This window comes from Streptomyces sp. NPDC091271 (genome assembly GCF_044757505.1).
Taxonomy (GTDB): domain Bacteria; phylum Actinomycetota; class Actinomycetes; order Streptomycetales; family Streptomycetaceae; genus Streptomyces.
In genome coordinates, this window is the sequence record NZ_JBIVVD010000003.1 from 224728 (window position 1) to 281773 (window position 57046).

Here is a 57046-nt window from a genome sequence, read left to right on the forward strand (position 1 = left end):
GCTTCAGCGGCAACGGCTGGGTGACGCTGCGCACCGCGACGGACGGCGACGGCTGGAAGGACACCGAGGACCTGGCCGGCACCACCACCGTCGACCCGTGCAAGTGGCCGACGTCGAGTTTCGGTGTGGTGGCGACGTTCAGCTGGAAGGGGGCGTCCTCGGGTGAGAAGACCTGGCGTCCCAACAACTCGTGGGCCCTGCTCTGCGACTGAGCGGCCGTACGCGTCCGTCCCGCCCCGGAGGTGCGGGACGGACGCGCACCCCGGCACCCGTCCCGGACGCTCCGTGACCGGGCCTTGACTTGGAGTGCGCTCCAGCGCCTAGCGTCCCGGCCATGACCACACCTCAGCGCAGGATCGGATCGGGCTTCGGCGCCCGGAGCACCACGGACGACGTCCTGAGCGGGATCGACCTGTCCGGCAGCACCGCGATCGTCACCGGTGGCTACTCGGGACTCGGCCTCGAGACGACCCGCGCCCTGGCGGGTGCCGGAGCCCGAGTCGTGGTCCCCGCCCGGCGGCGGGCGGCCGCCGAGGCTGCGCTCGCGAGCATCGACGGCGTCGAGACCGAGGACCTCGACCTCTCCGACCTCGAAAGCGTCCGCGGGTTCGCCGAGCGGTTCCTGGCATCGGGGCGCGAGGTCGACATCGTGATCAACAACGCCGGCGTCATGGCCTGCCCGGAGACGCGGGTAGGCCCCGGATGGGAGGCGCAGTTCGCCACCAACCACCTCGGCCACTACGCGTTGATCAACCACCTCTGGCCGGCGATCGCCCCTGGTGGCGCGCGCGTGGTCGCGGTGTCCTCCGGCGCCCACGGAGCCGGAATGCACTGGGACGACGTGCAGTTCGAGCGGGGTTACGACAGATGGCGGGCGTACGGACAGGCGAAGGCGGCGAACGTGCTCTTCGCCGTGCAGCTCGACGCGCTCGGCCGTGACGCCGGAGTCAGGGCGTACGCGCTGCATCCGGGCAGCATCCTCACCCCGCTGCAGCGCCACCTCGCGAAGGCGGACATGGTCGACGCGGGATGGATCGACGAGAACGACAACCCGACCGACCCCACCTTCAAGACGCCCGAGCAGGGCGCGGCGACGCAGGTGTGGGCGGCGACCTCGCCCCGGCTGGCGGACATGGGCGGCGTGTACTGCGAGGACTGCGACATCGCCGAACCGGCTCGTGACGGCTCGGAAGGCGGCGTGCACGCGCACGCGACCGACCCCGAGCAGGCCGCCCGCCTGTGGGCGCTGTCGGCCGGCCTCACGGGCGCCGACGCTTTCGCGGCGGCGACCTGAGCACTGTCCCGTGACCGGGCGGCGAGGCCGCGGCGGATCCCTGACCGGCTGTGTCAGTGGCCGGTGACAGGGTCACCGCAGCCATGTCGCCGACGAAGTCGGCGGCTCAGGCCGTCGTGAGGGCGAAGATCGCGGCACTCGAGAACGAGGTCGCCCACAGACAGCAGGTAATCCCCTCCCCGCAACACACTGTCGAGTGCCGACACCGATACCTCGACGACTGTCCGGACTGCGCGACCTTCGTCCGCGGCGCTTGAGCCGCACTCGCTCTGAGACCGGCGGCCCGGTCGGTGCCCACGCCACCGTCGTGAACGTCATGACCCGCAACACCTAGGGTCTTTCGTTCGGATCAGGCTGGATCAGGGAGCGGGGTCTGGTGGTGGGGGGCACCTCCCACGCCGTTCAGGCTGTGGGGGAGCATCGCAAGGCGGAGGAGGGAGCAATGGCGGAGCCATGGCGACCGACGACAACGCCGCGAGGTGCGGTGCCAGGGCACGCGAGCCCAGCATGATCCAGACGAGAGGCCCTAGGCTCGGCCCCATGCTGAAACTCGGAATCCCCGTCATCGGTGTCACGGACATCCCCCGCGCAGTGACCTTCTGGACCGAGGCGCTGAATCTGGTCGTCGCTGAGGAGTGGGCGAGCGACACCTGGCGGACGCTCCTGCACTCCGACGGCTCGGGCCGGGCCCTCGGCCTGATGCAGAGTGCTTCCCCTGCCGAGCCTCGCCCCCGTCTCCACCTGGACCTCTTCACGGACACGGCCGAGGAACAACAGGCGGAGGTGCGGCGCCTGGTCGGCCTGGGCGCGCAGACGGTCGACTGGGACCTGTACCCGCCGGAGCCCGACTTCGTCGTGCTCGCCGACCCGGACGGCAACATCTTCTGCGTGGTGGACCTGAGCCACGCACCCAGCGGCGGGGGCCAGGAGCGGACGCCCTGACGAGCGGCCCCTGTCTGCCGGGTGGTCAGAAGCCCACAGCGCCATCGTCCAGCCGTTCGGCGACCACGGGTACCTGAAGGCTTCCAGGTACCCGTGACCGGCATCCGCAGCCACGACGGGGCTGGCGCGGCGATGGCGAAAGCGTGGCCCTCCGCCGAAGACACCGGCGCGGGGAGGGCCAGTCAAGCGCCAGTTCGCGGGGTGGCGCCGTCGCAGCTCTCGATGATGCCGGAGATGAAGTGGCGGGTGCTCTCGGGACTGAGCGCCTCGGCCTGCAGGTGAGCGTAGATGCGCGCGTAGTGCTCCTGGTCGGAACGTTTCTCCAGATAGAGGTCGCTGGTTGTTCCTTCGAGGTACACGACCCCCGCTTCGGGGTTGTCCGCGAAGCTCAGGATCGAGAACTGCCCTGCGATGCCAGGAAGGGCGCCGGCGCTGTACGGGAAGACCTGCACGGTGATGTGCGGCTCGGCGCTCAGTGCGTTCAGGTGTTCCAGTTGTTCGCGCATGAGGCCGGGGCTGCCGACCACTCGACGCAATGTCGATTCGTCGAGGATGACTTCGAGGCGCAGCGGGTCGGCGGGGTCGTAGATCCGGTGCTGGCGGCGCAGTCGTACCTTCAGGCGGTTGGACGACTGCTCGGAGGTGACCAGAGGGATCGTTTCCTCGATGACTGCTTGGGCGTAGGCGGGGGTCTGCAGCAGGTCGGGGACGACCATGGGTGCGAAGCAGCGGATGGAGGCGGCGTCGGTCTCCAGTCCGATGTAGATGCTGTAGGGGATGTCGCCGTAGGCGTTCCACCAGCCCTGTTGCGCGGACTCTTCCGCCATCCGCATCAGGGAGTCGAGTACCTGCTGGTCGGTGACGCCGTAGAGGGTGCACAGGTCGCGGACGTCGCGCGGGCTGATGGCGCAGTGACCGTTCTCCAGGCGGCTGATCTTCGGCTGGGAGATCAGGAGGCGCCGTGCGACCTGCCCGCCGGTCAGCCCGCTGTCGATGCGGAGTCGACGGAGCTCGGCTCCCAGGCGGCGCTTCCTGACGGTGGGGCTCATCCTCGTAACCACGGGCAGTGCATCTCCGGGTGCAGTGGGCGCACTGTTGCTCAACAGACGGCCAAGATCAACATATTGAGCGCATTCTGCATCGCCGGGGTGAGGTGTTGTGCAACCGCGTGAAGGAGTCCACCCGCATGGCGTAACTAACACTGCGTGACAGTCCTGCACGGAAGAGGAGGTCGCCGGGCATCGGTCAGCGACTGCGGAGCATCCCGCCGCGCTCCCTCAAATGACGGGCTGGCAGGGGTCGAAGGTCAGCTCGGTCGGCTTTCGGCCGGCATCGCGCAGGCCGGTGAGCCGCCGGGCATCCGGTCACGATGGGTAGCGATGAGGCGGTAGATTCCGTGGGCGACCCACCGGACCGGTGGCAAGGTGAGCAGCCCGCCGGGCCAGGCCCAGAAGCCACCCGCGCACAGGAGGAGTTTGGCGACGGCCTGCGCGCCGCCGTACACCGTTCCTGTCGGCGAGGCGTACAGGAGTTCGTGCTGAGCTCGTCGCCGGGTGGTGCCGAGAGCATCGAGGTCTGTGAACTGCCATGGCGTGACAGCGCACTTGGGTCGCAGCCGCCGCATGAGGTAGTTCACCGAGGTGGTGCAGAAGGCGCAGTCACCGTCGTAGACCAGCACGGAGAGTGCGGATTGCTGAGGCATGGGCTCATCCTGTCTGAGTCAACTTCCCCGTGCGGGGAGCTGTCCGGCAACTGCGCGCCACGTGGGAGCCGGTGGCCGGGTTCCAGTCGCACATCGGGCGCGGTGAGATCGAGATGCTGCGGCAGGGGCCGATCCGCGCCTGGATACGCCCTATGAGGGCGGTGGCACCGGTTCAAGTTTGGTCGGGGGCGGGTCTGTGCGGCGGGTGTGCCCCTCTGCCTGAGAGGACCGGCCCGGTCGGCTTGTTCGGCCACTTGCTCAGGAACCCGGACGTCCCGCACCTCCTGCTCACGGCAGGAGATGCGGGGACGAGGCAGCGCGATCGGTCTGCGGCGCCTGGCCTGTGTGCGGGCATCGGGCGGGTTGCCCGTACGTGCCCTGCGGCAGTGGGCGTCGTAGTCGTACGAGACCGCAGTGCCGGGCGCTCAGCGCGGATCGGGGACCAGCTTGTCCTTGTCGGCGGCTTTGCCGGCGGCTTTGTCGGCGGAGGTGGCACGCCCCTTCCCCGGAGCGGACTGCTGACCCGCGGTGGCCAGGCCACCTCTGAGTTGTGGAGGTACGGGCGAGGAGCCCGGCCCCTCGGAAGTGCTGTGCCGCCGCAGGCCGACTCGCGCAGCCATGCGCCGGACGGAGCGGGCCAGGAACATGTAGAAGCGGTCGGGGAGGAACGCCGCGTCGGCCACGATCATGGCCCCGGAGAACAGGGGGAGCCCCATGAGCACCGCGATGCCGATGTGCATACCCAGCAGCATGGCGAGCACGGGGTACTTCAGCCTGCCGAAGAGCACGAAGGGGAAGGCGACCTGCAGAAGCACGGTGACGTAGCTGGCGACCGCGATCACGGTCGGGTACTGATCCACGAGGTGCGAGAGCGCCGGCCAGGGCTGGAAGAGTTCGAGGTTCAGCACGTAGTGGATGGCGGTACCCCCGCCCCACGAGGCGCCCTGGACCTTGTACAGGCCGGCTGCCCCGTAGAGGAGGCAGACCTGGGCTGCGATGACGAAGAGCCCGCAGTTGTGCACCGCGGTCGTCAACGTGGTCCGCGCATCGTTCAGTTGCCGCAGCCAGAAACTCTTGCTCGGTGCTGGTGGCGCTGTGCCCGCTCGTGCGACGGCTCGCCGGGTCCTGCGCGCATCTAGGGACCAGCGCCGGCCGCACGCGGTGAGGACGAGGTAGAGGGCCATCAGCAGGATCAGGTTGTCTCCCCCGTCCGTCATGAAGATCGCCCTCGCGTGGAAGGAGACCACCACGACCGCGAACAGGACGGACATGATGCGGGTTCGCCAGCCCAGCGTGAACAGGACCGACGTCACCACGGCAGCGGCATAGCAGAGCTCGAAGTAGGTACGGCTGCCGGACAGAGTCAGGATGCTGTTCCAGCCCGACTGCTCGAAGAGCTGCTGGGCCAGCTCCGGTGTCCACGGCGAGCCGGGGCCCCAGATCTCGTTCCGGTGCGGGAACTCACGCAAGAGGAAGGACAGATACAGCAGTCCGTACCCGATGCGCAGAACCGCGGTCGCGTACAGAGACATCGGCCGGTCGGTCACCAGAGCCCAGAACGCGCCGGCCCGCTCACTCAGCCACCGGACGACGACTCTGTCCGCTGTCGCCTGTTGTGCCGGCCGGTCCGGGGTCGCGGCCGGGGACGGGAATGGGGGGAGTTGCTCAGTTCCCATGAGGGGTCACCTTCCACCAGGGCAGAAGCCGGTTCTCGACCGGGGCGGGCGGACGCTTGGAAGCCGCCGTGCCGGGAGCCGCGATCGGCAGCGTCAGAACACGAAGCTGGATGAACTCGAACGGACCGCTGTTGTGGTCCGCGAAGCGGTCAGCGGCGATGTTGCGCAGGTACTGCTGCAGCATCACGGCCCGTTCCGAGCTCGCTCCGTCGTCGCCGCCGTGCAGTTCGACGTAGGTCGTCCACGCGCGGCGCAGCAGGTTCTGCGCCGTGTGGCTCGGGAACGCGTTGTGCTCGACTGCCGAAGAATCCACAGCGGCCAGGTCGAACCAGCCGCTCACCCGGACCGATCCATCCGGTGCGGTGTGCGACGTCCTCGCCAGGATCTGCCTGTTGACGGAGTCGGGATCCGGGGCGAACAGCCGCCAGTTCTGCTCGAACAGGGGGTACACCCACGCGTTCACCTGCGGGCTGTACCGCTTCGAAACAGGATTCGCGGGTGCCACATGGAGAAAGACCATGGCGACGTGAGTCAAAGCTGTCACCAGGCACAGAAGCACCACGGTGAACAAACCCTTGTGCAGGGCGCGGGCAGCTCTCGCCCGGTTCGGCGAAACAGCCTCATCGTCACCGCCGGCGCCGGGCGGACCGGACTCGGACTGTTGCACTTCTTCCGTGTCCACTGCTTGCATGCCGCCTGACACCGCCCACCCAGTTCTTCTCATGCCAACTCTCGCAATTAAGGCTGTTGTCGCGAATACCACTGACGGCATGCGGCAGATAGGAGAATCCGCCGCATGCCGTCGAGCTGTCATCCAGTCATCCGATACCTGCGGTCAGTCCGAGACCTGGCCCCCGTGAGCCTCGGAACCGCCGTGCCGGATCCGGGACCTAGCCCGCGTGACCCTCAGGGCCACCCTGTGCATCGGGCTTGTCCCCGTAGCCGTGGTGCTCGCCGTGCTTGTCGTCGCCACCGTGCCCAGGCTTGCCTTCGGGACCGTGGCCCGGCTTGCCTTCGGGACCGTGCCCAGGCTTGCCCTCGTGGCCCTTGTCCGGTCCACCGTCGTGACCGTTACCCGGGCCGCCGTGGCCCGGACCGCCGTTACCCGGACCGCCCTGGCCCGGACCTTCGTGGCCGGGGCCGCCGGGACCGCCACCGTGGCCGCCGGTGACGTTCCCCGAGGTGTCACCGCCGGTCGTGTTGCCCGCGACGTTCCCGGAGGTGTTGCCGGAGATGTTTCCGGACGTACCGCCGGACACCTGGCCGGCGACCAGTCCGCCGGTCGAGACGCCGCCAAGCAGGCCGCCGACCGCGCCCGTCGTCGCACCGCCGGTCGTCACGCCGCCCAGCACGCCACCCAGGACACCGGTGGTGGTGCCGGTCGTCGTTCCGGTTGTGGTCCCGGTCGTGGTCCCGGTGGTGGTGCCGGTCGTCGTTCCGCCCGTGGTCGTGGTCGAGCACGTTCCGGGGAAGATCCGGTTGTTGTCGAGCGTCACCGCACCGTTGCGAGCCAGCGCACGGCCCTGGATGTTCGTCCCCGTGGTCACGCTGATCGAGGTCAGAGCCATGATCGTGCCGACGAACGTGGAGGTGGTACCCAGCGTGGCCGAACTGCCGATCTGCCAGTACACATTGCAGGCAGACGCGCCGTTCGTCAGAAGCACCCGGCTGGACGACGCCGTGGTCAGAGCCTCAGGAATCTGGAACACCCAGACCGCGTTCGGGTTCCCTCCGGCATCCAGGACCAGGTCACCGGTGAGCCCCACACCCGACGAAGCGGTGTACACACCCGGAAGCAGCGTGTCGCCGTTCCCGATACCCGCCGCAAGAGCGAAGTCCGTGGCCTGGCCCGCAGCGTTGTTGTAAGCCACGACCAGATCGCTCTTGGCCTGCAGCGCCGCAGCATCCGCGGAATGCACCGCACCGAGCACCTGCCCGGGCGGGAATCCGGAAATAGCCGTCCCCGGGCTCACCCCGAGATCCTGACTGATGACCGAGGGCCCCGTGTTCGTGATCTCCGAACCCGCCAGAACGGAGTACGAGGCAGCCGTGCCCAACGGCACGGGAGTTGCGATGGCCAGCGCCTGTGTAGGCGTTACAGCGACCATGACACCGGCAACGGTCGCGGCAAGCCCCGAGGCAAACCAGCCGGACAAAGCACGGCGGGAAGCCAGCTTTGGGATCTTCAACTTCATCGAGAGGCCATTTCCTGTCGGAGAGTCCTGGTCCACGGCACACCCGGCCCAGCCAAACGTCCGGGCAGCCGTCACGTTGCCGCCGAATATTACGCATGAAATTTACGCGCGACGGACAAAAGCCCCTGGATTACCGCGGTAACGACCCGCCAATAAAATGAAAATAGATGATTAGGCGACGTAGATCATAGGCTCATTCACTCCAGCGCGCCCCTTTCCTTAACTCGCATGACGCAATGTCACAGCTGCTGAGGCAAGAAAACCCGCCCTCGATCGCATCGTGCCGCCGTCCAGGTGAGATCAATGGACTGCTGCCGCACGGGCGCGGCACGCCCACGACCTCATCTCTCGCACAGACTCAACACATTCGTCCCCCGGCGGCACTGCTGGGGCGATCCTGATCGCCCATACATACGACGCGAAGAACGCGAAGCCCGTACTCGGTGCGCGCTTCAGGGAAGGACGGCAGAGCCCGCCCGCGTGAATTCGGGGCAGAGCCACTGGCCGGAGACCGGCAGCTGCGCCTGCATCAACATCGAGACCGGGCACGCCGCGGCGGAGGGTAACGGCGAGGTCCTTATTGGGCGGCTCGGCCACACGCGGACGCCCCGGCCCCCGTGGACAGGGCGCACTCCGCCCAGACCGTCTTGCCAGGGCCCACGCGGTGATGAACGCCCCAACGGGTGGCGAGCGCGTCGACGAGGATCAGTCCACGGCCGTGGTCCTCGTCGGAGGCCGGCACGACGAGGGCGGGGTGGGCCGAGTGGGTGTCGGACACCTCGATACGGATGACGCCCTGGCCGTCGTCGTGACGGAGGAGCACAGCGAAATCCCTCCCGGGTACACGGCCGTGCAGTACGGCGTTCGCGGTGAGCTCGGCGACGACGATCGTGACCGTGTCGTGGTCGTCCGCACCGCGAGGGTGCCCCCACTCGACCAACTGCAGTCCGGCAAGCAGGCGAGCGAGGCGGGCTCCGCGTCGGGTCGCGGAGAAGCGCTGCACGAACAGCCGCGTGGTGGCGGCGGAGAGGGCACGAGGGGCTGGCATGGGGCCCAGCCTGCTGCGGAGGTGAGGCCGCGCGGCAGGCACGGAGCCGATACAGATCGGCTTGTACTGGTTCACGCGCTGGACTGGGAGAGTCACTGTACGTAACCCTTGCTTGTGGCCCACGAGCGGGCGCAGCGCAGGGGAGAGGTGACCGGGCATGGCTTCGGACAACGGCGGCGGGGGACACTGTGGCGAGCCGGAGTCGTCGGACAGTCTGAAAACGTTCGGGGCCGTACTCAAGGCGCTACGCGAGGAAGCGCACCTGACGCAGGAGCAGTTCGCGCCTCGGGTGCAGTATTCGGCGGCGTACATCGCCAAGATCGAGCAGGGCAAGCGATTCCCGCCGAGGGACTTGCTGGAGCGTTCGGAGGAGGTACTGGGAGCGGCGGCGGCGCGGGTGCTGGCGGCGGCGGCCAAGAGCCTGACGCGGAAGGTGGGGCTGGCGTCGTGGTTCCTGCAGTGGGCGGCCATCGAGGAGAACTCGATTTCGCTCTACTCGTACGAGCCCAGCGTGATTTCAGGCCTCCTGCAACCGGAGCCGTACATCTGCGCGCTCTTCGAGCGCCGCCTTCCGCCCCTCGCTGAGGAACAGTTCGAGGATCAGGTCACCGCCCGACTGGAACGGCAGCTTCTCCTTACAGAGCGGCCGAACACCACGTTCAGCTTCATCATCGAACAGGCGCTGCTGGAACGGCGTATGGGGGGCAACGAGGTCACGCTGGCCCTCCTCGACCACCTGCTCACGGTGGGCCGACTGCGGAACGTCGAGATCCAGGCCATGCCACTGATTCAGGAGGACCATTCAGGCTTCGAAGGGCCTCTCTCCTTGGCCGAGACGGCAGAGAACCAGTGGGTGGGATACATCGAGGCCCACGACAGCAGCATGCTGATCACCGACCCGAAACCCGTAAGCGCGATGCTTCAGCGCTATGGCAAGATGCGCTCGCAGGCCCTGAGCCATCAAGCCACTGCGAGTCTGCTGGAGCAGATGCGAGGAGCGCTATGAGCACCACCGAACTTGCTTGGTTCAAGAGCAGCTACAGCGGTGGCGGCGGCGGCAACTGTGTGGAGATCGCTGTTTGTCCCGAGGCTGTACTGGTCCGGGACTCGAAGGACACGCAGGGGCACGTACTGACTATCTCTCCTCGTGCGTGGTCAGCGTTCGCAGGGCTGGCTGCCGCCTCATGCGTCTAAGTGTCGGCTGCCCGGCGGTTTTTACTGTGTGTTTCTCCGCGGGTGATGGCCCCCAAGGGTGCCTGCAACCAGCCCTATCTGCGGTGGTACCCGGCCCACCGTGCCCCGCCGGCTGACCCCAGGACTTCGTTCACCACGTCCGCGAAGTGGCCTTCTCCATCGGTCCTACCGGACATCTCTGCAGCCGCACCTGCTGTGAGACGTCTGTGCAATTCCGGATCGGCTGCTGCGAGTCGTCGTGAGAGCCACTTGCCACCGCCGAGCCAGTGCCCGTCCGTGAGCAAGGCCAACTCCGAGGCTCGCTGCAACAGGTCCGCCACCAGGTACGTCCGCTCCAAGGGGTCTGTGCAGCCACGGAGGTCGTCCAGAGTGTCGGTGAGTGCGTACCGTCTGTCTTCCATTTCGGTCGCTGATGCGGGGGGTGGCCCCGCTGCCAACCGTTCCCGGGACTCGGCCTGCAGGGCAGCTCCAAGCCCGTCCACATCGGTCAGCAACAGGCCTTCCGCGCACATGGCCAGCAGCGGCGATCTGCGAACGGCCGTCTCCCGCTCAGCGAAGAGACGCCAATCGGCCTCGGTCTGGACGAACAGCTCCACCGGCCAGCCATCGTGTATCAGGCTCTCCCGGAAGGGGGCAGGCGGGCCGGTCAGCAGCACCACGATGTCCAGGTCGGACATACGTGTGCGGTGGTGTGTCAGCACGCTGCCGGCCAGGAAGGCGGCTCGGGCCGCAGGGAAACGGTCCCGCACCAGTTTCTCGGCGATCCTCACATGATCCATCGTGACAGTGTGACGCTGCGAGAGGCCTCAGGCACTGGAATTTCAGGCCGGTTGCCCAGCGGTGGCCCTCTGGCCCTGCCGCTGGAGCAGTGTCCGGCGGACCGTCGGTGGGCGACATCTGCCTGATACCGTCCGGCGTGAACTTCACCTCCGGCGGGACAGACGGGCCACATCTGGACGCCGCTGCTCAGGTACAGGCTGAACGTGGCAACAACGTATGTGGATCCCTTACAGCAACAGCCGGCGCTCAACACGCTGCCGAGGCGTTCCGCTCCATTGGCTGGGCGGTCCGCCGTTCGAGCTGGACCGAATTTCAGGTTGAGAGTGTCTTCGCTGAGCTTGAAGTGATGCCGATGAACCCCGTGGTGTTCAGCGGGTTCGTGGACCCCGGCCGCATCGCTGTCCTCCTGGCAGCCCTGGAGGAGATAGGTATGCCATTCACCGTCGAGTTCGAAGACGACGATGGGCAGGAGCACATCTACCACTCCGCAGCTCAGCCTAATGGCTGACTGATAGTTGCATGCATCGATGAACTGCACGGCCCATCCTTGCCCCGGGTGAGACCGACTTGCCATGTCGCCTGTTCGGGCGGGCAGGTTTCAGAATCCAGTGCCTCTTGCACCTAAGGTCAGGGGAGTATGGCCTTGGCTGGTGACGGTCACAGTTTTGGCACCACAGTGAAGGGGAGCTGAGCAGCCCATTCAGCCAGCGATCCCGCGGCGTCCTTGCGTAGCGCGCCCTCCACGGAGACCTCCTGTAGCCGCGGCCGCTCCGCGTTCGGCAGCGCGAGCTCACGGTAGAACTGCAGATCCTCGAACCCGTTCACAGCGACATCTCGACTGGTCGCCGCGTAGACGAGGCGTGGGATACGAGCCCAGTAGCACGCCACGAGGCACATCGGGCAGGGCTCACTGCTGGAGTACATGACCGCGTTCTCCATGAGGTGGTTCTCCAGTGCTCTGCCGGCTGCCCGCAGCGCCATCATCTCCGCATGCGCTGTCGGGTCGTGCAGTTCCACCACTGAGCTTGTGCCCGTCCCCTTGATCTCTCCGTCGATGACGATCAGGGCCCCGAAGGGAGTCTTCCCCTCGTCCTCCAACGCGTGGCGGGAGACCGCGATCGCCTTCTCCAAAAAGGCGTGATCTTCTGGCGACTCGTTGGAGTACGGCAACGGGATCTCCCTCATCTCACATGTGCACGGATGGATCGCTGTCGCTGAACGGACCCGACAGATCAACGTCGTAACCCGTCAGCGGCGTTGTCATGCCTGGGGCTCCGATGACTCGCAGTGCTGACTCTGCCTGCTCCTCGTCGGACCACTGGCCGTTCGCCCGCACGGCGACCATATCCGGCAGGGGAGGCTCGGGGCAGTCGCCGGGGATGATGAGCCGGTGTACCGCTGGGGACGGCGTCGACAGCAGGGAGCAGGCGGCAGCCATCCTGAACTGCCATTCGTCGAACGACGCTGCCAGAGTCCGGAAGTCGGCCTGTCGGCTCAGAGCGATCGGCAGGTTGTGCAGCACGACCCTGTCGATCCTGAGGCTGCTGCCGCGCCGGACCTGCGCGGTCAGCAGCGCTTCGTCCACGGCATTGCGCAGCGCCAACTTGTTCGGCCGCAGCCAGCCGATACCGCACTGGACTATCACAGCCGCCTGGACGGACGGCCGCAACAGCTGAGCAGTGCGTCGTCTCCACACATCACTGTCCATGACCCACCCGTGTGTGAGCGCCGACCAACTGCATGACTCTGAGACCGTGCACCACCGAGTCGCCAGGCTCTCCCCGATGGCCGGCATCGGGAAGAACTCTGGCTGCCAGCTCATCGGCAGCCGCCAGAGCCGGGCCTGGAAGCCTGGCGAGAAAGGCCCTCAGCTCCTGGTCAGACCCTCCTGGAGCGAGAGGCGCCAGCCGACAGGCGATGGACAGCACCATGGCAGCAGGCCGTTCCTGGGGCTCTGTACGTGGAGCAGGTGTCCGCAGGCCCTGCTGGGTCGTGCGCTGGAGGGCCAGGCGCCATGGCGAGCGTGCTCCCTCCGCACGGCTGATGAGTGACAGGAGCTCCTCATGGGCATCGCGAGCCGTGAAGAACCAACGATGGGTCCCGAAGGAGCGGAGATAGGCCCCGAGTAACTGCGGATCTGGGGTGAACTCCGGGCGGATCAGCTCGGGTGGGTGGGGGACCCGCTGGTCCCGCAGGGTGGCGATGGCACCGACTGAGACAAGCGTCCAGAAACGGTCGAAGTCGTTCGCGGCAACGAAGACAGAGCGAGCGGCGTCGGCCTCAGGGCCGGTGGTCCGCGAGTCGGGGTTGAACAAGGCGATACGCAGTGCACCGATGACCGAGTCACCGTCCCAGTAGTTCCCCATGAACTTCGTGCCCGTGAGGATCTGGAAAACGCTGTACAGCGCGTTGGCCTGATGCGCCCCCTGGAACTCCGCGAAATCCCTGGCCCACACGAGCACGCCAACAGGATCAGTGATGACCGAGCCGGCCTCGTCCACGCTGGCGAACTGTTTGGGATCAGGATCGACAGCCAGGAGGATGCGCAGGCGGCTCTCTACCGACATGGCGACCAGTTCACGCGCCGCACGACTGGACGCGATTCCGCGTACCGACATGAGCCGGGCAGTGCTGCCCAGCCAGGCCAGGTACCTGCTCAGCTCGCCGAGCACCACGGGAGGGTCCGGCAGCTCGCGGGCCTGCCGCCGCAGGGAATCGATCAGGGATTCCCCACAGCCCACGACAACCACTGGGTCAGCACCCCGTACGAGGGCCGCGCGGGCGAGCCGGTGCAGAACCTCGAGCCGCAGGGCCACGGACGAAGCGTTCTGCCGCGGTGGTACTTCGGCTTCGACGACCTGGGCGACAAGGTGACGGATGCCGGTCGGGTCGTTCGTGCTGATGGCTTGATCAATCGCCCCTAGGTACGCGGCGATCACCGGATCGTCCAGGGCAACCCGTGGCTGTGGTCCGGTCAGGGCTGCTGCGAGGGTCTGGCGCAGAAGCCGGTTGCGGCCGCCGATGCTGGCGAGGCCGAAGAGTCGGATGAACGAGAAGATGCCGAAGATGTCGGCCAGGATGAAGAGCAGAGCGCCGTAGGTGAGGCTGATGCCGCTTTGCCCGAGCAGCCCGCAGGCGGTGAACAGCGCAGCCAGCCAACCGATGAACACCCATTCGCGGAAGGCGATATGGCTGTCGATCGCACGCAGGGACGGCCAGGAGCTGGCAGCGGAAAAGGTGAGCGCAAAGATCACGGCTTCGCCGGTGAGGAGGGTGGCGAAGAACGCGACCGTGAACTGGGTCGCGTCGACGGCGTCGTCCTGCCCGACTGGATGACGCACAGCGATCGGGACGAGTGCCAGGGCGCATAAGACCAATACGGCCTCACGGCGTACGCGTACCACTGGTGATGCCCCCCGAGCTCGGCTGAAGGCAACTCTGTCAGGGGGCGGCCGCTGATGCCAAGGCCTGGAACCGGCCTCCCGGCCGAGGGCCCCGGCAGCCTGCACGGATCACTGCCTGCGGCGGCGACTCGGACGACCTGCTGGAACGGGCGCAGACGCACTACGAGGCGGACGCGGCATGAGGCCTGCCCTGCCAGTCGCCGGCTAGGCGGTCGGTGATTCATCGATCGACCGCCGACCGCCTGAGCCTTCAGTGCTGCACAACGTGGCTGAAGAACCCTATGGAGGGATCTTCAGGAGTGCCGACCAGTAGCGCCCTGTCCAATAGCCCGTTGCTGTGTTCACAACTCGTCTCGGGCAACAGTACGCAGGCATGGCAGGCCGCCATGTTGATGCCGCCGACACCGCTCCCTTCCGACTCGACGCAGAGGGGATCCGCAGAACACCAACGTGCCCTGTCCAGAGCCGAGTCCAAGGACATCCGGAGGCGCTCGGGCTCGCCTTGTGCGACCAGGCCCCCCAGGCTCCCCGCAGAGTCGCTCGTCGCGGTGCAGATGAGGATCCCGGCCATGGTGTCGCTCGCGTAGAGCCGCTCCCGCAAGGACGCCGCCGGATATCCCCCGTCCAGGCTCCACTCGTTGATCAGAGCGTGCGTCAGGGTGTGGAGGAGAACCATGCGGGGGGAGGCCGGCGAGTCGGGCACGGAGCCCGGATCCTGGGCGCGTTCGCGCATCATGCGGGTGTGGTTGGCCCGTATGCGATCGGCACGCGCCGCCACGGCGACGCTCCGGGCCCAGGTGTCCAGCCTTTCCTCGTCGAGCCGGAGGAAGACGCCCTCGCCCTGGACCTCCATCGCAGGCAGCCAGTCGAGGTCCTTCAAGGACAGGGCCGCCTCGTGGACATCAGTGCGGGTCTCGGGGGTGTCGACCCGCGAGAACGCCTTCAGAGCGCGCACTTCCCGCAATCGCTTCACCAGCATCGGACCCGTGACCCCGTACGGAATCAGCACGGTCGGGGAGGAACGGGGGGGCTCGCAGACGAACTGGTCGTCGCGAACGGTCCCCTTCTCGGGTCGCCCCGCGATCAGCCTTTCGTACTCCTGCTTCCGGAGCCTGACGAAGGCGTTGTCCACGGTGACTTCCTCGTCGGAACCCGCGTCCTCCTGGTTCTCCGCTTCCAGCAGGGCGAGGACCTTTTCGACGGAGAACTCGTACTTCTCCCTCACCGTGATGGCTTTGAGGTAGATCTCGATGCCGTCCAAGTTTCCGGCGAGGTAAAGCTCACGGAGCGGGTCGATGTCGGCCTGAAGTCGGGTGAAGTGTTCGTCGCTCCACGGTGGGATGGACAATGCCGTCCGCACGATCGGTTGCCAGGCGACGGACGAACCACGCTGCAGGGTGCGCGGCCTCTCCGAGCAGCGATCGGTCGGCGCGTCCTTCAACCAGGGGCGCTTGCCACTGCAGAACACCTTCAGGTCCGAGAGGGCCGTCCCGCTGAACGCGCCTTCCATGGACACCTCGGGCACGCCGCAGGTGCAGGAGACCAGGATCGATCGAAGCGAGGCGGTCTTTCCGTTCGTGCGTAGCCGCATCTCTCCGCCGCAGAGACCCGTCTCGCCTTCCTGCCGATTCTTGCGGTGCGCCCACTTCCAGTACGGGAAGTCGTCGATGTGGCCCTTGGCGCAGGCCATGACGAAGCGCGAGGGAACGAGGTCCTCCTCGCAGTCACCGCATTCGTTCTTCCCCGGAGGGGAGTTGAACTGCCGTACGTGCTGGAGGGTGTGGCACACCGGGCAGGAATGCCACAGAGGGAATCGGCGGACGTGCACGCCGTCCTTGCTCGTGTCGTCCGATGCCGGTGGGAGGCGGAACGACTTCACACCGAGGGCCCGGGCCAACCGATGCTCGTGGATGGTCGGTGCGTCGCTGATGTTCCAGGAATCGGTTCCGGCCACTATGAACGATTCGTTGTCCACAGCGACCATCGATCCGACACCGTAGGTCGTGATCATCTGAGCGCGACGCACGGAACCTCGACGGGGATAGCTGCGCTCCGGCGCTCCGGTCCGGCGGCGTCGAGCGGGGGGCGGGGTCATCGTGTTGCCTCCATGAACAGGCCGGACTCGGCATCGACATCGCGCAGACTCCACAGCGTTTGCCAGGCGTTTTCGTCGGGGTCGTCGTCGAACCCGCACAGCAGCGAGGGTGTCCGTCGGCCCCGCTTCGGCTCGTAGAGCAGGCCGCCCTGGGATTCCGCCAGATCCGACCACCACTGGACGAACTCGTCGTAGGCGTCTGCCGTCGCCTGGTACTCCGCCTTGTCGACCTTCTCGACCCGTTCGAGCAGCGCGTCCCGCACGATCCGGTCCAGCTCGTCGCGGAACTCGTCGATCCGTCCCGCACCGTCGTTCGGGCGGGCTTCGGGGATCATGATCCGGGCGAGCGCGACGACGACGGCGTGCAGTCCCCGCTCGCGGGAGCGGGAGGAGAACGGCGTCACGCTGGTCGACTCCACCTCGCGGTACAGCGCAGAGTGGAAGTGCTGGAAGCTCTCGTAGTGCGAGCGGTCCCTGGAGCGGTTCGAGTTCAGCATCACGGCCACCAGGCCGGGGTGACGGCGCCCAACCCGGCTGGTCGCCTGGATGTACTCGGCCGTGGTCTGCGGCTGCCCCATGACGGCCATCAACCCGAGCCGGTCGACGTCGACGCCGACCGAGATCATGTTCGTGGCCAGAAGAACGTCCACAACATCGGGGTGCCCCAGCCGCTGCTCCACCTGCTTCAGGCGCTTCGGCACCTCGCTGGAATTGGCGCGGCTCGTCAACTCCGTCTGTTCCAGGATCTTTCGCCGCACGCTCTTGTCGCGATCGGCCAGGTAGCCGAGATGCGCGTCGACATCGTCGTGGACCTGGAGCTCTGCCGCGGCCAGCAACCTGAGGCTGTTGAAGTATCCGACGAGTGTCCAGTAGGCGTCGCGGACCTGGTCGTCGTCCTTGCCCTGCGCGGCCCGATGGAGCAGGTTGGCGTACGTACGGATGAGTAGCGTGGACTGGCTCGTGCTCGGCGTGAGCAGGCCGACGTACTGCCGGCTCGCCTTGCGCTCCTTGGGCGTTTCTACGGCGAACCAGGAGTCCCTGGCGTCGATGCCCGCCGGTGGGAACTGGGCGACGACCTCGCGGGCGAACAGACTGCTGCCCTGCTCCGAGGCCCGACGGATCGTCGCTGTCGACGCGATGATCTTCGGCTTGCTCGCGAGCAGGTCCACCGCCGTCTCGTACAGTCCGGTGAGCGTCCCGAGCGGCCCGGAGATGAGGTGCAGTTCGTCCTGGACGATCAGCTCCGGAGGAAGCGTGCCGTCCTCGCGGTCGCGGTTGAACAGCGCAGCGGTCTGTTCCCGCCACGGCATCGCGGCGAACTTGTCGACGGTCGCGATCACCAGGGTCGGGCGCGCGTCATAGACGGCTTCGTCGATCAGGTGGACCGGCAACCCGTCGCGGAAGTCGCACCACGTGTCGGGGCAGCGGACGTGCATCCGCTTCGCCTCCTCGTCGACCTCGTACTGGAACGCGTCGAGGCGCGTGCCGCACCAGGGACACGCGTGCAGTTGAACCGGGTTTTTCTCCTGGAGCTCCTTCTCCTTCCGGAGCTCCGCGAGGCTCTCCTCGGCGACCGACAGCTTGTTCGGTGTGGCGGACTGACCCACCCACATGCCGATCGAGATGGGTTCCGTTCCCAGCGTCCGTTCGTCACCGAGACGAATGCGCTCCATGGCGCAGATCAGGGACGCGGCACGCTCGAACTGCTGCAGCGTGAGAAGCCGCAAGGTGTAGCGCATCAGCACGGTGACACCCCCGCCCCGCTCCTTGTGCCGCATCCGGCGCAGGAAGGTTGTGAAGGCAATCAGACCGAGATACGCCTCCGTCTTGCCACCACCGGTGGGGAACCAGAGGAGGTCGGCGATGTCGCGGTCGTCGTGCTCCGGGTCCACGATCCCTTCGAGGCAGAGAAGCATGAAGGAGATCTGGAACGGACGCCACCGGCTCGCGGACGTATCCGGATCGCCTTCCCGACCGTTCTTCACCCACTCGCTGCGGCCCCGCTGCTGGGACATCGCCCGGTTGGCGAGACGGAACGCCCGCATCGCTTCGCTGTCCGTGCCGAGGACCATGATGCCTCGACGCATGCGAGCCAGTGCCGCTCCACACTGCTCGATCCGGCTCTGGGCCGGAGCCTCGTGCGGCGTCCCCCGGAAGGCCGCAGCCTCCGCCTCCTTGCGGTCGATCCACTCCGCGTACCCGGCCATCAGGTCGTTGAGCGCGGCCAGGACCTCGTTCTCGGGCCGGGTCGCCAGGCCTTCCATGGTGAGGGCCGAGTCGTCGATGTCCGGGTTGGAGTCGGTGAGCAGCACATCGTGCGCCGGAACGAACTCGGTGCGCACGGTGGTGATCGCCGCGCGTTCGATGTTCGGGGCACCGATCGGGGGAGGGGTCCAGTCCCAGTCCGCCGAGCAGCCGTGGCCGACGGCGAACGTGGGCGCGTGCCGGTGGAGCAGTCGGCTCGTGGCGACCTCCGAGTCGATCACCGTAAGCTCGGACGGGCGGTCGACGAGGCCCGGTGCACCGGACTCGGTGGTCACGGTCAGACGGGGCTGGTAGAGGCAGAACGCGTCCTGGAAGGCGTACTTGCCCACGCGATGCGTATTGATCAGCGTGATCGTCACGGTGACCGTGCCGCTCGCCGGAGCCTTCGGCCGGACGACGATGTCCAACGCCGGGCCCTCGTTCCGATCGTCCGGCGTCCTGTCCTGGCGGATGTCGTCCAGCCGATAGCGACGAGGCACTGTCACATCGACCGTCACGGGGCGCACGGACAGCTCGCGCCGACGCCAACGCTCCTTCTGCTCGGACACCGTCCGGGCCGCAGCCCGCTCGGCGGCCACCGGACGCCCCTCGGTGTCGACCGGATCGTAGGCGGCGACCTCTGTGTGAACGAGAAGGCGGGGAGCGACTGCCGGGTCCACGGCGAACGTCAGGCCCATGGACGAGGGACGCCGGTCGCCGACATGGGCCGTACCGAGGTCGGGCAACGGATCCTCGGCGTCCCGACCCCTCCGCATGAGCGGTGCGTCGTCCAGTCCCTCGTTCTCGTCCGCGTCCTCCTGGAGTGCCCGCTCGGACTCGGGATCGGATGCTCTCGGGAACAACACCCCTATGGGATAGGTGGTGATCGGCGGGTCCTGGGTCAGGACCTCGTCGGCGGCGCCCGGGCCAAGCAGGTCCTTGCGGAGCTGCTCGACGAGACCTTCCCGAAGTGCGTAGTGGGCGGCGTGCGTGCTGGTCCCGTCCGTCATCCGACGATGCCTTCCTGCGTGGTCCTTGCGACGCGCCTGTAGCGCCCGAGCCCTGACATGCGGGGCACCGTCCAGATGCCGTGGTCGCCCAGCCCGGCGCGTGCGCCGGACGCGGTACTGCCCGCGACGCTCTCCAGGCAGTCGACCCGGAAGCCGGTGATCTCCACCGGCCAGTTGATCTCCCAGGTCTTGTTGATCTTCAAAGAGGTGTGGAGGTCCTTGCGGAACCGCTCCGAGACGACGGAGATCGCGCGATCCCCGTGGAAGACGGTGTACGGGGGGCTCTGGTCGGCGGCGATGGTCATCTCGTGCTGGGGTCGGAGCGTCAGTACGTCACCGGGCGAGACCGACGACGTCAGGTAATCCTGCACGGCGGCCGCATCGTCGAGGAAGCCGTCCGTGCCGGGGGGGTGCTCCCGACACACGTCCCGTCCGGCGGCGACGATGCCGTCGCGGATGTACGGCTTCCACCCGCCGAGGTACCACCGTTCGGTCACCCGGTCCCGGCGCACGAGTGCGGTGTCCGGTGCCGCGATACGGAACAGGTCGTCCCGGGCACGGGTCATCGCGACGTACAGCGAACGAGCCTCGGCCGCCGGGTCCACGTGGCTGTGCTGCTTGCGCAGCTCGATAGTGGAGGCCGGTTCGACCACGATCACCCGATCGAACTCAAGTCCCTTGGCGCGGTGCACGGTTGACACCACCAGGTCCGCGGGCTCCACGGCCGCCAGGTCATCCGGGAAGCGCCCTTCCGCGACCAGACGCCGCACCGCCGAGACATCCATCAGACCTCTGGGCGCGCGGGCGGCGCCCCGCAGGGAGCGCCAGATCCTCGCACGGTCGCCGACGGGAGCGGTCGGACCGGCGGCGAGCAGTTCCTGGAAGCGCTCCTCGGTCATGGTCGTGGTACCGGTGTTGAGCAGCACCGAGGTGACCCAGGCCGGAACGGGGCGGTCCTGTAGTGCGCGCTGGACCCGATGCCCCACCCCGAGGGAGAACAGTGCCTCGGACAGAACCAGGGCCTGGCGGTTGTCCCTGCAGAGGATGGCGCAGGTGCCCGGGTAGGCCCGGAGCGACTCGACGGTGAACGGATCGTCCAGAGGGCCGAAGTCGGGGCATGAGCGCAGCAGGTCGGTCAACCGCCGGTGGAACTTCTCGCCTGCCGCGTCGGATTCGGCGGGCTCCGACGGCAGCCTCTTGAGCTCGGCGCCGAGAGCGAGAGCGGTACGAGCCTCCTCCGTTCGGGCCCGGAAGTTGGCGGTGAGGTGCAGTTCGATCAGGTCGTCGGGATAGGAGGCCCGGAGCCAGTCGAAGAAGTAGTTCGTCTCCGCGGCACGGGCTTCCTGGTCGGAGACCTGGAAGCCGAAGATGGCCTGGGCCCCGTCCCCCACCACGGTGAATCCGCAGCTGTCCTGGAAGCGGTCCAGCAGCGTCTCCACCATGTCCCGGCGGTCGCCCACCAGGTCCTGGACCTCGTCGATCATCACGTGGCTCGGGGGCCCCTGCTCGCTCTCCTCGACGGCCCCCCGCAGGATTGCCTCGGTCGTCTCCCTGATCCGCTCGTCGAAGCGCAGTGCGCCCCAGTCCCGGTCGGGCTCCTCACCGCGCAGCACCGAATAGGCCCAGGAGTCGAAGGTCTGCACCCGGACCCGACGGGCCTCCTGGGCGTGCAGCGTGATCCGCTCGCGCAGCTCACGGACCGCCGCACGGGAGAAGCTCAGCACCAGGATCTCGCCGGCTTCGAGTGCCTCCTCCTCGTGACCCATGAGGGCGTCGAGGCGACGGACCAAGGTGTGCGTCTTTCCCGCACCCGCGCCGGCCGTGACCAGCAACCGGGCGTTCCAGGGCTGCTCGACCACAGCCCGCTGTTCCTCGCTCAGGGGCGGGCTGTCGTGGTACGCGTCGGTCACTTGGCCCTCCACAGGTGCTCGAACTGCGTGAAGGCGAGCGCCTTGCCGTAGTTGGTGATGTTGTCACGCACGTTGAGGATCAGGCAGGTCTCCTTGCCTCCGTTGCCGGGACCGCGCAGACCGCGACCGATCATCTGTTGGTAGACGTTGGGGCTGTAGGTGGGACGGGCGACGACGACGGCCCGGGTGGCCGGGGCGTCGAAACCCTGTGTCAGGACACCGTAGTTCGTGAGGACGCGCACGCGGCCGCGACGGAAGTCGTCGATGCTCTTCCTGCGCTCGCCCACGGAGGTTGCCGAGTCCACCGAAGCGGCGGTGATGCCGCGGTCCTTGAGTTTCGCGGCGAGGAACTTGGCGTGCGCCACGGATGTGGCGAAGACGAGGACCGGCCAGTCGGCGGGCATCTCGGCGATCTCCTCCAGGATGCGCTTGTTGCGGTCGTGGTCGTCGGCGAGGCGTTGCTCGGCGGCCTTCGACAGCAGGCTCATCTGGTCGGCCCGCTCCTTCTCGTCGTTGGTCAACTCGATGGTGCCACCCATGAGTACCCGATGATCGACCTTCGCCAGCATGCCGAGCTTCTGCAGTTCCCCGTACGCGTCGTCGGAGGGGAAGATCCCGTCGTCGAGCCGTTGTGCCCCGAAGCGTTGGACCAGGCGCTTCGTCTCCTCGTCGTTCGTGTTGCGGAAGGGGGTCGCGGTGAGCCCCAGCAGATGGCGCTGCGTCTCGCGAGCGGTCAGGCCGAGTTGTTCGAGAATCTTCGTGTACTGGGGAGAGATGGCGACATGGGCTTCGTCGACGATGACCAGACTCGCCTTTTGGAGCCATGCGTATCCGTCGGTGCCGAGGCAGTTGCGGAGCTTCGCGTCCGTGGCAATCACGAGGTGCGGTCGGTCGCTCACCGGCCCCGCCTCGTTGGTCGTCCACAGCCTGCTGATCGTGAGAGAGCTCTCGGCGCCGACCTTCGACCACACGAAGCTCCAGCTCTGGACGGCCTGCTCGCAGAGTTCCTCGGTCTGGGCGATCCAGAGGATGGGTCCGTCCAACTCCCTTACGGACTTGACCCAGCGAATTACCGCTTCCGCCGCCACCCGGGTCTTGCCCGCGCCGGTGGGCAGGGACAGCATGCCGCGTTGGGGCGCGAACCGGTCGAGCATGGCGAACACCTTGGTCGCGAGGCGTTCCTGGTAGTCGTGCAGACGCGGGAACTCGGTGGGACCGGGGACATCCACCCTCGGCGGCAGGGAAGGCGCCCGGGTTCCGGCGAAGGAGTCGGGGAATCCGAATTCGGAGACGAACTTCACGGCGGGCGAGGAGCCGGTGAAGCTCGATGGCGCGTGGCTCGGATAGGCGGCCAGCAGATCACGGGTGTGCATGTGCAGTACGCCGTCACCGTGGGCGTTGTACGCCATCCGTGCGATCCGGCGGGCCGACGGGTCGACACCTCCGAGTTCGGCTCGCTCGCTATCCAACAAGCCGGGCGGCAGGCCTGCGCGCAGCGCGGCCTCGCCGATGAGCAGTTCCAGCTTCTCCTCGACGCTCTCCGCCTCGCGGACCTTGCGCAGCGCCGCCTGGAGCTGCTGGTCGGCCTCCTGGCGCTCCTGGGAGTCGAGAACCGCGCGACATCCCGCTTCCTTCAGTCCCCAGCGCAGCTCACGGTCGATCGCCACGAGAGCGGCAAGCCGGTCCTTGGGCTCCAGGACGAGTACGGTGTTGCCCTGGAGGGCGCTCTTGAGCGGGGTGGACCGCGTGCCTTGGGGGGTGCGGGTCACTTCCTCCAACTCGGAGCACGGCAGCAGTCGGTAGTCGTTGACTGCACTGCCCATCCGCTGACGGAGGGTGGGGAACTCGTCGTGCAGGGCGGCCGGTTCACCGATACCCACATGGCGGGTCTCTCTGCTGACGACGTCGGCGTAGCGCAGCATCCCCCACGTCTTGACGAGCATCGCCGCGTCCTCGGTGCTACCTGCCAGCAACGCCGGAATCTGCTCCGCACGGAGTGTGCGGTACTCCGCCTCGGACGCCGCGACAGCGATCTTGTCGTCCTCCCGCGCGGACCACTGCGACCCGATCCGACAACGGGTGAGGTCCCCCTCGGGGAAGTCGACCTCGAGCCGGGTGAGCATCACGTACGTACGACCGACGAAGGTGTCGTCGTCGCTGGTGCGGAGCTGCTCCAGCAGGCGATTCCACTGCTTCACCGGCACGTCGTCCACGACGGTCGGCAAATGGAGCTTGCGAGCCTTCTCGGCGCTAATGTCCGCCACCGGCAGGACATCCGCGTATGCGTGCAGCTGAGGGCCCACCGCGTCGGAGACCGGCACGACACCTTGCGAGGTGGGGACCCGGCCGTGGCGGGCGAGCATCCAACGCAGCGGGGAGTGAATGGACTTGCGTGTGGACACCTGGACGCCGAACTGCATGGTCCAGGTATCGATGACGCTTGCTTCGGGCAGCGTCTTCACGAAGGCTGCCCGCCCCTCGTCCGACAGTCGCTCCAGGAGATGCAGCGGTCCGCCGACGGGGGAGCCCTCCAGCTTGAGCCTGTTGAACTGCGGGCGGGACGCGTTGCTGCTCAACGTCCTGCAATAGCTGTCGTAGATCGCCGTCGAGTATGCGGCGAACCATGCTTCGTCCTGCGTAGGGCGGTGGCCTGCGGTGGGCGCCGCGCGCAGCCCGAACTCGTGGAAGACCACCCGATCGTCGGAGTGGAAGTCCAGGTCCACCGCCACCGAACGATCCCGACTTCCGTCGGCGGGCACCACGGGCCCGGGGAGGAGACAGTCCCGCATACGGTGGAAGCGCCCGTCCGCGGTGCGCACGTGCAGTGTCGCCATCGGATCGGGCACGCGGGCGATCACCTCACCGCTCACCTGGCTGCCGCCCGCACTGTGGAACAGCTCCCAGAAGCGGGTCCAGTCCTGGGGGCTGTATCCGGCGAAGCCCTGCTCCAGGACACCGATGAAACGGCCGCGGGAGTCCGCCTCCCGAATGCCGAGGGTGTTGAGGTCGCTGGTGAGTGACTGGTCCTCGGAAAGGGCGGCGTCCACATACGTCGTGCCGTCCCGCAGACCGTCCTGGACGGCCCGGCGGAAGACCTTGCCCACCATGGCGGGCACCAGCCCGCTCTCCTCTGTCAGCACGATGCGCGCGGTCCGGGCTTCACCCGCGAAGGGCGAGCCATCGCGGACCATCGCGGCGACGATGCGGATCGCGACGGCTGAAGCAGCGGCCATACCGTCGCTGACGAGCGCTTCCAACCACTCCCGGACGGTGGCCCTACCCTGCCTCGTCTGTTCGAGAACGTGTGTCACCTTGCCGGCGCGGAACTCGCCGGCTTCCACGGAGGGGTGCACCCAGTTCGAGGGACGCCCGGGGTACGCGTTCCACATCTGGAGCCAGTCGACCTTGAGCGGGTTCTTGCCCACCGGCGCCGGGTGCACGCGTAGCTGCCTGGGAGCTTGCAGGACACCGTTCTGATCGGGGAGGGACGGTCGCTCCGCGGTCAGCTTCCAGATCTGCTCGGTCAGGTACTTGTCGGCCCAGTTGAGGGTCTCCGACTCCCTGGTCCGACCGGGCAGCAGGGGAAGATAGGCGCCCGGGTCCTCGACCGGAGCCAGCCGCGGCAGCGATTCGACGACCAGCTCCGCGGCGATTTGGATGATCTCTTCGTTGAAGGGGCTGGAGTCCAGAAGGTTCTGCCTGTCCTCATTCGTCTTCCAGGCACCGTTGAGGATCCCCGCCAACGTCATCGGGTACTTGGTCGGGAAGAACGACCAGAACTCGCCCCGGCCCTTGGGGACGGTGAGAACGGTGTCACCGGTGTACTCGGGAACGGCCCACGAGATGTCGATCGTTCCGCGGTCGTGCATCTCGCCCGCGCTGGCCCTCGCCCGTTCGGTGGGCCGGTGGGCACGCGTGAAGACTTTCCAGGTGGCATGGGACTCCGGCTTGCCCGTCCGTACCTCGTGAATCGTGTGCACGATGTCCTCGTGCTCGATCGTGATCTCCCGCCGGATCTGCGGCATGGCACGACGGTTCTCCAGGACCACCGTCCCCACGTGGGAGGAGAACAGCTGGAAGCGCGCGGGGAACTCCCGCTGGATCTGCTGGCCGGCCACCGTGTGGATGTCGTGCCCCAGGCGATCGGCCGCACCGGGCAGGAGGGGAAGCCGGACCACGGTGGTGGCCCAGCCGAGCAGCTCGTCAAGAACGGGATCCGTCGCACGTTCCGTCTCCGCCTCCAAGGGGCGGGCCATGCGCAGGACAGGGGCCTCGAAATCGCCGTCGACCGCGTGGCTGCCGGCTTTACGGATCTCTTCCAAGGACCAAGCCCGGTCGAATCCGAAGGCCCCGGACGTGCTGAAGAATTGAGGAGCGTCGGTGACGGCCAGGACCGATTTCACCCCGACCCCGAAGCGGCCGATCTGCCCACCGCGCTTCTTCGACACACTCATCCGAAGGATGGTCTCAGCTCCTTCCGACGTAACCTCCTTTCCCTCGTTCGCGCAGTACAGGTGCGTGTTCGTGAGGACGACGTGCACCTTCCCGCCGGGAGAACACGCGATCTCGTCCGCGGCATTCTGGACGAGTTCGAACAATTGGCGATCCCCATAACCGCCCTGCGTGATCCGCCGCTCACCATTGGCGTGTTCCAGAATCAACCCCGGGTCGACGCGATACGTCTCAAGGACGCGCGCCGACTGCTCGATAATCGTCTGGATGACGGACGTTTCGCCCGCACTATCCGTCACATAGGGGTGGTTCACAGTATTCCCATTCCGTGGCCGTGAGCTGAAAGCGGGGGAGCCGGCGGGCGGCCGCTGCGGGGGATGCGGCCGGCCGTCGACTCAACGATAGGAGCTGGGAGTCCGACGAGGTGCCGGGATGGTCGAGCCCGAGGACAATGACGACGATTTACGGGCGCTCACGGTTCCGGCGACGCCTGCTCCACCGGCTGGTGCCACCGGTGTTGTTCGGCGGACGGGTGGTGACATCAGGGGTGCGGGAACGATTCGGCAAGGGAGGGATGGGCCGCTGAGCCCCCTTCCAGCCGTCCGCTTCCGGAGCCACTTCTTCCTCCGACTCCGGGTCCGCCGCGATGCTGCGGGCCGCCGCCCTGTCACGCAGGAGCCGCAGATGGCTGATGCGCGAACGCGTCGTTCCGACGGCGTCGAGGAACTCGGACCGCAAGTACGGGTCCTCGATGGAGTCGTACTGTTCGACGAGTCCGAACGCGGCATCTTCGGGGTCGGGCGGGCTGGTTTCCATGGCGGGCCCCCTGGGTCCTTGTGAATGTGTACCGGGCGTGACGGAAAATGGCGCACGTGCAGAAGGGCGGAAAGAGCACAGCAGGGTGAGCCCATTCGCCAGGAGGAAGGTTTCTTCGGATGGATGGGAAGGCGGGAGAGAGTCTGAACCGAACGTGGAATCAGCCAAGCGTACGAAGTCGGTCGATGGCAACCGGTTGGGGGAATTTATCTCGAAGAATTTTTCCCGACCGTCGTGAAGTAATTCCGGGCATGCAAAACAAGCCCTCCCGCAGACAGGGCTGGTTGCGCCTGGTGAGGCGTTTCCCGCTTTCACGCTACCTGCTCGAAACGTGCCGCCGCAAGCCTCCAGGAGGGGGTGACCAAAGAGTTTCCCCCGCCGCTTCCGGTGCGGGCATTCGGGGCAAAGGGGGCAAAGGTGCCTGAGGGGTTCAATATGGACCAGTTGCTCTTTCGGGAGATTTTCGTGTAATTGCTCAATGGGTCGAGTGAAGTAATCGGGGCTCCGCGGTGCTGCGTCAAAAGGCGTTGTCGGAAGGAGTGTCAGCGTCAAATGGCAGGTGTATCGTGCAGTTCATGGGCGACGCGGCAGCTGAGGAGTGATGACGTTGGACACGGGCATGGACTTTGGCCCTTGGCTGGCCCGGCAGCTGAAGCAGTCAGGCATGAGCCAGGCTGATCTGGCCCAGCGGATCGGCCTGACGCGGGCCGCGGTCTCGGCCTGGATCACCGGCCGGGCGACCCCTCGTGAGGAGACGATCAACAAGATCGCCGAGGCGCTCGGCACCGATCTGGGGACGATCCACACCCGGACCGCCGACACCTTGGCCGGCTTGCCGATCTCCTGGTACCACCGCCCGGGCCACGCTGACGGCGGCCGTGAGTTCGGGAACGCGGCAGCTTTCGCCTTCGAGGCCGACGTCGAAGTCCTGGCCCGAGAGGCGACCCAGAACAGCCTCGATGAACGGCTCGACCTCGCCCAGCCGGTCCGGGTCCGATACACCCTGCACGAACTGTCGGGCGAGGCCTTGGCCCGGTTCCGCGACGAGATTCGCTGGGACGACCTGCTTCCCCACTACGAGGCTGCCGCAGAGCAGGACCAGAAGGTCGGGCGCATGATTGCGGCCGGCCTGAGCGACATGTACGACCGGGACCGGCTGGTACTCCTCCGCATCGACGACTACAACGCCTCCGGCCTGACCGGCGACGACTACGAGACCGGCCGTTTCGCCGCTGTCGTGCGTCGCCAGCTCGACAGCCAGAAGTCGATGAGCGGTGCCGGTGGGTCCTACGGCCTAGGCAAGGCGACGCTCTGGGCGACCAGCCGTCTCGGCCTGGTCCTCATGAACTCGACCCTGTCGGAGCCGCACGAGGGGCGGACCGAGCGTCGGCTCGTCGGACGCCTCGACCTTCCCTGGCGCAGGGTGGGGGATAGGACCTGGGCCGGTCCCGCCTGGTTCGGTCGGCCGGATCCGGATGCCGAGGATGTGAACGTGGCTCGCTCGTGGTGGGCCGACGAGGAGAGCGTCGAACGCCTCCACCTCACTCGGGAGAGCGCTGAGCCCGGTACGTCCTTCCTCATCGTCGGCGCTCACGATGTCGCCAGCCTCGCCGAAGGGACCGAGGAGGGCAACGCCGATGTCGAGGACGACGACAGCGTGCACCGTATGCACCACCGCCTCAAGGATGCACTCGGTCGGAACTTCTGGGCGGCCATGACCGGCGGGGGCAAACAGCGGCCTCTACTGGAGGCCTCCGTGAGAACGTTCCGCAACGGAGTGGAGATCATTCCGGAGACGCGTGTCGACCCGCGAGAAACCCAGCCGTCACGAACGCGGGCCCTGCAGGCCTTCTTGGACGGGACCACCGTCGACAGGATGACGGAGGCCGGGCAGGTGGCCATGACGACCGTCCCGCTGATGGTGCCGGGGCGTACCGGGCGTGGAAGTGGTGGAGAGCACCGAGCGGTCGTGCTGGTCACGGAAGCCGATGACCGCGACCACGGAAAGCCGAACAGAGTGACGACCATGCGGGGCAACCGTATGACGGTCAAGATCGGTTGGGTACCCGGCCTGCCGGTGGGCACCAATCTCTTCCAGGCTGTCCTGCTCGCCGGTAGGGCTGCTGGGGACGACGCTCCCTTCGCGGACGAGGCGGAGGCTTTCCTGCGCGCCGCCGAACCACCCGAGCACGACAAGTGGGGGCAGACGGAGGAGCTGCGGATGCTGTACTCGCCCTCCGCGTACCGACGGATCGGTGCGCTCACGTACGAGGCGAACAAGGCTGTGCGGGACTTGGTCGCCCTGCCGAAGAAGAGTCGTAAGGTCGGCTCGGAGCGTCTGCGTAAGCGTCTGACCGTGGGGGGACGTAAAGCGACCCGCCCCGCGCCGGCGGCAGGGCCACCCACGCTGGAAGAACTCGACGCGCGGATCGACGACAGCGGTGCGTGGTGTGTCACGGCCGAGATGAAGATTCCCGCCGGCGGCGATTCCTGGCGACCCACACCCGTGGCCAAGCTCGACGTACGCTCCGGCCCCAGGCCGGTTCTGGCCTGGTCCGAACTCGTCGCCGTGCACAACTGCGAGATCGTCGACGGCGCGGTCCGCTTCGTCCCCGGTTCGCGCACCGCGACCTTCCGGGGAACCACTGACGTGTCCACGCATCCGGTACGCGCCCAGTTCAGCGGCCTCGTCGTGGAACTCCGTACCGACAAGGGGGCCCAGGCATGAGGGCATACCCGTACCAGCGTCTTCCCGGTGTGGTGTCGCTCCGGGTCACCTCCGTCGAGCTGCGGGGCCCGGACGACATCAGGGACCCCCTCGACACCAGCGCTTTCTCCGCCGTCGAGCAGGTCGTCGCGCCCGGTGCGACAGGACGGGACGACTGGGAGTGGCTTCGTATGAAGGTCTCGGCCACCGTGCCGGGGAGGGCGACCGCTGCCGACAGCCCCTGGACCGACCTGGCGGTCGTCGTCGTGCTGAGCGAGGGCGCCACCAACACGCGGGTCACCAGGGCTCTCGCCCCCGGGACGGAGGGCGGCCGACAGTGGGTGGGGCAGCTCGACCTGTGGCGGGCGGACCATCTGGACCGGGCCACCATGTCCGTCCATGTAGTCGCCACGGTGGACGGTGTGGCAGGACGTGAGATCGCCGCATCGACCAAGGACTGGATCGTCGACCTCAAGGCCGACGCTCCGCTGCGTGACCGCGAGCTCGACGTCGTCGAGGTCGGCTTCCGCGAGGGCCCGCAATGGTTGAGCCGCTTCCAGGAGGTGCCCTGGGCCGTGGACACGTCCGGTGACCTTCCCGTCGTGCACATCAACACGGATTTCGAGGGAGTCTCCGACCTGATCGGTGGCAACGGCACCTCGGTCGACAACATGGTGCGGGATCTGCTCCTCGCCCAGATGTGCACGGACGTGTGGACGGCCGTCTTCCACACCGCCATCGGAGACCTGGAGATCGAGGACGACGGAACTCCCCTCTTCCCTCGTGACTGGAGAGGCGAGGTGCTGCGCGAGATGCTGCCCGACGTCGTGCCCGACCGCCCCGTGGAGGACGCGCTGGGTGAGGTTCACCGACGACGGACCGGAACGTCCGGGTGGACCGACCTCCAACCACGCATCCACTACGCCGCCACACGCAGGGCGGACGTGCCCAAGGTGCTGAGCACGACCATCCGTGGCCTGAACAGCATCCATCGGGGGACCGACGCATGACCGACAAGCCGAACCTCCTCCCGGAGCGCCTGGCGTTGCTCGCGGATCTCAACGCGGCGCAGTACCTCACTGATGGGCTGCTCTCGGGCAAGGAGGACGCGCCGGCCATAGCGCTCAACAAGACCACCGATCCGCTGCCGTACGACGGTGAGAGCCGCGCGGAACTGGGCCCGGTGCGTGCCTTGGTCGAGGACGCGATGTACAAGTTCCGGGAGGACAGGCCGACGGCTGCCGACGGTTGGCTGGCACCCCGCCTGCACGCCGCGCTCAGGCTCACCCGCCGGGAGGCGGCCGACCGGCGGTTCTGGAACTACCTGGCATTGGGGGTGGCTCCGGACTACGTGGTCTGGCGCCACCTGTCCGAGCCGAAGAAGAAGCGTGAAGAGAGCAGCGGCTCTCCGAAGGTTGCCGCCGCACGGTTTCGAGGTCCGGCTTACACCCAGGCGTTTTCTCGGCTGTGGTGGGCCGCAGAGCTGTACCGCGACGGCCCCGATTACGGTCCGGTCGTCACCGCGTGCAGCAACCAGGAAATGCTCAACACCGCTCTAAGGATGGACGTCATCGAGCACCGGCCGACGGCCCAGGCGATGGTGCTCCTGATCAGACGTGGGACGGTGACCAGCACCCGGGAAGCGAATGCCATGGCAGCGGCCATCAACGCCTCCGCCGCGACCCTCATGTACGACGTCGTCGCGCCAGATGCCGACCGGGACGGCGGGCCCCTACGGGAGTGGATCGAGGCGGCGGAGTCAGCACCGGCCGTCCCACGCAGGGACCTGCCCATCGGGCCGTACGAGGAGAAGACTCCGGAGCGATCGGTGGACGTGCTCGTCGATCACTTCGCCGAACTCTTCGCCGAGGCTCCGGTACGGGGACGGACGGATGCCGAGGAGGAGACCGGCGGCGAGCTCTGAGGCGGCGTCGACCGTCGACCGGGTGCCGGGGGGGCCGCCGACAGCGGCGGTTCCTCCTGCGGCTGCGGCCGCCACTCCTTCAACAGCGTGTACCACTTCTCCTGCGGCGGCTCGCGGAGCAGCGCCATGCTCAGGATATGCAGCGACAGGCGGGGCGGAATGGCGTTGCCGATCTGCTGCGCCACGTCGGTGGAGCGCCAGGGGTACACGGAGGGGAAGGACTGGAGCAGCCCGGCCTCTGCCGGGGAGAGGCGCTCAAGTTCCTCCTCCTTCCTGATCACGATCTCGCCCGACCCGGCCTTCCTCAGGGGGTAGAGACGGTTGCGGCGTACCTTGCCGGTGATCGTCGGAGCCGGCTCTCCAGACTCACGGCGTCCGCGGTTCTTGGGATCGCCGCCGGAGCCGTAGTTGGAGACCATGACGAACTCCGACGTTCGCGTGGCGTGGAGCGCGTCTCCCATGGATACCCAGGGCTCGACGTCACCCCCGCTGCGCGAGGTGCGGAACAGTGATCCGTCCTGGTGGTCGTGCGTCGGAGGAAGCCGCTCTGCGCCCTTCCGGTACCGCTGGTGCGTCGCCTCCGGGAAACGGACCTTCCGGTGCACGTTCTCCGGGTCGAACTGCGCGATCAGGACCGCCCTGCGTCGTGTCTGCGGGACACCGAAGTCCTCGGTGTGCAGCACGTGGGCCTCGGCGGCGTAGCCCGTTCTCCGGAGGATGTCCACGAAGTGCTTCCACACGGGCAGAACGGTGGGTACCTGCTCCAGCACGATCACTTCGTACGGCCTGCGGCGCTTGAGCTTCGCCTCCATGATCCAGCGCAGCGGCTGTAGCACGAACCCTGTCCGATCGTCCGACATCGAGTCGGTCTCGGCCTTCACCTCTTTCCAGGCCACATCGAACGCTGCCTCGTCCTCGTGGTCCGCAAGCCGCGTGGCCAGGCGCAGCACGTCGTCCAAGGCCTGGTGGCCCTTCCGGCTTCCCGCCACGGAGAACGACTGGCAGGGGGGACCTCCGGTGAGCACGGTCGCCTCGACGACCGAGGGGTCACACGGCCCGAGTGCGGCGACGTCCTTCACCTCGGTGGTCAGGAGGCCGGCCGCCGCACGCGTGGCACGTGTGGCGTCGTCCCACTCCACCCCGATGCTCTCGACGCCCTCGTCCTTCATGATCGTGGCGGCGATGTCGAGGCCGCCGGGCCCTGCGAAGAGATCGACGATCCCGAATTTCGCAGGGGGAAGTGAAGGGGGGGAGGGGTGGGTCATGGTGTGCAAGTGTAGCCGGCGATCAAAATCATTCATCCCGATCCCGGCAGGGACCGCCGCACGCCCGTGGATCAGCTGTTCAGGGCGGCGGCGACGGCCAGTCCGAGCGCCGTTCCGACCGGCGGCGGAGAGGCGTGACCGATCTGCCGATAGCGCGCGGTCTTCTTCCCGGCGAACTGCCAATCCTCGGGGAACGACTGCAGAAGAGCGGTCTGCATGTCGGTGAGTTTGATCATCCCCGAAACAGGGTCATCGGGCCCCGGAACATCATTGCCCAGTGCTCCACCGTTGACCCTCATCCGTTCCCACGCCTTCTTCGACCCCGTCGGACCCAGGTCCGCACCACCCCGGTTGTCCGAGCCGCCCACCAATGTGGGAGCCACGCTGATGGCCTGTGCCGCCCAGGCGTCCGCCCCGGGCCAACCGTGAGCTGCCATGGACCGGCCCAGTGCCGTCCCCACCGGCACATGATGGGCGGCGGTCGGAACCGGCGGTTCAAACGCGTCGAAGTACTGCTTCTTCAGCGCGACGAGCACCCCCTGCTTGCGATCCTGAGGCACGCCGAAGTCGGCTGCGTTCAGGACGAACCAGCGGAAGCGGTAGTCGAGATGTTCGAGCTCCTTGCGGACGAACTCCCGCACGCCCTCGAACTTGGGGGAGTCCACGAGCCCCGGAACGTTTTCGATGATGAGCGCACGGGGCTGGATGGACGGGGCGAGCAGCACCGCGGCCTCCAGCAGCCGCACCTCCTCGTCCGTCTCGGTTCTCGCCACCGTCGCGCTGGACTTCACCCGGGGCAGCCCGGCGGAGAGAAGGTCCACGTCGTAGGTGTGCTGGTGCTCTGCCGGGTCGAAGTCCAGAAGATCCATCTCCAGAACGTTCCACGCCGGCCGGTTCAGCCGTAGCGTCTCGCAGGCCACCTGCTTCTTGTCGAGCAGCAGCACGGGATCGAAACCCGCACCTTCGAGCCCCAGCGCCAATCCCCCCGCTCCCGCACACACATCGACGAATCGCAGCTTGTTCATGGGCCCCCGCCCTTGTTCCGTGTCCGCCGTTCCTGTTCGACGGCCGCCGCGACCAGCTCGGCGGCTCCGTCCGGCGCCTCGTGTTCCCAGAATCGCAGCACGGTCCACCCCGCCGCAGCCAGATGCTCGGTCGTCTCCTGGTCCCTGGCCATGTTCCGGTCCAGCTTTTCCCGCCACCACTGAGCGTTCGACTTCGGTTGCGTGGCGTGCTCGGGACAACCGTGCCAGAAGCAGCCGTCGATCATCACTGCCACCTTGGCCCGTGTGAAAGCGATATCGATCGTGCGCCGGGACATGCCCGGCACGCGTTCGTTGACCCGGTAGCGATAGCCCGCAGCGTGCAGCAGCTTCCGGACCGCCACCTCGGGCGCCGTGTCGCGGCGCGCCTGGCGGCTCATCCGGGCGGATACGTCGGGGGAGGACGGTTTGGCGGTGCTCATCACTGCCAAGTTTCCTACGCCTCGCCCTGCACACGATCGACGACGGCGATATTGCTCCTACTCGAATCCACGGCTCGGAAGCGCACCAGACTGCGCTGCCCACCCTTCGGTGACGTCGGGGCGACCAGGCAGAACGCCAGGACCACGTCACCGGGATCGATCATGCCGCGTGAGGACAGCCGGGGCTCGTTCTCCACCGTGGGATAGAGGACCAGGGCGGCGCGTCGTTCCCGCACGAGCGACTCGACCAGAGGGTCCCCGGAGTCCTGGCCTGAAGGCCTACGCCGGCGCCTCACCCATCACCCACCCTCAGGCAAAAAGTCGAGCGTCACCCGACGGTGGGTGAAGAACGACCGTCTCAACCACGTCGGCCATCTTTGGGCCTTCTCCGCCCCCAACGCCTCGCCCGGCGCCAAAAGCCACTACCGCAGGCGTCGCGACGACCACGGAGACTGGCACGCATCCGCCCAGCGGAACCTCTTCAATCGCCTGCTCGGGCAGCTCTACCCCTGCCTCCAACATGGCCATCGATATGACGAGGCATCGGCCTTCCCAGCTCCGCCCGGCGAGTTGGGCGCGATGGCCGCATGACCTAAGGCCGTATCTCACGGCGAGAGTTCGGAAGCATGCCTAGCGTGGCAGGCGGCCCAGTACGGCACGGAATCTCTCCCGTCCTACCGTGACGCTCGCGTCCCACAGACCTGCTGCGTCACTACTCAGCGAGAGGGACTGGAGCCGTTGTTCCTCGGCGAGAAGGCTGGCCCCCGCCACGTTCTGGTCCAGCATTCCCATCGCGGTGAGCGCCGCATGACCGCAGGCCACCGCGTCATCAGCGTTTCCCGAGCCATGAGCTAGCAGGGCATACCGCAAGGTGAGGACAGCGAAGAAGGCGTAGGTGTCGACGACATCGGTGATCCCCTCCTCGTTCGGCTGAAGCTCCGGGAACTGCTCCAGCAGGCGTACGCGCTCGGCAACGTCGGCGAGCGGCCGGTCGGCATGCCAGAGGTCGCGTACGGACTCCGCGTAGAAGTCCAGGTCGGATTCCCGCCCCGGCGTGTTCGCTCGCAAGCCCATGAACAGCGGCGTCATGCGTTCGGTACTGGCGGCGACGTACAGGCGGATCGCCTCGCTGCCCCCGTCACCAAGCGCCTCCGCGACGGCCCTCTCCACCAGCTTCTCCACGTCCCGCCCTCCCGTTCGAGCAGATCGACAGGTTACATAGCAGCCTGAGCACCAAAGCTTGACGAGTTAAAGCCCTGAGGTGTCTGTCCGGTGGTGACCGTGTCGAAGGCGCGGACCTTGTCCCAGCGCACGATGGTGCCGTGCCACTCGATCAGGCCGTCGTAACGGTCGACGAGGTCCTGGCAGTAGCCGGGATCCACGATGTCGCAGGTGAAATCGGCCTGGGCGCGGGCCGTCAGCCACCGGCGGCCGGTGGACGGGCTGCGCTTGGTGCGGCTGATCACCGTGAGCGAGTCGGCGTGCGAGAGCGACGCGGCTTTGAGACCGGCACCGAAGTGGCCGAGCGCGTTCTCCCCGTACTCCTGCCGGCCGCCCACCGTCATCGCGGTGTCGAGCGTCTCGTCGTTCATGCCCCGCCCGTCGTCGACGACCAGGAGACTGACAAGGCGGTCCTCGTCGCGCAGGAAGCTGATGACGACGTTGCGCGCCCCCGCGTCGATGGAGTTGTCGACGAGGTCGGCTATCGCCGCCTCGAAGCCGTACCCCTGATGCGACAGTGATTCGACGTAACGGGCGGCGGGAGGCAGCCGCTTGCTGCCGGTCGTCGGGATCTCGTACTGCCAGTCCGAGGACGGCTGGTAGGGCGGCATGGGCTTCCTCGCACAGACGGAACGGGGCCTGTGTGGGGGGTGAGTGGCCCGGAGCTAGTTGTTGAATGTGATCGTATTGCAAAGGTGCGACATGAGGGGAATCACTGTTGAATTCATCCTGCGATTGATACGAGCCCGAGGCCGGCGGCCCGCGCGCCGCATGAGCTCGCCCCGCCACCAGCCCGGCCACCCCGTCCAGCACCCGCGCCGCCGCGCTCGGGGGAGCGCAGCGGTCCCGTGGTCTCGGCACGCTGATCCGTGGTGCCGTCCGCCCGCAGGCTCACCGGCAGAGTGCGTCGAGGTCCTCCGAGAAGGTCGCGAACTCCGCCCGGGCCCCGGTGACGATCTCCTGCGCCGTCCGGCGCGGCGTCGCCGCGTGGCGATCGGCTATGCGGGTCAGGGGCTCGTCGGGCGCGGACGGAAGTCCGTCGGCGAGGGCGGCCTCCCTCGGGCCGTAGCCGTCGGCCAGGACCCAGAGGAAGTCGGAAAGGTTTCCCGCCACGATGCCGCGCTCGCCCTCGGAGCCCAGGAAGACGACCGGCTGGTCGGCGAGCGGCCGGCCGGGCCGGGCGCGCCAGATCATGGCGCGGCCGCCCGCGCCGTCCTGGCCGAAGACGAGGTAGGCGTCGCCGTCCACCTCCTTGTTTCCCGTCCAGCTCCGGAAGAGTTCCGTGGTCCACTCGGCGGACTCGAAGTACGGGTTCGGCTCGAAGTCGAAGCGGTGGTCCTCGTCTCCGTCCTCGTCGACGGTGAGGTAGTGGTCGTCGTAGAAGTCGACCGTGGCCACCTCCGCCAGGGCCACGGGGAAGCTGCGGTCGGTCTCGGCTGTGTCCTTCACGGGAATGGGCATGGGCGGCAGGCTATGCGTCCGCTCCGACACCGCCGATTCGGGGTGTCAGGCGCGAACCGCGGTGATCAGTACGCCGTTCCCTGTCTGGATCTTGAGCGTGGTGCCGTCCCACGCGACGGGCAGGGGGAACGGCGTGGTGTCCACCGGTTCTCCGTCGCTGAGGCCGGACTCCGCGTCATGGCCCCACTGCAGGGTGAGCGAGGCGTCGTCGCCGACCGTGCCGGGCATGCCGGTGGCGGCCCAGACGTTGTCCGTGCTCATGTTGTCGATCGTGAGCTGGAGTTCATCGCCGGTGAGCGTGAAGGAACCCATGAGGTCGCCACCGTCGAGGTCCCAGGCGCGACCCGTGATCTCGATCCGCCGGTACTCGTCGTTGACCTTTCCTCGCGGGCTGTAGGCGAGAGTCCAGGAGCCCTGCGCGAAGGCCTGGACGGCGGCCCCGGCGACGGTCGGCCTGCTGGAACCGCCGGTCCGCCCCGGGGGACCCGAGGCGCCGTCGTCCTCCCCCTTCTTCCCGCCGCAGGCGGCCAGCGCGACGGAGAGCAGACCGAGGCCGCCGTACCTGATCACGTCCCGCCTGCGGACGGCCTTCCGCAGCTGCCTGAATTCGTTCGGCATCAGTGCCCGTCCTCTCCCGGTACGGCCCCGCCGTGAGGTCCGGTGATCACGCGAAGAGCCCGGTGACGGCCTGCTTCAGGGCCTCCGCCGCAGCTGCCAGACCCGCGACGGACCCGAGTGCGGCGCCCAGCCTCTCCAGGGCGCCGGCGAGGCGGCCCCGGTCCGGTTCGTCGGCGGCGAGTTCGTCGGCCACCTCCTCCAGCTCGCCGCGTGCCCGCGCGCGGTCGGCGGCGGGGAGCTCCCTGCCGTGTACGGCGAGCAGCTCACGCAGCGTGGCGAGCGCCTCCTGGGGGGACACCCCGTCCGGGGCGGCGCCGGGCCCGCCGGTGGTGACTGACACCCTGGCGCCCGAACCGGCGACTGTCGTACCCGAGTTGTCCAGCTTTCCGCTGCCGGCCTGGTAGATACCGATGTTCTGTTCGCCGCTCATCTCTCTCTTCTCTCCTCGTGTGGTCGAAGCGTGGGCATGGGTGTCTCGGTGACCCGGCGGTCTGCTGCCGGGCCGGCGTGGACCGCCGCGTCACCCGCCGGCGACGGAGACCGACGCGTCGGAACCCACCGCGGTGGTGCCCCGGTTGACGATCGTGCCGCTGCCGGTCTGGAGGATGCCGACGTTCAGCACCTCCGACTGCCGCGCCCGGAATTCGGCGGTGTCCACGTGCTTCAGGTCCAGGAAGTCGAGGATCACCTCCAGCGTCCGGCGCTCCACGACCTTGAAGTACTTGGTGCTGTCCATCCGCTGGAAGTAGTGGTGGTAGCCCGAGCCCGCCCCCAGCTGCCGGACGCTGTGCCGCGCACCCCAGTCCGTGTACGGCAGATCCCCGGCCTCGGTGTCGGGATCCGCGACCGGCCCGGCGTCGGCGGCCCGGCGTACGGCCGCCCGGCGGGACAGCAGGGCCCGGGGGGCGCCGGTGACCGCGCCGATGCCGCCGAGGAGCGTCTCGGACAGGGCCTCGCGAGCCAGAGCACGCAGTACCCGTCTGCTGACTCCGCGCGGCAGCCGGTCCGGAGCGTGGTAGGCGGCCTTCACCGGTAGGAGTTCGTAGGCGTGCAACTGGGTGTGGAGGACCCTGCCCTTGAGATCGAAGTTGAGGAAGACCGTCAGGACGAGCTCCTCCGACCAGGAACCGACCCGGACGACGAGGAACTCGCGTGCCGCGTCGTAGTGCTCGGACGAGTCCCCCGAGGCCGGGCCGCCCGGCGGGCTCTCGTCCTCCCCCGGCACGGGCGGATGCGGTCCGTCGGCGCGGGCGTAGAGACGGCGGGTGACCTCCAGGCCGTCCAGCCGCTGGTCCGGGTGAGGGACCTCCGTCAGCAGGTGCGTGGTGAGCCGCTCCTGTACGTAGGCCGTCAGCTCCTGGCCGGTGAAAGGTGTGGGGCCGGCGTCCGGGCGGGGCGGCCCGGTGGGGTGGAGGGCGCCTTGCGGCGCTCCGTCCAGCAGGACGGCGAAGGACCAGGCCCGCAGCGCGTGTCCCGCTCCGACGAACGGCATGTACCCGCCGTAGCGGACGATGCCCGAACTCCCGTCCTGCTCCTGCCGGATCTCCTCGTAGACCTCGGCCTCGCTCCAGGTGTTCAGAGGCGGCTCGCCGTCGAAGCCGTACGTGGCGTCGGGCGGGGTGCGCGGCCTGAGGTGGACCGTGACGATCTGGCGCGTGACGACCTTCCCCACGAGGCGTACGGCCCAGGCCGCCCACACCCCCACGACCGTGCACACCCAGAACGCCGTCGCGCCGAGCGGTCCCGCGACGACGGCGAGCACCCCGATGAGGAGCCACTGGAGACCGGCAGCGGTGAACAGAGCCGTCCTGACGCGCCGCAGCCTGCGGGCGGCGAGCGCATGGCCCAGCACGGTCGCCGCGTCGTAGCCGTACGCGGGAGCTGCCAGGCGGTGGCGGTTGTCCAGCAGCTCCTCGATCACCCGGTCGGCGAACTCCCGGTCCACATGGGCGCCGACGGAGAGCAGCCGGGTCACCTCGGACTGGGCGGCGGAGGACCCGTGCGGATCCTCCGGCGTCGGTAACGGCGCCGGTGGTGCGGGGTCGGCGCGGCCAGGTCCGCCGGGTGGCGGCACGGTGGTGCGGTCGGTGCTCATATCGGTCCCCCCGGGGGTTCTCGCTGGTTCACGGCGGTAGGGCTCAGAACTGGTCGGCCCGCCACGACCGCAGTGAGTACGTCTCCGCGATCGGGTTCCACACGTCCACGAAGTCCTGCTTCGCCGACGCGGCGGCGTCGTTCGCGTCACCTGTGGCCAGGACGTAGTCGGCCTGCTGGGTGGTGGAGGAAGGAGCACACGAACCGTCGTCGAGCGCCGTGGCCCAGTCGGCGAAGTGGGTGTCGACGGTGGCCGAGAGCCTGAGCGCCTCTTGGAGCAGGACCTTGATGTCGGGTCCCCGGCGGACCTGGTCGAGCGTCAGGGCGGGTACGTCGTCCGCGAGTTCCCCTCGGGCCGTGGCCGCCTCCCGGAAAGTGGTCGCGCTCTGTTCGAGGCCCGAGGTCGCTCCGCACGTGGAGGTGTCGTCCACGGCCGACTGCACGCTCGTCCGGTATCCGGCCGACTCCTCCAGGACGCTGTCGAGGGCGCGGGCCTGGGCGGTTTCCTCGACGGAAGCGGACGGCACCTCGGACGTGGCGGGGGCTTCGGACGGGGGCGGGGGCTCATCGGCACCGCCACCCTCCCCGTCCGAGGTGGTGGATCCGGCCTCACTCGCACCCGCGCTGTACGGGGCGTCACCGCCGTCGCCGGACGGCAGGTACGTCCACGGGTGTGCGACCGGAACCAGAAGGAGGACGAGCGGAACAGCCAGGACCCGTACCAGGGCCTTTCGTGCCGCCGGGGCGAGCGTGCGGAGGATCTCGTCGTACGCGAACCCCACCGGACGGGGGCCCTGCTCAGGCGGAGGCGGGGACGGTGTGATTCCGGGCTCAGGGGGCGTGGGCGCGACTCTTCCCCGTGCACCGGGCGGATCGACGGCATCTGCCATCCGGGCTCCTGTCCGCTCTGTCATCGTTCGGGAGCCAGAGTGTGGCGTAGGTATGGCCCGGATGTCTGTAAGTTGCGCATGTCTATGTGAATTCCTCCCTGGTAGAGAGAAATGTGGTAGCGGGCGCGCGTGAACGGGGTCCCGCCCGCCCGCTCAGGTAGCGGACGGCAGGCGTGGGCCCGATGCTGGTTTCGGTACGTGTCCGCGTGTGCGGAGGCCCTGTCCTGGGCCCGTGCGGGGGCGAAGGAGCTGGGTTCATGGCTGATGCGCCCCTGATGGTCGTGGACGTCGCCGGAACGGTCACCGGGTGGAGCCGGGCGGCCGAGCGGCGCTTCGGTGCGGCGACCGCCGATGCGTTGGGCCTGCACGTCATGGACGTACTGGCGGGTGATGTGGGCGACGCGGGCGACGCGGGTGATGCGGGCGACGCGGGCCACACCCCGGGTGCCGACGGGGACGACGAGGCGCGCACGGGGCTGCGGCTGGAGCCGCTCGCCGGGGCGGGCTGGGCCGTCTGGGCCACCGAGGGGAGCACCGGCCCCGGGGCCTTCGGGCAGGCGCTGCTGGACGTGATGTTCACCCAGGCGCGCGTACGCGTCCATGTGCTCGATCCGGAGCTCCGCCTCCTGCGGATCAGCGACCACTCCACGGACCCCGACACCGACGAGACCGAGCGGCTGCGCGGCCTGCCGTTCCGTGACGTGTGCGCCTTCGAGGAACCGGAGCGGGTCGAGGCGTTCGTACGGGAGGTCCTGCGCACCGGCGTGCCCGGCGTCGAGCGCCCGTTCCGTGCCCGCCCCGGCGACGTGCCCGGTGGGCGGCGCACGTTCTCCCTGTCGGCGTTCCGGCTCCAGGAGGGGCACGGGCTGCGGCCGAACGACCACGGCACCGTCCTGGGGGTGGCCGTCTCCGTGACCGACGTCACCGAAGAGGCGCGGCGCCACGCCCGGGACGTGGCGCTCGACGCGGTCCGCGACAGTGTGGGCCGGACGCTGGACGTGGAGGCCATCTGCCGGGACCTCATCGACGCCCTGGTCCCCGGTTACGCCGACATCGGCGCCGTCGAGGTCGTCGACGCGGTCCTGCGCGGTGAGACCCCGCAGCCCGGGCCGCTCGGCAGGGACGTGCCGCTGCGGCGGGCCGCGTTCGGCGGCGGTGACGACCCCGCCCACCCGATCGGCGACGTGCGGGCCGTGCCGCCCGGGACGCCGTTCCAGCGCGCGCTGTCCGACCTGCGGGCCCGCGTCGTCCCCGTCGAGGACGCGCCCTGGGCCGATGCCGACCCCGCGCGGGCGCGCTCCATCCGGGAACAGCACGCGCACACGCTCCTGCTGGCACCGCTGACGCTGCGCGGAGCCGTCCTCGGACTGGTGAGCCTCTACCGGTGCGGTGACTCCGAGGCCTTCAACGAGGAGGACATCCCCGTGGTTGCCGCGATGGCGTCCCGCACCGCTCTCGGCATCGACAACGCCCGCCGGTACGTGCACGAATACACCATCGCCAGCGCCCTGCAGCGCCGGCTGCTGCCCCAGCGCCCGTCCCCCCAGCCCGCCGTCGAGACGGACCACCTGCTGCTGCCCGGCGGGGGCGCGGGCAGCTGGTTCGACACGATCGCACTGCCCGGGGCCCGCACCGCCCTCGTCATCGGGGAGGTGACCGAGCGAGGCATCCACGGGGCCACCACCATGGGGCAGTTGCGTACCGTCGTCCAGGCCCTCGCCGCGCTCGACCTGGAGCCCGACGAGCTGCTGGCGCGCCTGTACGACACCGCGGACCGGCTGGCGCAGGAACGCATGGAGCTGCCCCAGAGCGACCCGCTGCACCGTGAACCACTGTCCGCGTCGTGCACGTACGCCGTGTACGACCCGTTCACCGAGACGTGCACCGTGGCCTCCGCCGGGCACTGTGCCCCCCTGGTCATCGGCGCGGACGGCACCACCACGGAGGTCCCCGTCCCCCAGGGGCCGCCGCTCGGCTCGGAAGGCCGCGGGCCCGTCGCCGCGGCGTCCTTCCCGCTCCGGGAGGGCAGCCTGATCGTGCTCCACAGCAACGCGCTGCGGGACCACGCCGACCTCCGTACGGGTGCGCTGGTCCAGGCGCTCTCACCGCCGGACCGGCCGCTGCGGGAACTGTGCGACGCCGTCTCCTACGCCCTGCCCGACGACGCCGGACTCCGCGGCTCGGCCCTGCTGGTCGCCCGCACCCATGCGATGCCCGAGGACCGGTACGCCGCATGGGAGCTCCCGTACGACAAGACGGCCCCGGCCACCGCGCGCCGCCTCGCGTCGAAGGCGCTGGCCGGCTGGCACGTCGACGGCGACACCGGTGACGCGACCGAGCTGATCGTCAGCGAGCTGGTGACCAACGCCGTGCGCTACGGCAGCCCGCCGGTGGAGCTGCGCCTCATCCTGGACCGGGGGCTGACCTGCGAGATCCGCGACGGCAGCACCACCGCCCCGTACATGAAGTACGCCGGAGCGGTCGACGAGGGCGGGCGGGGCCTCTTCATCATCTCCCAGCTCGCCTCACTGTGGGGCACCCGTTACGCGGCCGAGGGCAAGACCGTCTGGTCGGAGCAGGCGATCCCCGGCCACGAGAGTACCGAGGGCGAGACCCCCGACGGCGGGCCGTCCATCGACGTTCTCCCTGGCGACGAAGGGTGAACAGGCCCCGCCCGCGACCTACTTGTCCTCCGCGAGCGTGTGCGCGACCAGGGCGTTGGCGTGGCCGTGGCCCATGGAGTGCTCGGTCTTGAGCCAGGAGACGAGCTCCATGTGCTTGGTCAGGGGCGAGGAGCGGATGAGCTCCTTCCACTCCGCGACCGGGCGGCCGTACTTCTTCTCGATCGAGGGGAAGTAACTCGCCGGGCCCTTCACTGCTTCGGTCATGTCTCGCGTCCCGTCCGTGAATTCCGTCATGAGGTCCGTAGTGATGCATATGACTGCCGGCGGGCGCGGAAGTAATCGGTCGGCACGCGACGGCCCCCGCCGCGAAGCTCCAGATGAAGCGGAACAAAGGGGTGCCCACGATCAACACCCGTGAAATACTTCTGTGTTCAGTGACCGGTCCCTTGCGGGGCGAGGGTGACGGGGTCGATGGGGGCAGGCATGGCGGACGGGACTGACACGGGCGTGCGGGAACAGGGGCGGGAGAGCATCGAGTTACGGATCACCCTCAGCGGGACGCACACCCGGCGCGACGACCTCGAAGCCCTGAGCACCTGGCTGAGTAACGCGCCGGTCCTCGAGGACGCGCTGGAGCGGGACGAAGTCACCCTGGCGCGCAAGGACTCGCTCACGCAGGCCGAGGCGATGGGCGGGGAGCTGATCCAGGACATCATCCTGGTCGTCTCCGTCGAGGTGGCGCGCTCGGTGGCCGAGAACGCCTGGCGGTCCGTGGAGACCTGGCTGCGCAACCGGCGCCGGTTCGCCGATCCCGAGGAGAGGCCGCGCGTCACGCTGGACGGTCCGCCCCAGGGTGCGGGATCCGACCTGAGCCGCGACACCGACGACGACGCCACCCGGGACTCCCGAGACGGGGACCCGGACGCGGGGCCCGGGTCCGGTGGCCCGAACCGGACGCGCGGTGGCGACGAGCCCGGAGAGGTCTAGCGGCCGTGCCGCCGTACGACGCGCGCGGCGAGGAGAACGGAGCCAAGCGTCACAGGGCCGTACTCATCGGGGTGGAGCACTACAGGGGTGCCCGGAACGACCTGCCGTCCGTCACCACGAACCTCCGCCTCATGCGCGAGGCCCTGACCGACGAACGCACCGGCGTGCTCGCCCCGGAGGACCTCGTCGTCGTCCCCTCGGACGGCGGCGGCCCTGACACCATCGTCGATCCGAACGACGTGCGTACCGCGCTCGCCGCTGCCCGCAAGGACGTCACCGGGCTGCTGGTGGTCTACTTCGCCGGGCACGGCATCGTGCGCCCGGACGGCAGTGACCTCAACCTGATGTTCACCGACTCGGAGGTGACCAGGGACCGGCACCACCCCTTCGTCGGTGCCCTGTCCTGGGACAACGACGTCATGGGCGTCCTGCGGACCTCCCGCGCCGACTGGGTCGTCGTCATCCTCGACTGCTGCTTCGCCGGTAACGCGCTCGCGGCCTTCCGGCCGACCGTGGGACAGAACTTCGCCCTGCTCACCGCCGCGGAGCCCGGTGTGGAGGTCCCGCCCGGCGATCCCCGTACCGGTACGGAGTTCACGGCTGCTCTCCACCGGCTGCTGACCACCGGCAAGGGGGAGCCGGTCACCTTCACCCGGGTCGTCGCGGGGATCCGTGAGGCGATGGCCCCCTTCAAGGCCGTCGACGGGCACCCGTGGATCCCGGACGAGCTCCGCCACGGCGACGACGTCGTGCTGGCCCTTGCCACGGACGCGGAACGCCCGACGGCCCCGGCCGTTCCCCCACCGGAGCCGAAGACCCCGGACGACGTCGTGAAGCCGGAGGCCCCCGAGCGGTCGTGGCGCCGCCTTCTTCCCGGCGTGGTCAGCCGGATGACGCGTACGGCAGCCGTGGTCCTGGTGGGCGTCGTCGCCCTCGCCGGGGCCGGTGCGTGGTACCTCCTGGGCGGGACCTCCGGCGGTCCCTGCGCGTCACCCCTGGAACTGCGCGTGCTCACCGACCCCGACCTGAGGGCCACCGTGCAGAAGGCCGCCGACGCCTATCCCAAGCGGGACGGCGACGGTTGCCGGACCGTCGGCATCAACGTGTACGACGCCAAGGCCACCGACGCCGTGGCGGCCCTCCGGTCCTCCTCGCTCTGGCAGGAACCGCCCGTTACCTGCCCGGCCTCCGGCGACTGCCCGCGGCCCCAGCGGGACGTCGGCGCACAGCCGGACATCTGGATCCCGGCCGCCGACAGCGCATGGCAGCGGGCCACGGCCGACGGGGCGAGCGGAGGCACGGCCTCCACCGCGACAGCGACCGGGGCCGACGGCGACGAGCCCGCCGCTGACGCCGGGAAGAGCGTGGTGGACCTCGACCGGCTGGGCCCCATCGCCTTCACGCCGATGGTCCTCGGCGTGCCGGACACCATGCGTCTGGCGCAGTCCCTGCAGACCGACGATCCGCTCGACGCGATCGTCTCCGGGCTGAAGGAGGACCAGACGGTCGAGATCCTGCGTCCCGACCCCGAGGACACCGAGGGAGCCCTGCTGGCGACCGACGCGCTCTACGCCTCCTCCGGCTCCGGGAGCGTCGGCACGCTCGAACAGAGGATGTCCCAGGTGCTGCGGCCCATGCCCTCCACCGCACGGGAACTGATGTGCGTACTGGCGGACGGGACCCACAACGACCTGGAGGACCGGGCGGCCGTCCTCGTGCCGGAGCAGACCCTGGCGCAGTTCAACCTGTCGGCGGGCGAGCCGGGCCGGCCCGGCTGCGCGACCGAGGCGCTGGCGCACCGGGTGGCCCACTACCCCTCCGACGTGCCGATGCTGGACCTTCCCTTCGTCCGGGTCACCTGGTCCGGGGCCGACCGGGACGCCGCCGCCCGCAAGGACGCCGTCGAGGACTTCTACGACTGGCTGGCCACGGACGAGGACGCGCGGAAGTGCTTCACCGACGACGGTTTCCGGGGGGTCGAGAAGGGCGACCCGGCCCCGCCCGACGGCGATTCCGTGCTGGGCAAGGAGGACAACACCTCGGCCGTACGCGAACAGATCCCGCAGACCGGCCCGGGAGCCGACGTGTCCACGTCGCTGACCGGCACCCTGGACCGCTACCGGGGGGCGCTCGGGCCGGGCCGGGTGCTCTACCTCCTCGACAACTCGACCTCGATGGCCGACAAGCGGGTCTGGGAGGGCACCGGCGGGGCCAAGGAACTGGTGGCCCGTTCGATGAGCTCCCTGGGCGCCGGGGACGCGTACGGGGTGTGGATGACGGCCGTCGACGAGGGGAAACCGGCCACGGACCTCGTCCCGTTCGGGGCGAACACCAGGGCCGGTGCGCAGAAGACCGTCGCCGGCGCGGGGACCGCCGCCTTCGACGCCCGCATCGCGGCGGGCGTGCGCGAGGCGCTCGCCACCCTGCGCGACTCCCCCGAGGCGGAGCGGCCCCGGCTCCTCGTCCTGGTCACCGACGGCGAGGACTTCGAGGACGTGAAGGAGAAGGAACAGCAGCGGCTCGTCGCGGAGGCGGGGAAGGCTCCGCCGGTCAGGATCGTGACGGTCTCGCTCCAGGACGGCGCCTGCACACCCGGCCGGTTCGGCGAGCGGCTCGCGGAGGCGAGCGGTGGCCGCTGCCTGGACCCCGCCGACGACATCGCGGCGGAGCTGGCGGCGGAGGTCGCCAAGACCGGTACGGGGGACGCGGAATGACCTACGGCGACCGTCGCACCAGCCGCGGGAGGGCCAGGGCCGCCGTCACCCTGGCCTGCCTCCTCGCGCTCGTCTCCGCCGCCTGCACGGGAGGGCCCGGGGGCACGCCGCAGGACGGCCAGGAGGAGTCGGCGGAAGGCCCCATCGTCGTCGCCAGCGGGCTGGACGTCACCGGCTCCGGCAGCGTGCGGCAGCAGCTCATAGAGGAGTGGAACCGCCTCCACGCCGGGTCGAAGGCCCAGCAGGCCAAGCTCGTCGAGCTGCCCGGCGGCGCCGACCAGCAGCGCAGTCAGCTCCTCGGCGCCCTCCAGTCCGGCAGCGCCCGCTACGACGTGGTGAACCTCGACATCACCTGGATCCCGGAATTCGCCGAGGCCGGACTCATCCGCCCGATGCCCGTCGAGGAATCCGGCGCCGCCGCCGACGACGACCTCGACTTCATCCGGCAGGTCCACGCCACCACCGTCTGGAAGGGCCGTTCCTTCGCCCGCCCGTTCAACACCGACGTGGGGCTCCTCTACTACCGGCCCGACCTCCTGACGGAGGCCGACATCAAGGCGGACAAGCAGCCCAACGCCCACTGGACGTGGGACCAGCTCTACTCCTCCGTCAAGACCCTCGGGCTGAACCCGGTCCGGCGCGACGAACTGGCGGGCTGGACGACGCAGTTGAAGCAGTACGAGGGGCTGACCGTCAACGCGGTCGAGGCGTTCGCCGACGCCGGTGTCGAACTCACCGACAGCGAGGGGAAGTACAGCTCCGACGCGGGAAAGCTGAAGAAGGGGCTCGACGCGCTCCTCGACCGCGTCGGCCGGGGCCGTGTCCAGCCCGCGGCGCTCACCTCCGACGAGACGGCGTCCCTCACCGACTTCGCCGAGGGACGCGCCGTCTTCCTGCGCCACTGGCCGTACGCGTACGGGGCCCTGGGGAGCCTGATGGAGCCGCGGGACTACGCCGTGAACCGGCTGCCGGGGAAGGCCGTGCTCGGCGGGCAGAACCTCGCCGTCACCGCCGACTCGCCCCGCGCCGAGAACGCCCGCGAGCTCATCACCTTCCTGACCTCGCGGGAGAGCGAACGCTGCCTGCTCGACGCCGGCTTCGCGGCGACCCGGGCCTCCGTCTACGGCAGCGCCGCGAAGCCCTGCTGGCCCCGGGTCGCCGCCGCGCTCCGGCCGGCGGGGGACGCGCCGACGGCGGCGGCCACGGGGGAGGGGACTCCGAAGGGGCAGGGCGCGCAGGCGCGTGCCACGTACATCCGGATCCTCGGCACGGCGCTGACCGAGGCGGTGCAGCGCCCGCGCACCCCCTACTACGGCGCGTTCACCCAGGTCCTGCAGTCCCATGTACACGCGCTGCTGGCCGCGGAGCGGCCCGACACCGACGCGGCCGCCGAGAAGCTCGACAAGGAGCTGCGGGACGTGTTCGCGGGGAAGTGAGGAGGGGAGCCCCTCAGCCCGCCCCGTGGCACTCGCGGTACGGACGCCCCGAGCCGCACCAGCACGCCGCGCTCCGCGCGGGGGGCCACGGGACGGCGCGGCCACGGGCCGCCAGCGTGGTGGCGTACTGGGGGAGCAGGTCGGGGTCGGACGGGGACGCGGCCTCCGACGCGGCGAACGCCTCGTACGAGGGGACCGTGCCCGTCACGATGCCGAGATTCGGCGTGCCCGTCGCATGCAGATCCCGCAGCGCCGCCTCCAGGCGCGCCAGATGGTCCTGGTGCGAGAGGTACTCCTGGGCCAGCTCCGGGTAGGCCGTGAGGAGTTCCCGCAGCTCGCCCTCGGGCCAGTGCAGCACCGCGACGGGGAACGGGCGGGACAGCGCGCTGCGGTAGGTGCCCAGCTCGGCGCGGAGCCGGTTGATCTCCGCCTGCAGCTCGCCCGGGTCCGAGGAGCCGAGGGACCACAGACGCTTCGGGTCGTGGAGCTCGTCGAGGGGGACGGCGGCGGTGTGCAGCGTGTCGGCCAGCTCGTCCCACGCGTCGTGGGCGACGCCCATCAGCCTGCGCACCCGGTGGCGTCCGGTCACCAGCGACTGGGTGGCATACGGGACTTCCTCGCCCGGCGCGAGGAGCAGCGTCAGCGCGGTCGAGAAGAAGTCGTGGGCCGCCTCCAGCTCGTCGTGCGCTTCGAGCGTCTCCGCGGCGATCTCCCACGGTGCCGCGTCGAGCGGGCCGGCGGCGCGGATGCCGTCGATGATCGCGCGGGCCTCCGCCTCATGGCCGTACTCCCACAGGTTGGACGCTTTGAGCGCTTTGACCAGATGCGGGTGGTCGATGGCGGTCTCGGGGGAGCCGAGCAGTTCGTCGTAGAGGGTGCTCGCGCGGGCGCGCTCACCGGCGAGCTCCAGATGGGCCGCGGCCTGGAGGAACAGCGGTTCCTGGTCCTCGGGATACTGCGCCGCGGTGCGCAGCAGGCGCTCGGCTTCGGCGATGTGGTCGGCAGGCGTGTCGGGGCGCATGGACCACACGGTACTGCGGGTCGGGTGCGAGGTGAGAGGGCGCGGGCCGGAGTACTGATGAAGGCCGGAGGGCGTCGGGGAGAACGGCCGGGGGAGAGTCTCAGCGGCGCTCCCGCAGGAGGAGGACGCCGGCCGTGGCCGCGAGCGCCGTGGCGGCGGACAGGAGCACCGCCCCGTCGGCGCCCGCCGGAGTCGTCGCCACGGCGATCGTCACGGCCACACCGGCCGAGGAGCCGAGATAGCGGGCGGTGTTGTTGGCGCCCGATCCCATGGCCGCCCGCTCCGGCGGCACGGACTCGACGGCGAGCCGGGGCAGCGCCGCGTTGATCAGGCCGCTGCCCGCGCCGGCCACGATCAGGGCCGGGACGAGACGCGCCCACACCGAGGGCTCCGCATCGCTGGGTGCGCCGGTCAGGAGCCCCAGCATCGGCAGCACCGCCACCGCGTGGAGGAGGAAGCCGGCCGCCAGCTGGTGCCTGGCCGTGATCCGGCCGGTCAGCCGCCGCGCCTGGAGGGCCACGGCGAACGACGTCCCGGACCAGAGCAGGAACAGCCAGGCCGAGTCCAGGGCCGACAGCGAGAGCGCGTGCTGGAGCAGGGTCGGCAGATAGCTGAACAGTCCGATCACCGAGAGCCCGGTGAACAGGCCGCCCACCGCCGATGCCAGGAAGGCGCGGCTGCGGAAGAGGGCCAGGTCGATCAGCGGGGCCGCCGCCCGGCGCTCCACCACGGCGAAGACCGCGGTCAGTGCGAGCGCCGCGAGCAGCAGCAGGCCGACCGGTGCGCGCAGCCAGCCGTCCCGGCCGAGCGTCAGTGCCGTCAGCAGCGCGGTCATCGCCAGGCCGAGCACGGCGGCGCCCGCCAGGTCGGGTCGGCCGGCGCGCGGTGCGCGGGACTCCGTGAGGACCCGGAAGGCGAAGGCCCCGGTGGCAAGGGCGCCGAGCCCCAGGGCGAGATACGTCAGCCGCCAGTCCAGGGTGGAGAGCGAGCTCGCGAGGAGCGGGCCGAGCGCGATCCCGGCGCTCACGAACGCTCCCCACACCCCCATCGCCCTGATCCGCGCGTGCCCGACCGGGTACGCCCCGACCAGCAGCCCGAGGCTGGTGGCGAGGATCGCCGCACTCGCGGCGCCCTGGCCGGCCCGGGCGAGGGTGAAGCCGACGGTGCTCGTGGTGAGGGCGCCGAGCGCGGTGGTGACGCCGAGGCCGAGAGTGCCGATCAGGAAGAGCCTGCGGCGGCCGAAGTCGTCGGCGAGGCTGCCCGCCACGAGCAGCAGCACGGCGAGGCCGAGCGGGGCCCCGTTGAGCAGCCAGGCCTGGGCGGCCGGCGGGGTCGCGAAGGCGCCGGAGAGGGCGGGGAGCGTGGTCATCGGCGCCGTGTAGTTCATCAGCGCGACGGCGGTGGCCGCACTGGTGACGGCGAGGGTCGCTCCGGGCCGGTGCGGCGGGCGGAGACGCGCCGGCCGTCTCCGGTCGGCCACGGCGGTCTGTACGGGCTGCTGGGTCATGACGTCCCTCCGGGGATCGGCCCGCCTGGGGTCCAGGTCAGCGCCTAAGGTTCGATGAATGAACCTACCGAGGGTGTCACGCTAGCACGAGTAGGTTCGTTCACCGAACCGAAGGAGTAAGGTGATGTCCATGGCTCTCGGTAAGGACTACGCGGCACAGCAGTGCTCCATCGCCCGCGCACTCGAAGTGGTCGGTGAGCGCTGGACCCTGCTCGTCGTGCGGGACGCCTTCTACGGCGTACGCCGCTACAACGACTTCCTCGGCCACCTCGGCATCCCGCGCGCCGTCCTCGCCTCCCGCCTCCAGGCGCTCACCGAGGCCGGCGTCCTGGCCAAGCGGCGCTACCAGGAGTCACCCCCGCGCGACGAATACGTCCTCACCGACAAGGGGAAGGCCCTCTGGCCCACCCTGCGCTCCCTCGGTCTCTGGGGCCGTGAGCACATCGAGGGCTCGAAGCCTCTGCGCCACTTCTTCCACGCCGCCTGCGGGAGCGAGCTCGGGGCGTACGGCCAGTGCGCGGCCTGCGGCAACATCGGTGTGCCGCTCGAGGACGTGGAGATGCGGCCCGGCGCGGGACTCGACCCCGACCCCGCCGACCCCGTCAGCCGCGCCCTGCTCACCCCTCGCCGGCTCCTTCAGCCGCTGGACACCGATCGTGTATAACGGCTGAAGGACACGTACGAGCGCGAAGTGACAGGGGAGGGCCGATGAACGACGACATGAACCGTGTACGCCGTGCGGTCGCCCGCCTCTTCCGCCCCGCCGCCTTCCTCGTCCTGTTCCTCACCGAGGTCCTCCTCGCCGAGGGCGGCAGCCTCTCCGCCGCCGTCGCGCTCGCCGCCACCGCGGCCGCCGGCTCGGCGCTCCTCGTCTGCTCCGTCATCAGCGCCCGCTGCGCCGCCCCCGTACCCCGTACGAGAGTGCGCACCGCCATGCGCGACCGCGAGAAGCGCACCGCGTTCCTCCCGCAGCGTGACCCCGACGCCCGGGGACGCACCAGGCCCCGAGCGCCCGGGGCCGCCCTCCTGACGGCCGCGTAGAGGGCACACCTCCACCACCCCTGCGCGGGTCGTCCTGCCGAGTCATTCACTCCCCGGCACGACGAGACCCCCGGAGGGCTCACCCATGTCCGCGTTCATGTCCGCATTCGCGAGCCTGGTCGGCGCATTCGCCGACCTGCTCCAGCCCCTCTTCCAAGGCGCCTCCACCGCCGCCGCGATCGTCCTCTTCACCGCGCTCGTGCGCCTCGCCGTCCACCCCCTCTCGCGGGCGGCGGCGCGCGGGCAGAAGGCCCGCACCAAGCTCCAGCCGCAGATCGCCGAACTGCGCAAGAAGCACGCCAAGAACCCCGACCGGATGCAGAAGGCGTTGATGGAGCTCCACGCCAAGGAGAAGGTCTCACCGCTCTCCGGCTGCCTCCCGAGCCTGCTCCAGATGCCCGCCTTCTTCCTGCTCTACCACCTCTTCTCCAGCCAGAAGATCGGCGGCGACCCCAACTCGCTGCTCGGTCACGAACTCTTCGGAGCCCCGCTCGGCGAGCGCTGGCACAACGCGCTGGCCGACGGCGGCCCCTTCGGCCAGCAGGGGATGGTCTACCTCGCGCTCTTCGTGATCGTCGCCGCCGTCGCCACCTTCAACTACGGACGCACCAAGCGGCAGATGGCCGCCAACCCGATGACGCCGGCCACCGGCCCGGACGGACAGCCCGTGCCCGGCATGGGCGCGATGACGAAGGTCATGCCGCTGATGTCCTTCCTGACCCTCGTCTCCGTCGCGTACGTGCCGCTCGCGGCGGCTCTGTACATCGTCACGAGCACCACCTGGACCGCGATCGAGCGCGCCTACCTCTACCGGGAGACCCCGGCCACCGAGGCCGCGGTCGCGCCCGCCGTGTAAGCGCATCGGGTCCAGTGTGTGAACAGGGTCTTGCGGAGTGATCCGATGTCTTGGAGGATCGACCGAGCCTTTCGCTGGCCGCAACCCACCGACGGGCTCGATCGCGACCAAGGGGAGATGGACCGTTGAAGCTTCTTCGAGTGGGTACGGCGGGCTCCGAACGCCCCGCGCTGCTGGACCGGAACGGGACTTTGCGTGACCTTTCGGGCCTCGTCACCGACATCGACGGCGAGCTCCTCGCCGACGCCTCGGCACTGGCACGCGTGCGGGAAGCGGCGCAGACGCCCGACGTCCTGCCCCCGCTCGACGCGGAGGGCCTGCGGGTCGGGCCGCCTCTCGGGCGGATCGGCAAGATCGTGTGCATCGGGCTGAACTACCACGACCACGCGGCCGAGACCGGGGCGGCGATCCCGGAAGAGCCGATCCTGTTCTTCAAGGCCCCCGACACCGTCGTCGGCCCCGAGGACACGGTGCTGGTGCCGCGCGCCAGCCGGAAGACCGACTGGGAGGTGGAGCTCGCCGTCGTGATCGGCCGAACCGCCCGCTACCTCGACTCCGCCGAGGAGGCACTCGGGCACGTCGCCGGATACGCGACCTCGCACGACGTCTCCGAGCGCGAGTTCCAGATCGAGCGCGGCGGCACGTGGGACAAGGGCAAGAACTGCGAGACCTTCAACCCGCTGGGCCCCTGGCTCGTCACGGCGGACGAGGTGCCCGACCCGCAGGCACTGCCGCTCAAGCTGTGGGTCAACGGCGAGCTGAAGCAGGACGGCACCACGGCCGAGCAGATCTTCCCGGTCGGCGAGGTCGTGCGTTATCTGAGCCACTTCATGACGCTCTACCCGGGCGACGTCATCAACACCGGCACCCCGGCGGGCGTCGCCATGGGCCGGCCCGAGCCGAAGCCGTATCTCCGGGCGGGAGACGTGGTGGAGCTCGAGATCGAGGGACTGGGGCGCCAGCGCCAGGAGCTCAAGGACGCGTAAGGGCCTCTCGTCCGGAGCGAAGGCCCGGGGAACGGCTGCGGGGCGGGCCGCCGGGATCACCCGGCGGTCCCGCCCCGCACCGCTGTCAGGCCTGGGGTCGCGTCATGAACTGCTCCAGGGCCTCCACGACCAGGGCGTGGTCCTCGGCCTGCGGGAGCCCCGACACGGTGACCGAGCCGATCACGCCGGCGCCCTCCACCGCGATCGGGAACGAGCCGCCGTGCGCGGCGTACGTGTCCGGGTCCAGCCGCGAGGACTCCTCGAACGTGGTGCCCTTCGCCCGGAACCGAGTCCCGACCAGGTAGGAGCTCTCCCCGTACCGCTCCACCACCTTCCGCTTACGCTCGATCCAGGCGTCGTTGTCCGCGCTCGAACCCGGCAGCGCGGCGTGGAACAGCTGCTGGCCGCCCCGCCGGATGTCGATCGCGACCGGGGCGTGGCGCTCGCGGGCCAGCGCGACCAGCAGGCCGCCCAGCGCGTACGCGTCGTCGTAGCCGAAACGCGGCAGCGTCAGTCGCCGCTCCTGCGCGATCAGCTCGGAGATGGTCGGAGCGTCGGTGCTCATGCGTGCTACTCCTCGTCGTGGTGGGGCAGAAGCGTCACGGACACGCCCTCACGGGCCGAGCGCCGCGCCGCCTCCAGGACATCCAGTGCGGCGGCGGCCTGCAGAGCCGTCACCGGGTTCTCGCCCTTGCCGCTCAGGGCCGAGGCCACGGCCGCGTAGTACGCGGGATAGTCGCCCGGCAGTGTGCGGACCGGGTCGCCGCCACCGGTCAGCGGGGACTCACCGGAACCGATCCGCCCCCACAGCTCCTCCGGCTCCTCGCCCCACGGCGCGCCGGCCGCCGGACGCGCGCCCTCACGCAGCGCGGCCTCCTGCGGGTCCAGGCCGTACTTCACATAGCCCGCCTTCGAGCCGAGGACCCGGAAACGCGGGCCGAGCTGGGCCGTGGTGGCGCTCATGTAGAGGTGCGAGCGCACGCCGTCGCGGTGCGTGATCGCGATGAAGGTGTCGTCGTCGGCCGCCGCACCCGGGCGGCGTACGTCGGACTCCGCGTACACCTGCACCGCCGGCCCGAACAGCGTGAGCGCCTGGTCGACGACATGGCTGCCCAGGTCGTACAGCAGCCCGCCGATCTCGTCCGGGTCGCCCGACTCGCGCCAGCCGCCCTTCAGCTGCGGACGCCACCGCTCGAAGCGGGACTCGAAGCGCTGCACCTCACCGAGCTCGCCCTCCTCGATGAGGCCGGTCAGCGTGAGGAAGTCGTTGTCCCAGCGGCGGTTCTGGAAGACCGAGAGCAGCAGCCCCCGCTCCTCGGCCAGCGCGGCCAGCTCACGGGCCTCGGCGGCCGTGCCCGCGAGCGGCTTGTCCACGACCACCGGCAGCCCCGCCTCCAGCGCCGCCCGCGCGAGCGGGACGTGCGTCTTGTTCGGCGAGGCGATCACGATCAGGTCCAGCTCGTCCGCGCGCGGCCACAGCTCGTCGGGCGAGGCCGCGAACCGCACGCCGGGGAACTCGGCGCGGGCCTGCGCCCGCCGCTCCTCGTTCGACGTGACGACCGTGTCGAGGACGAGGCCCTCGGTCGCGGCGACCAGCGGGGCGTGGAAGACGGAACCCGCCAGGCCGTAGCCGACGAGCCCGACGCGGAGAGGAGCGTTGGCAGTCATGCGATCCACTTAAGCAACGCTGTTGCCAAAGTGCAAGCTATAGAGACAATGGTGCGGTGAACAGGAGCAACAGCAGGAGCGGCGGGGCGAATCTCCCGGCGCTGCGCCACCACAACGCGTCGCTCGTCCTCGACCTGCTGCGTGTCGCCGGTGAGCGGGGCATCAGCCGGCTGGAGCTCGCCGAGCGCACCGGGCTCACCCCGCAGGCCGTCAGCAAGATCACCGCCAGGCTCCGCGCGGAGGGCCTCGCCGCCGAAGCGGGCCGGCTGGCCTCCACGGGCGGCAAACCCCGCACCGTCCTGCGCCTGGTCCCGGACGCCGGATACGCCGTCGGGCTCCACCTGGACCGTGACGAACTCACCGCCGTCCTGACCGATCTCGCCGGCACCACGGTCGCCACCCGCACCTTCCCGCTCGACCTCGGAGCCCCGGCCGCCGAAGTCCTCGCGACGGCCGCCCACGCGGTGCAGACGGTACGGGCAGAGGGCCCCCAGGGCCTCAGCATCGCAGCCCGGCAGGTCTTCGGCGTGGGTGCCGCGCTGCCGGGCCCCCTGGACCACCGGGGCGGAGTGCTGCACCGGGTCACCGGCTTTCCCCAGTGGGACGGCTACCCCCTGCGCGACGCCCTCGCCCGGCACATCGGACTGCCCGTCGTCGTCGACAAGGACACCAACGCCGCCGCCCTCGGCCTCGCCCTGCGCGAACGCGCCGACGCCGACTTCGCCTACCTCCACCTGGGCACGGGCCTCGGCGCCGGTCTCGTCCTCGGCGGGGCCCTGCACCGAGGAGCCCGTACCGGCGCCGGAGAGTTCGGCCACCAGACCCTCCAGCTGGACGGCCCCCCGTGCGGCTGCGGCGGGCGCGGCTGCATCGAGGCGCTCTGCCTGGCCGCCGCCGCCCGCGGCGACATCGCGGAGGCCGCCAGGGTCCTCGGGGCGGGGGCCGCCAACCTCGTAGGGCTGCTCGACATCGACCGGGTCGTCCTCGGCGGCCGTACCGTCGCCGCCGACGAGGACGCCTACCTGAGCGGGGTCCGCGCCGTCATCGAGGAGCGCGCCCGGCGCGAGGGCGTCCCCGCCGCCGTCCCCGTAACCGTGGCCGGCGGCGGGGACCGCCCCGTCGCCGAGGGAGCGGCCCAGCTGGTCCTCGCCCCGCTCTTCGGCCGGGCGGGCGAGGCCGAAGAGCGGTCCGGGCGGGGCTGATCGGGCGGTTTCCGACGCCCGTACGGGCGGTGTCGCCCGCTCGGCGGTGGCCGCCCACGCGCGCGCGTGGCAGCGTCGTCCCCGGCAGCCGGCCTCCCCGCGCCGGTCGTTCGCGAGCAGCGAAGGGTGTTCTCCCATGCCCCTCAAACCCCCCGCGCGGTCACGCGACGGCCGTGTCTTCTCCACCCTCGGGACGTTCGGGCTCGCGGCCGGATTCGCCGTACCCGCCGTCCTCCTCGGCGGTACCCAGGCGGACGCGGCGCCCGTGGCCCCCACCTCGGTCGTCGCCGACGACCGGCAGCCCGTCTGCGGTGAGCCGGACGCAGAGAGCTTCCCGATCGAGACCCGGATCCACGGCGGCCCGGACACCTACGCCTCCGGCGGCGGCTACGGAATCTGGTACCTCGACCTCACCAACACCACGGCCGAGCCGTGCCGGGCCATCCACCCGGTGCTGGTGCTCACCGACGAGGACCGCACGCTCACCCCCGCCCGGATCCAGCTGGAGTTCTCCGAGGAGTCCGACCCGGACACGCGGCACCGCGTCTCCTGGGAGACCACGGAACGGCACGAGCAGATCGGGGTCTTCGGCGGCGG

At 69.3% G+C, this 57046-nt stretch carries 49 protein-coding genes and 2 pseudogenes (2 of these 51 running past the window's edge); 20 read left to right on the forward strand and 31 right to left on the reverse strand.

What is annotated here, in order from left to right:
• From ACIQM3_RS12830 to ACIQM3_RS12840, 3 genes are all read left to right on the forward strand, one after another.
• Positions 1–212, forward strand: partial view of a hypothetical protein gene (locus ACIQM3_RS12830; RefSeq protein ID WP_401622925.1) — the end only. It extends 253 nt beyond the left edge of the window; the window shows 212 of its 465 coding nt (coding positions 254–465); its start codon lies off the left edge, out of view; its stop codon occupies positions 210–212.
• A gap of 122 nt (positions 213–334) precedes the next feature.
• A complete protein-coding gene (locus ACIQM3_RS12835) occupies positions 335–1294 on the forward strand; it encodes an SDR family NAD(P)-dependent oxidoreductase (RefSeq protein ID WP_401622928.1) in 960 nt (319 codons plus the stop codon).
• A 540-nt stretch (positions 1295–1834) separates the two neighbouring features.
• On the forward strand, positions 1835–2236 hold the full coding sequence (locus tag ACIQM3_RS12840; protein WP_401622931.1) for a VOC family protein: 402 nt from the start codon (positions 1835–1837) through the stop codon (positions 2234–2236).
• A gap of 182 nt (positions 2237–2418) precedes the next feature.
• On the opposite strand, the gene ACIQM3_RS12845 is transcribed toward ACIQM3_RS12840, so the two are convergent.
• From ACIQM3_RS12845 to ACIQM3_RS12870, 6 genes are all read right to left on the reverse strand, one after another.
• Positions 2419–3285, reverse strand: coding sequence for a helix-turn-helix domain-containing protein (locus ACIQM3_RS12845; RefSeq protein ID WP_401622934.1), 867 nt, complete (start codon positions 3283–3285; stop codon positions 2419–2421).
• 257 nt (positions 3286–3542) lie between these two features.
• Complete coding sequence (locus ACIQM3_RS12850; RefSeq protein ID WP_401622937.1) at positions 3543–3938, reverse strand: thiol-disulfide oxidoreductase DCC family protein; 396 nt, start codon at positions 3936–3938, stop codon at positions 3543–3545.
• Between the two features lie 425 nt (positions 3939–4363).
• On the reverse strand, positions 4364–5614 hold the full coding sequence (locus ACIQM3_RS12855) for an HTTM domain-containing protein (RefSeq protein ID WP_401622940.1): 1251 nt from the start codon (positions 5612–5614) through the stop codon (positions 4364–4366).
• The gene (locus tag ACIQM3_RS12860) at positions 5604–6338 is read right to left on the reverse strand and encodes a DUF5819 family protein (protein WP_401624335.1); all 735 of its coding nucleotides are present in this window, start codon (positions 6336–6338) and stop codon (positions 5604–5606) included. Before ACIQM3_RS12860 ends, ACIQM3_RS12855 begins: the two co-directional genes overlap by 11 nt.
• Positions 6339–6504: 166 nt before the next feature.
• Positions 6505–7809, reverse strand: a complete 1305-nt coding sequence (locus ACIQM3_RS12865) for an ice-binding family protein (protein ID WP_401622943.1) — start codon at positions 7807–7809, stop codon at positions 6505–6507.
• A 577-nt stretch (positions 7810–8386) separates the two neighbouring features.
• The gene (locus ACIQM3_RS12870; RefSeq protein WP_401622946.1) at positions 8387–8857 is read right to left on the reverse strand and encodes an ATP-binding protein; all 471 of its coding nucleotides are present in this window, start codon (positions 8855–8857) and stop codon (positions 8387–8389) included.
• Positions 8858–9014: 157 nt separating this feature from the next.
• Here ACIQM3_RS12870 and ACIQM3_RS12875 point away from each other — a divergent pair, with 157 nt between their 5' ends.
• On the forward strand, positions 9015–9863 hold the full coding sequence (locus tag ACIQM3_RS12875; protein WP_401622949.1) for a helix-turn-helix domain-containing protein: 849 nt from the start codon (positions 9015–9017) through the stop codon (positions 9861–9863).
• A complete protein-coding gene (locus tag ACIQM3_RS12880; RefSeq protein ID WP_401622952.1) occupies positions 9860–10051 on the forward strand; it encodes a DUF397 domain-containing protein in 192 nt (63 codons plus the stop codon). Before ACIQM3_RS12875 ends, ACIQM3_RS12880 begins: the two co-directional genes overlap by 4 nt.
• A gap of 74 nt (positions 10052–10125) precedes the next feature.
• Here the strand turns inward: ACIQM3_RS12880 and ACIQM3_RS12885 are convergent, their stop codons facing one another.
• Positions 10126–10830, reverse strand: coding sequence for a nucleotidyltransferase domain-containing protein (locus tag ACIQM3_RS12885; RefSeq protein WP_401622955.1), 705 nt, complete (start codon positions 10828–10830; stop codon positions 10126–10128).
• A gap of 137 nt (positions 10831–10967) precedes the next feature.
• Between ACIQM3_RS12885 and ACIQM3_RS12890 the strand changes: the two genes are divergently transcribed.
• Positions 10968–11339, forward strand: coding sequence for a hypothetical protein (locus ACIQM3_RS12890; RefSeq protein ID WP_401622957.1), 372 nt, complete (start codon positions 10968–10970; stop codon positions 11337–11339).
• A gap of 149 nt (positions 11340–11488) precedes the next feature.
• Here ACIQM3_RS12890 and ACIQM3_RS12895 read toward each other — a convergent pair whose 3' ends face one another.
• From ACIQM3_RS12895 to ACIQM3_RS12930, 8 genes are all read right to left on the reverse strand, one after another.
• Positions 11489–12016, reverse strand: a complete 528-nt coding sequence (locus ACIQM3_RS12895; protein ID WP_401622959.1) for a nucleoside deaminase — start codon at positions 12014–12016, stop codon at positions 11489–11491.
• Position 12017: 1 nt separating this feature from the next.
• A complete protein-coding gene (locus ACIQM3_RS12900; RefSeq protein ID WP_401622962.1) occupies positions 12018–12539 on the reverse strand; it encodes a hypothetical protein in 522 nt (173 codons plus the stop codon).
• Positions 12529–14172 (reverse strand): hypothetical protein, encoded by a 1644-nt coding sequence (locus tag ACIQM3_RS12905; protein ID WP_401622964.1) that lies wholly within the window; start codon positions 14170–14172, stop codon positions 12529–12531. The genes ACIQM3_RS12900 and ACIQM3_RS12905 overlap by 11 nt, the downstream gene beginning before the upstream one ends.
• Before the next feature lie 313 nt (positions 14173–14485).
• Positions 14486–16330 carry a DrmB family protein gene (drmB, locus tag ACIQM3_RS12910; protein WP_401622967.1) on the reverse strand — a complete coding sequence of 615 codons (1845 nt, stop codon included), beginning with the start codon at positions 16328–16330 and terminating at the stop codon, positions 14486–14488.
• Complete coding sequence (locus tag ACIQM3_RS12915) at positions 16327–19584, reverse strand: helicase-related protein (protein ID WP_401622970.1); 3258 nt, start codon at positions 19582–19584, stop codon at positions 16327–16329. The genes drmB and ACIQM3_RS12915 overlap by 4 nt, the downstream gene beginning before the upstream one ends.
• Positions 19581–21494: a UvrD-helicase domain-containing protein gene (locus tag ACIQM3_RS12920; protein ID WP_401622973.1), complete on the reverse strand. Its 1914-nt coding sequence runs from the start codon at positions 21492–21494 to the stop codon at positions 19581–19583. Before ACIQM3_RS12920 ends, ACIQM3_RS12915 begins: the two co-directional genes overlap by 4 nt.
• Complete coding sequence (locus ACIQM3_RS12925; protein WP_401622976.1) at positions 21491–26260, reverse strand: DEAD/DEAH box helicase; 4770 nt, start codon at positions 26258–26260, stop codon at positions 21491–21493. The genes ACIQM3_RS12920 and ACIQM3_RS12925 overlap by 4 nt, the downstream gene beginning before the upstream one ends.
• Before the next feature lie 148 nt (positions 26261–26408).
• Entirely contained in the window at positions 26409–26762 is a 354-nt protein-coding gene (locus ACIQM3_RS12930) for a hypothetical protein (RefSeq protein ID WP_401622979.1), read from the reverse strand.
• Between the two features lie 619 nt (positions 26763–27381).
• Between ACIQM3_RS12930 and ACIQM3_RS12935 the strand changes: the two genes are divergently transcribed.
• The 3 genes from ACIQM3_RS12935 to ACIQM3_RS12945 are packed head-to-tail and all read left to right on the forward strand — an operon-like array spanning position 27382 to position 31393.
• Positions 27382–29490, forward strand: coding sequence for a helix-turn-helix domain-containing protein (locus ACIQM3_RS12935; protein WP_401622982.1), 2109 nt, complete (start codon positions 27382–27384; stop codon positions 29488–29490).
• The gene (locus tag ACIQM3_RS12940) at positions 29487–30479 is read left to right on the forward strand and encodes a hypothetical protein (RefSeq protein ID WP_401622985.1); all 993 of its coding nucleotides are present in this window, start codon (positions 29487–29489) and stop codon (positions 30477–30479) included. Before ACIQM3_RS12935 ends, ACIQM3_RS12940 begins: the two co-directional genes overlap by 4 nt.
• Positions 30476–31393 carry a DUF6339 family protein gene (locus tag ACIQM3_RS12945; protein ID WP_401622988.1) on the forward strand — a complete coding sequence of 306 codons (918 nt, stop codon included), beginning with the start codon at positions 30476–30478 and terminating at the stop codon, positions 31391–31393. The genes ACIQM3_RS12940 and ACIQM3_RS12945 overlap by 4 nt, the downstream gene beginning before the upstream one ends.
• Here ACIQM3_RS12945 and ACIQM3_RS12950 read toward each other — a convergent pair.
• The 4 genes from ACIQM3_RS12950 to ACIQM3_RS12965 form a co-directional block, all read right to left on the reverse strand.
• A complete protein-coding gene (locus tag ACIQM3_RS12950; protein WP_401622991.1) occupies positions 31315–32658 on the reverse strand; it encodes a DNA cytosine methyltransferase in 1344 nt (447 codons plus the stop codon). The genes ACIQM3_RS12945 and ACIQM3_RS12950 overlap by 79 nt on opposite strands.
• A 71-nt stretch (positions 32659–32729) precedes the next feature.
• Positions 32730–33683, reverse strand: a complete 954-nt coding sequence (locus ACIQM3_RS12955) for a DNA cytosine methyltransferase (RefSeq protein ID WP_401622994.1) — start codon at positions 33681–33683, stop codon at positions 32730–32732.
• A complete protein-coding gene (locus tag ACIQM3_RS12960; protein ID WP_401622997.1) occupies positions 33680–34123 on the reverse strand; it encodes a very short patch repair endonuclease in 444 nt (147 codons plus the stop codon). Before ACIQM3_RS12960 ends, ACIQM3_RS12955 begins: the two co-directional genes overlap by 4 nt.
• A 14-nt stretch (positions 34124–34137) precedes the next feature.
• A complete protein-coding gene (locus tag ACIQM3_RS12965) occupies positions 34138–34359 on the reverse strand; it encodes a hypothetical protein (RefSeq protein WP_401624385.1) in 222 nt (73 codons plus the stop codon).
• 35 nt (positions 34360–34394) lie between these two features.
• Here ACIQM3_RS12965 and ACIQM3_RS12970 point away from each other — a divergent pair.
• Positions 34395–34714, forward strand: a pseudogene (locus ACIQM3_RS12970) (IS110 family transposase); the annotation flags it as partial.
• Positions 34715–34753: 39 nt separating this feature from the next.
• Here ACIQM3_RS12970 and ACIQM3_RS12975 read toward each other — a convergent pair.
• The 7 genes and pseudogenes from ACIQM3_RS12975 to ACIQM3_RS13005 all read right to left on the reverse strand — a co-directional run bounded on the left by ACIQM3_RS12975 (position 34754) and on the right by ACIQM3_RS13005 (position 40299).
• Complete coding sequence (locus ACIQM3_RS12975; RefSeq protein WP_401623000.1) at positions 34754–35305, reverse strand: hypothetical protein; 552 nt, start codon at positions 35303–35305, stop codon at positions 34754–34756.
• A 59-nt stretch (positions 35306–35364) separates the two neighbouring features.
• Positions 35365–35955 (reverse strand): annotated as a pseudogene (locus ACIQM3_RS12980) (ATP-binding protein); the annotation flags it as partial.
• 280 nt (positions 35956–36235) lie between these two features.
• A complete protein-coding gene (locus ACIQM3_RS12985; RefSeq protein ID WP_401624337.1) occupies positions 36236–36793 on the reverse strand; it encodes an SMI1/KNR4 family protein in 558 nt (185 codons plus the stop codon).
• Between the two features lie 57 nt (positions 36794–36850).
• A complete protein-coding gene (locus ACIQM3_RS12990; protein ID WP_401623003.1) occupies positions 36851–37423 on the reverse strand; it encodes a hypothetical protein in 573 nt (190 codons plus the stop codon).
• 46 nt (positions 37424–37469) lie between these two features.
• On the reverse strand, positions 37470–37853 hold the full coding sequence (locus ACIQM3_RS12995; RefSeq protein ID WP_401623005.1) for a DUF5955 family protein: 384 nt from the start codon (positions 37851–37853) through the stop codon (positions 37470–37472).
• A gap of 90 nt (positions 37854–37943) precedes the next feature.
• Complete coding sequence (locus ACIQM3_RS13000) at positions 37944–39518, reverse strand: hypothetical protein (protein ID WP_401623008.1); 1575 nt, start codon at positions 39516–39518, stop codon at positions 37944–37946.
• A 43-nt stretch (positions 39519–39561) separates the two neighbouring features.
• A complete protein-coding gene (locus ACIQM3_RS13005; RefSeq protein ID WP_401623011.1) occupies positions 39562–40299 on the reverse strand; it encodes a hypothetical protein in 738 nt (245 codons plus the stop codon).
• A 365-nt stretch (positions 40300–40664) separates the two neighbouring features.
• On the opposite strand from ACIQM3_RS13005, the gene ACIQM3_RS13010 reads away from it, so the two are divergent.
• Positions 40665–43070, forward strand: a complete 2406-nt coding sequence (locus ACIQM3_RS13010; protein WP_401623014.1) for a SpoIIE family protein phosphatase — start codon at positions 40665–40667, stop codon at positions 43068–43070.
• An 18-nt stretch (positions 43071–43088) separates the two neighbouring features.
• Here ACIQM3_RS13010 and ACIQM3_RS13015 read toward each other — a convergent pair whose 3' ends face one another.
• Positions 43089–43295 (reverse strand): DUF4287 domain-containing protein, encoded by a 207-nt coding sequence (locus tag ACIQM3_RS13015; protein ID WP_401623017.1) that lies wholly within the window; start codon positions 43293–43295, stop codon positions 43089–43091.
• 219 nt (positions 43296–43514) lie between these two features.
• Between ACIQM3_RS13015 and ACIQM3_RS13020 the strand changes: the two genes are divergently transcribed.
• Genes ACIQM3_RS13020 through ACIQM3_RS13030 form a run of 3 tightly spaced genes read left to right on the forward strand, consistent with a single transcriptional unit; the run spans position 43515 to position 48168 of the window.
• Positions 43515–44018, forward strand: coding sequence for a hypothetical protein (locus ACIQM3_RS13020; protein ID WP_401623019.1), 504 nt, complete (start codon positions 43515–43517; stop codon positions 44016–44018).
• Positions 44019–44023: 5 nt separating this feature from the next.
• Entirely contained in the window at positions 44024–46732 is a 2709-nt protein-coding gene (locus ACIQM3_RS13025) for a substrate-binding domain-containing protein (RefSeq protein ID WP_401623022.1), read from the forward strand.
• Positions 46729–48168, forward strand: coding sequence for an extracellular solute-binding protein (locus ACIQM3_RS13030; protein ID WP_401623025.1), 1440 nt, complete (start codon positions 46729–46731; stop codon positions 48166–48168). The genes ACIQM3_RS13025 and ACIQM3_RS13030 overlap by 4 nt, the downstream gene beginning before the upstream one ends.
• Before the next feature lie 13 nt (positions 48169–48181).
• On the opposite strand, the gene ACIQM3_RS13035 is transcribed toward ACIQM3_RS13030, so the two are convergent.
• Positions 48182–49189 (reverse strand): SEC-C domain-containing protein, encoded by a 1008-nt coding sequence (locus ACIQM3_RS13035; protein WP_401623028.1) that lies wholly within the window; start codon positions 49187–49189, stop codon positions 48182–48184.
• A 100-nt stretch (positions 49190–49289) separates the two neighbouring features.
• Positions 49290–50696: an MFS transporter gene (locus ACIQM3_RS13040; protein ID WP_401623031.1), complete on the reverse strand. Its 1407-nt coding sequence runs from the start codon at positions 50694–50696 to the stop codon at positions 49290–49292.
• 130 nt (positions 50697–50826) lie between these two features.
• On the opposite strand from ACIQM3_RS13040, the gene ACIQM3_RS13045 reads away from it, so the two are divergent.
• From ACIQM3_RS13045 to ACIQM3_RS13060, 4 genes are all read left to right on the forward strand, one after another.
• A complete protein-coding gene (locus ACIQM3_RS13045; protein ID WP_401623034.1) occupies positions 50827–51360 on the forward strand; it encodes a winged helix-turn-helix transcriptional regulator in 534 nt (177 codons plus the stop codon).
• A 44-nt stretch (positions 51361–51404) separates the two neighbouring features.
• Positions 51405–51737 carry a DUF6412 domain-containing protein gene (locus ACIQM3_RS13050; RefSeq protein WP_104786092.1) on the forward strand — a complete coding sequence of 111 codons (333 nt, stop codon included), beginning with the start codon at positions 51405–51407 and terminating at the stop codon, positions 51735–51737.
• Positions 51738–51822: 85 nt separating this feature from the next.
• Positions 51823–52593, forward strand: a complete 771-nt coding sequence (locus tag ACIQM3_RS13055; protein ID WP_401623038.1) for a YidC/Oxa1 family membrane protein insertase — start codon at positions 51823–51825, stop codon at positions 52591–52593.
• A 125-nt stretch (positions 52594–52718) separates the two neighbouring features.
• Positions 52719–53579, forward strand: a complete 861-nt coding sequence (locus ACIQM3_RS13060; RefSeq protein WP_401623041.1) for a fumarylacetoacetate hydrolase family protein — start codon at positions 52719–52721, stop codon at positions 53577–53579.
• An 85-nt stretch (positions 53580–53664) separates the two neighbouring features.
• Here ACIQM3_RS13060 and ACIQM3_RS13065 read toward each other — a convergent pair whose 3' ends face one another.
• Positions 53665–54144: a heme-degrading domain-containing protein gene (locus ACIQM3_RS13065; protein WP_401623044.1), complete on the reverse strand. Its 480-nt coding sequence runs from the start codon at positions 54142–54144 to the stop codon at positions 53665–53667.
• 5 nt (positions 54145–54149) lie between these two features.
• Entirely contained in the window at positions 54150–55247 is a 1098-nt protein-coding gene (locus tag ACIQM3_RS13070) for a Gfo/Idh/MocA family oxidoreductase (protein WP_401623047.1), read from the reverse strand.
• A gap of 56 nt (positions 55248–55303) precedes the next feature.
• On the opposite strand from ACIQM3_RS13070, the gene ACIQM3_RS13075 reads away from it, so the two are divergent.
• On the forward strand, positions 55304–56449 hold the full coding sequence (locus ACIQM3_RS13075; RefSeq protein WP_401623050.1) for an ROK family protein: 1146 nt from the start codon (positions 55304–55306) through the stop codon (positions 56447–56449).
• 136 nt (positions 56450–56585) lie between these two features.
• On the forward strand, positions 56586–57046 hold the 5' portion of the coding sequence (locus ACIQM3_RS13080; RefSeq protein WP_401623053.1) for a hypothetical protein. The gene runs 409 nt beyond the window's last position; only the first 461 of its 870 coding nucleotides appear in the window; it begins with the start codon at positions 56586–56588; its stop codon lies off the right edge, out of view.

Bases quoted from the DNA above. Each gene is read 5' to 3' on its own strand.
- ACIQM3_RS12835 (WP_401622928.1), top strand. From the start codon at position 335: ATGACCACACCTCAGCGCAGGATCGGATCGGGCTTCGGCGCCCGGAGC.
- ACIQM3_RS12840 (WP_401622931.1), top strand. From the start codon at position 1,835: ATGCTGAAACTCGGAATCCCCGTCATCGGTGTCACGGACATCCCCCGC.
- ACIQM3_RS12845 (WP_401622934.1), bottom strand. From the start codon at position 3,285: ATGAGCCCCACCGTCAGGAAGCGCCGCCTGGGAGCCGAGCTCCGTCGA.
- ACIQM3_RS12850 (WP_401622937.1), bottom strand. From the start codon at position 3,938: ATGCCTCAGCAATCCGCACTCTCCGTGCTGGTCTACGACGGTGACTGC.
- ACIQM3_RS12855 (WP_401622940.1), bottom strand. From the start codon at position 5,614: ATGGGAACTGAGCAACTCCCCCCATTCCCGTCCCCGGCCGCGACCCCG.
- ACIQM3_RS12860 (WP_401624335.1), bottom strand. From the start codon at position 6,338: ATGAGAAGAACTGGGTGGGCGGTGTCAGGCGGCATGCAAGCAGTGGAC.
- ACIQM3_RS12865 (WP_401622943.1), bottom strand. From the start codon at position 7,809: ATGAAGTTGAAGATCCCAAAGCTGGCTTCCCGCCGTGCTTTGTCCGGC.
- ACIQM3_RS12870 (WP_401622946.1), bottom strand. From the start codon at position 8,857: ATGCCAGCCCCTCGTGCCCTCTCCGCCGCCACCACGCGGCTGTTCGTG.
- ACIQM3_RS12875 (WP_401622949.1), top strand. From the start codon at position 9,015: ATGGCTTCGGACAACGGCGGCGGGGGACACTGTGGCGAGCCGGAGTCG.
- ACIQM3_RS12880 (WP_401622952.1), top strand. From the start codon at position 9,860: ATGAGCACCACCGAACTTGCTTGGTTCAAGAGCAGCTACAGCGGTGGC.
- ACIQM3_RS12885 (WP_401622955.1), bottom strand. From the start codon at position 10,830: ATGGATCATGTGAGGATCGCCGAGAAACTGGTGCGGGACCGTTTCCCT.
- ACIQM3_RS12895 (WP_401622959.1), bottom strand. From the start codon at position 12,016: ATGAGGGAGATCCCGTTGCCGTACTCCAACGAGTCGCCAGAAGATCAC.
- ACIQM3_RS12900 (WP_401622962.1), bottom strand. From the start codon at position 12,539: ATGGACAGTGATGTGTGGAGACGACGCACTGCTCAGCTGTTGCGGCCG.
- drmB (WP_401622967.1), bottom strand. From the start codon at position 16,330: ATGACCCCGCCCCCCGCTCGACGCCGCCGGACCGGAGCGCCGGAGCGC.
- ACIQM3_RS12915 (WP_401622970.1), bottom strand. From the start codon at position 19,584: ATGACGGACGGGACCAGCACGCACGCCGCCCACTACGCACTTCGGGAA.
- ACIQM3_RS12930 (WP_401622979.1), bottom strand. From the start codon at position 26,762: ATGGAAACCAGCCCGCCCGACCCCGAAGATGCCGCGTTCGGACTCGTC.
- ACIQM3_RS12935 (WP_401622982.1), top strand. From the start codon at position 27,382: ATGGACTTTGGCCCTTGGCTGGCCCGGCAGCTGAAGCAGTCAGGCATG.
- ACIQM3_RS12940 (WP_401622985.1), top strand. From the start codon at position 29,487: ATGAGGGCATACCCGTACCAGCGTCTTCCCGGTGTGGTGTCGCTCCGG.
- ACIQM3_RS12945 (WP_401622988.1), top strand. From the start codon at position 30,476: ATGACCGACAAGCCGAACCTCCTCCCGGAGCGCCTGGCGTTGCTCGCG.
- ACIQM3_RS12950 (WP_401622991.1), bottom strand. From the start codon at position 32,658: ATGACCCACCCCTCCCCCCCTTCACTTCCCCCTGCGAAATTCGGGATC.
- ACIQM3_RS12955 (WP_401622994.1), bottom strand. From the start codon at position 33,683: ATGAACAAGCTGCGATTCGTCGATGTGTGTGCGGGAGCGGGGGGATTG.
- ACIQM3_RS12960 (WP_401622997.1), bottom strand. From the start codon at position 34,123: ATGAGCACCGCCAAACCGTCCTCCCCCGACGTATCCGCCCGGATGAGC.
- ACIQM3_RS12990 (WP_401623003.1), bottom strand. From the start codon at position 37,423: ATGCCGAACGAATTCAGGCAGCTGCGGAAGGCCGTCCGCAGGCGGGAC.
- ACIQM3_RS12995 (WP_401623005.1), bottom strand. From the start codon at position 37,853: ATGAGCGGCGAACAGAACATCGGTATCTACCAGGCCGGCAGCGGAAAG.
- ACIQM3_RS13000 (WP_401623008.1), bottom strand. From the start codon at position 39,518: ATGAGCACCGACCGCACCACCGTGCCGCCACCCGGCGGACCTGGCCGC.
- ACIQM3_RS13010 (WP_401623014.1), top strand. From the start codon at position 40,665: ATGGCTGATGCGCCCCTGATGGTCGTGGACGTCGCCGGAACGGTCACC.
- ACIQM3_RS13015 (WP_401623017.1), bottom strand. From the start codon at position 43,295: ATGACCGAAGCAGTGAAGGGCCCGGCGAGTTACTTCCCCTCGATCGAG.
- ACIQM3_RS13020 (WP_401623019.1), top strand. From the start codon at position 43,515: ATGGCGGACGGGACTGACACGGGCGTGCGGGAACAGGGGCGGGAGAGC.
- ACIQM3_RS13030 (WP_401623025.1), top strand. From the start codon at position 46,729: ATGACCTACGGCGACCGTCGCACCAGCCGCGGGAGGGCCAGGGCCGCC.
- ACIQM3_RS13035 (WP_401623028.1), bottom strand. From the start codon at position 49,189: ATGCGCCCCGACACGCCTGCCGACCACATCGCCGAAGCCGAGCGCCTG.
- ACIQM3_RS13040 (WP_401623031.1), bottom strand. From the start codon at position 50,696: ATGACCCAGCAGCCCGTACAGACCGCCGTGGCCGACCGGAGACGGCCG.
- ACIQM3_RS13045 (WP_401623034.1), top strand. From the start codon at position 50,827: ATGGCTCTCGGTAAGGACTACGCGGCACAGCAGTGCTCCATCGCCCGC.
- ACIQM3_RS13050 (WP_104786092.1), top strand. From the start codon at position 51,405: ATGAACGACGACATGAACCGTGTACGCCGTGCGGTCGCCCGCCTCTTC.
- ACIQM3_RS13055 (WP_401623038.1), top strand. From the start codon at position 51,823: ATGTCCGCGTTCATGTCCGCATTCGCGAGCCTGGTCGGCGCATTCGCC.
- ACIQM3_RS13065 (WP_401623044.1), bottom strand. From the start codon at position 54,144: ATGAGCACCGACGCTCCGACCATCTCCGAGCTGATCGCGCAGGAGCGG.
- ACIQM3_RS13070 (WP_401623047.1), bottom strand. From the start codon at position 55,247: ATGACTGCCAACGCTCCTCTCCGCGTCGGGCTCGTCGGCTACGGCCTG.